Origin of the sequence: Burkholderia sp. NLJ2 (assembly GCF_049487195.1) — a bacterium.
In the GTDB taxonomy this organism is placed as follows: domain Bacteria; phylum Pseudomonadota; class Gammaproteobacteria; order Burkholderiales; family Burkholderiaceae; genus Burkholderia; species Burkholderia pyrrocinia.
The window spans coordinates 1081348-1138383 of sequence record NZ_CP137808.1 but is presented as its reverse complement, the minus strand read 5'-3'; the positions used below and the strand labels follow the sequence as shown (position 1 = coordinate 1138383).

The window sequence follows — 57036 nt, the reverse complement described above, 5'->3', positions numbered from 1 at the left end:
CCGATGTTGCGAGCGGCCTCGAGCACGTATTGCAGGTCGGCCGAGCCGTCCTCGTCGGGCGGCGTGCCGACCGCAATGAACTGGATCTCGCCGTGCGCGACGCTCGCCTCGATGTCGGTCGAGAAGCGCAGGCGCCCTGCCGCGCGGTTGCGCGCGATGATGTCCAGCAGCCCCGGTTCGTGAATCGGCATGCCGCCGTTATTCAGGATGTCGATCTTGCGCAGATCGACGTCGAGACAGAAGACGTCGTGACCGATCTCCGCGAGGCATGCGCCCGTGACGAGGCCGACATAGCCGGTGCCGATGATGGTGATTTTCATAGATGTTCCGGTACTTCCCGGTAATTGACTAACTTGGCCGCCGGGACAAGCCCGGCGACAACCGCAGCGCGTTGGCTCCGCGTGCCGGGATCAACTCGACATCGCAGGTTCGACGCGGCGCGGCGCATAGGTTTCCCAGCCGCTGCATCCGGGGCACTGCCAGTAGAAGAGCCGTGCCCGGAAACCGCAATTCTGGCACGTATACCGTGGCAGATTTTTCGTGCGCTGCTTGATCAGCGCACGCATCATTTCAAGTTCCTTACGATGCGGTTCGTCGGCCGCCGCGATCTGCGCATCGAGCAGATGCAGCATCCCCGACAGGTTCGGCGATTTCTCCATCTGCGCGCGCGCGAGCGTGTGCGCCGCGTCCTGGCCGCGCAACCCCGCGATGTGCTGATACGCGATGTCGAGCAGGTCGTTCGACGGATAGCGGTCGACATACCCCATCAGCAGTTCCGCGCCGTCGACATTCCTGCCGAGCGCGACATAGGCCTTCATCAGCTTGTCGGCGACGAGCGGCAGATACGCCGGGTTCTGCGCCTCGACGCGCTTCCAGTGCTCGATCGCGGCCGCGTGGTTGCCCTCCGCCTCCGCGGCATCGCCGGACAGGATCGTCGCGCGAACGTTCTGCGGGTTCACGGTCAGCGCGAGCCGCAGTTGTTCTGCGGCCGCGGCGGCGTTCTTGCGCTGCAGCGCGTCCTGCGCGAGTTCGCAGTGAAACTGCGCGATTTCGGTGCCGAGCGGTTTGTCGCTCATCGACTCGATGCGCTTCGCGGTATCGATCGACTTGTTCCAGTCCTTCTCGATCTCGTAGATCGTCAGCAGCGCCCGCTGCGCGCCGAGCGCGTAGTCGCCGTCGGCGAGCTTGTGGAACGCCTCCTCGGCGCGATCGAGCAGGCCGGCTTTCAGGAAATCCTGGCCGAGCTCGTACAGTGCGTGGTCGCGCTCGTTGACCGGCAGGTCCGTGCGGCTCAGCAGGTTCTGGTGCACGCGGATTGCGCGGTCGGTTTCGCCGCGACGGCGGAACAGGTTGCCGAGCGCGAAATGCAGTTCGACCGTCTCGGGGTCGAGCTTGGCGACCTCGATGAACGCGTCGATCGCCTTGTCGGGTTGTTCGTTCAACAGAAAATTCAGGCCGCGAAAATACGATCGCGGCAGGTTGGCACTCTCCGACAGGAGATTCTTCAGGTCATAGCGTGACGCCGCCCAACCGAGCGCGAAAGCGACCGGAATCGCGAGCAACCACCAGAAATCCAGATCCATGCGAAATATCGAAGCAGAGACGAAAACCGCGCGATTATCGCGCGGCGTCCGTGTTAAATGACGGGCGGCATCGGCGGCTGGTCGATGACGGCAGGCGTTTCGCGCGCCGCGCGCAGATCGCGCTTCAGGCGCCCGTTCTCGAGACGCAGACGGAAGATCGAAGGCAGCGCGGACAGCAGGCCAGCCAGCAGGCCCACGCCGAAGAACGCCAGACCGATCAGGATCAGCGGCGCTTGCCATGCGTAGCCGGCAACAAAATTCAGCGTCGCGGTTTGCGTATTGGCCAGCGCGAGCACCAGCAGCAGTACGAACACCAATACCCGGATCAGCCAGACGATAAACTTCATGAAGCCCTCTCTTTGTTGAGGTTTGCCGCGGCGCGCGACTCCCCTTCGTCGCACCGAATCGACCCGTATTGTAAAGGAAGCGTTTCCGCGACTGCGCACATCCTGCGTGCCCCATTGCGCCGCGGCCTCCGGAAATAAAAAAAGCGCCCGCTAGGGGCGCTTTTCTCTTCAGCCTTCGCCGGACAGGTTCCGGGCAAACCGAACGACACTCAACGCTCGTCGTCCGGATCATCAGCCTTCAGCGGCTCACCGGCGCGGCCGTCGACACGTTCACGCAATTCCTTGCCAGGCTTGAAGTGCGGCACGAACTTCTCGGGCACCTGCACTTTCTCCCCCGACTTCGGGTTGCGTCCGACGCGTGCCGGGCGACGGTTGAGGCCGAAGCTGCCGAAACCCCGAATTTCGATGCGATGCCCTTTCGCCAGGGCATCGGACATCGCATCGAGCATCGTTTTCACCGCGAAATCCGCATCCTTGAGGACAAGTTGCGGAAATCGCGATGCCAGCTGCGCGACCAACTCGGATTTGGTCATACTTCAGCAGACCTCGTGAGGCTTACTGGTTCTGGCCGTCGAGCTTCGCCTTCAGCAGCGCGCCGAGGTTGGTCGTACCGGTCGCAGCAGCGCTGGAGTCCGATTGCAGGCCGCGGATCGCTTCCTGTTGCTCGGCCGAATCCTTCGCCTTGATCGACAGGTTGATGCCGCGCGACTTGCGATCGATGTTGATCACCATCGCGTTGACCTTGTCGCCTTCCTTCAGCACGTTGCGTGCGTCTTCGACGCGATCCTGCGAGATTTCCGACGCGCGCAGGTAGCCTTCGATGTCGCCCGTCAGCGTGACGACCGCACCCTTCGCATCGACCGTCTTCACGACGCCGTCGACGATCGAACCCTTGTCGTTCATTGCAACGTAGTTGCTGAACGGGTCGCCTTCGAGCTGCTTGATGCCGAGCGAAATACGCTCCTTCTCGACGTCGATACCGAGCACGATTGCTTCGACTTCGTCGCCCTTCTTGTACTTGCGAACGGCTTCTTCGCCGGCTTCGCTCCACGACAGGTCCGACAGGTGGACCAGGCCGTCGATGCCGCCCGGCAGACCGATGAACACGCCGAAGTCGGTGATCGACTTGATTGCGCCCGTGATCTTGTCGCCCTTCTTGAAGTTGCGGCTGAAGTCATCCCACGGATTCGGCTTGCACTGCTTCATGCCGAGGCTGATACGACGACGGTCTTCGTCGATCTCGAGGACCATGACTTCGACTTCGTCGCCGAGCTGGACAACCTTCGACGGAGCAACGTTCTTGTTGGTCCAGTCCATTTCCGACACGTGGACGAGGCCTTCGATGCCCGATTCCACTTCGACGAATGCGCCGTAGTCGGTGATGTTCGTGACCTTGCCGAACAGGCGCGTGCCCGACGGGTAACGGCGCGAGATGCCTTCCCACGGATCGTCGCCCAGTTGCTTGATGCCCAGCGAGACGCGGTTCTTCTCTTGGTCGAACTTGAGGATCTTCGCGGTGACTTCCTGGCCAACCGACAGGACTTCGCTCGGGTGACGCACGCGACGCCATGCGATGTCGGTGATGTGCAGCAGGCCGTCGATGCCGCCGAGGTCGACGAACGCGCCGTAGTCGGTGATGTTCTTGACCACGCCGTTGACGATCGCGCCTTCCTTCAGCGTCTCGAGCAGCTTCGCGCGCTCTTCGCCTTGCGTCGCTTCGATCACTGCACGACGCGACAGCACGACGTTGTTACGCTTGCGATCGAGCTTGATCACGCGGAACTCGAGCGTCTTGCCTTCGTACGGGGTCGTGTCCTTGACCGGACGCGTGTCGACCAGCGAACCCGGCAGGAACGCGCGGATGCCGTTGACCATCACGGTCATGCCGCCCTTCACCTTGCCGGTGATCGTGCCGGTGACGAGTTCGTTGTTGTCGAGGGCCTTTTCCAGCGACAGCCACGATGCAAGGCGCTTCGCCTTGTCGCGCGACAGGATCGTGTCGCCGTAGCCGTTTTCGAGTGCGTCGATCGCGACGGACACGAAATCGCCCGACTGCACCTCAACCTCGCCCTGATCGTTCAGGAATTCCTCGATCGGAATGTAAGCCTCGGACTTCAGGCCTGCATTGACGACCACGAAGTTGTGGTCGACGCGCACGACTTCGGCGGAAATCACTTCGCCGGCGCGCATGTCTTGGCGGGTCAGCGACTCTTCGAACAGAGCCGCAAAGGATTCGGTATTCGGGGTGGAGGTTTGCAGGTCGGACATAAAAATCTGATTGTGCATGGGTCGCTGTGCCACGCCGGCCGGAATGGCAGGCTGAAAGGGCCAGATCGAGTTCCACACGGGGTTAAGGGTTCGAAACACGCTCCGCGCTTGCGACGCGGAGCTCCTACCGCTGCCCGCCTTCTCAGGCGGGCTGGCCGAGCGCCCGGTACCACTGCAGCACCTGGTCGACTGCTTCATCAACCGAAAGTGCCGACGTATCGAGCAGCATGGCATCTGCCGCGGGCTTCAGCGGCGCGGCCGCGCGATTGCTGTCGCGCGCGTCACGTTCACGAAGATCCCGGAGCAAGTCATCTATATTAGCAGAAAAACCTTTTTGCATCAATTGCTTATGCCGTCTGGCCGCGCGCGCCTCGGCGCTGGCCGTCAGGAACACCTTCAGCACGGCGTCCGGGAAGATCACCGTACCCATGTCGCGGCCGTCGGCAACGAGGCCCGGCGTCTTGCGGAACGCGCGCTGGCGCGCGACGAGCGCGGTGCGCACGGGCCCGTGCACGGCGATGGCCGACGCGCGGTTGCCGACCGCTTCGGCGCGGATGTCGTTCGACACGTCGACGCCGTCGAGCTGCGCGCAACCTTCGCGGAACGTGATGTGAAGGTCGTCGATCAGTTTCACCAGCGCGTCGATGTCCTCCTCCGCGATGCCGTAGCGCACGCTTGCGAGCGCCGCGAGACGGTACAGCGCGCCGCTGTCGAGCAGGTGGAAGCCAAGGTGCGCGGCAACGAGCGCCGCGACGGTGCCCTTGCCGGAAGCGGTCGGGCCGTCGATCGTGATGACGGGAGTCGGGTGAAAGGGTCGGGTCGATTTCATCGGAACAGTCGGGTCAGGCTTTGGCGAGCGCGGCGAAGCGGTCGAAATAGTCGGGGAACGTCTTGCCGACGCACTTCGGATCGTTGATCCGCACGGGCACGCCGCCCAGGCTGACGAGCGAGAAGCACATCGCCATCCGGTGATCGTCGTACGTGTCGATCGCCGCGTTCGGCGTGAGCTTTTCCGGCGGCGTGACGACGAGATAGTCGGGACCTTCCTCGACGATCGCGCCAACCTTGCGCAATTCGGTCGCCATCGCGGCGATGCGATCGGTTTCCTTCACGCGCCAGCTCGCGATGTTGCGCAGCGTGCTCGTGCCTTTCGCGAACAGCGCCGCGACCGCGATGGTCATCGCCGCATCGGGGATCAGGTTGAAGTCCATGTCGATCGGCTCGAGCTTGCCGTGGTCGTGGCCGATGCCGCGTACGTCGATCCAGTCGTCGCCCATCGTCACATTCGCGCCCATCTGCATCAACGCATTCGCGAAACCGACGTCGCCCTGGATACTCGCGCGCCCCACGCCCTCGACACGCAGCGGGCCGCCGCCAAGCGCGCCGGCCGCGAGGAAGTACGACGCGGACGACGCGTCGCCCTCGACCATGATCCGCCCCGGCGAGCGGTAGCGGACGCCGGCCGGCACGACGAAGCGCTGCCAGCCGTCACGCTCGACGACCACGCCGAAACGCTCCATCAGCCGGATCGTGATGTCGATGTACGGCTTCGAGATCAGTTCGCCGTCGACCTCGACGACGGTCCTGCCGTCCTTCGCCTTCACGAGCGGCAGCGTCATCAGCAGCGCCGTGAGGAACTGGCTCGACACGTCGCCGCGCACTCGGATCGGCGCATCGACCGAGATCGTGGCGGGCTTGATCCGCAGCGGCGGGTAGCCTTCGTTCAGTTCGTAGTCGATCTGCGCGCCGATCTGCCGCAGGCCGTCGACGAGATCGCCGATCGGCCGCTCGTGCATGCGCGGCACGCCGTGCACGCGATAGTCGCCGCCGTTCACCGCGAGCGCGGCAGTCAGCGGCCGCACAGCCGTGCCCGCGTTGCCGAGGAACAGGTCGGCCGTCTTCGCGGTGAACGCGCCGCGCGTGCCCGTAACGACGCAGGTGTCGCCATCGCGCGCAAGCTTCACGCCGAGCTTGCCGAGTGCATCGAGCATCACGCGCGTGTCGTCGGAGTCGAGCAGATTGGTGATCGTCGTTTCGCCTTCGGCGAGCGCCGCGAGCAGCAGCACGCGGTTCGAGATGCTCTTCGAGCCGGGCAGGCGCACGGTGCCCGATGCACTGGAGTAAGGGCCGAGATCGAGATAGTCCATGGGAATCGTCCTGTTATTTCTTGACCGGTTCGGCAGCAGGCGTGCCGCCGCGCTCCTGCCATGCCTTGCGTGCGGCGCGCGAACGCGTGAACACGGCTTCGAGCGCGGCGCCGTCGCCGGCGTCGATCGCCTCGCGCAGCCGCGTGAGCACGCGCGTGTAGCCGTCGAGTTCGTCGAGCAGCGCCGCGCGGTTCGCGACGCACACGTCGCGCCACATCTCCGGGCTAGACGCCGCGATGCGCGTGAAATCGCGGAAGCCGCCCGCCGCGTACGAGAATTTCAGTTCCGCGTCCGCCTCGCCGAGGATCTGCTCGACCAGCGCAAACGACAGCAGGTGCGGCAGATGGCTGATCGACGCAAACACGCGATCGTGCTGCTCGGTGCTCATCGTGCGCACGTCGGCGCCGGTCGCACGCCACATCGCGTCGATCCGCGCGACCGATTCGGGCGCGTTCTCCGGCAGCGGGCACAGCACGACGTTGCGGCCGACGTACAGGTCCGGCAACGCGGCCTCGACGCCGCTCGACTCGCGGCCGGCGATCGGATGCCCCGGCACGAACTGCGCGATCCGCGCACCGAGCGCTTCGCGCGCGGCCGCGACAACATCGGACTTGGTGCTGCCCGCATCGGTGACGATCGTCGCATCGGCGAGCCACGGCGCGATGCGCGCGAGCAACGGGCCCGTCTGCGCGACGGGGGCAGCCAGCAGCACGAGATCGGCGCCCGCAAGCGCGTCGCGCAACTGCACGTCGTCGTCGAGCGCCGCCGCGCGGTCGATCACGCCGAGCGACAGCGCACGCTCGACCGATGCGCGCGAACGGCCCACGCCGACAATCTCGCCCGCGCCGCCCGGCGCGCGCTCGCGCAGCGCGCGGGCCAGCGATCCGCCGATCAGGCCGACACCGAAGATGACCAGTTTGTTGAATGCAAAGCCTGACACGACAAGAGCCAAGTTACGCGTGCGGAACGACGCCCCGCACACGGATTTCCAGATTCCGGGCAACGGGCCCGCACCCGGCGCAACCTGCTCCGGATGCCGCCCGAACCCGCCTTCGGCAGCGCCGACCAGCCTGCCCTGCCCGCCTGGCCGCCACGCCTGTGCGAGCAGGCGACGGGCCGCCGCGCGTCAGCGTGCGCTCGGATACGAACCGAGTATCTTCAGGAACGCGGCCTTCTGGCCGAGTTCCGCGAGCGCGGCCGCGACTGCCGCATCGTCGCGGTGCCCTTCGATGTCGATGTAGAAGTAGTACTCCCACGTGCCGACGCGCGCCGGACGCGACTCGAAGCGCGTCATCGACACGCCGTGCCGCGCGAGCGGTTCGAGCAGCTTGAATACGGCGCCCGGCTCGTTCTTCACCGACACGATCAGCGACGTCTGGTCGTGACCGCTTTGCCCGGCCGGCTGCTTGCCGACGATCACGAAGCGCGTGCGGTTGTGCGGATCGTCCTGGATCAGCGAGAACGCGATCTGCAAGCCGTAATGCGCGGCCGCGCGGTCGCCCGCGATCGCCGCGACGGTCGGATCGGCCGCCGCGAGACGCGCGGCCTCTGCGTTGCTCGCAACCGCCTGCCGCTCGAGCTGCGGCGCATTCGCCGCAAGCCACTGCTGGCATTGCGCGAGCGCCTGCGCATGCGCGCAGACGCGCTTCACGCCATCGAGCGTGCCGCTCTGCGTGAGCAGGTTGTGGTGGATGGGCAGCGCGAGCTCGCCGCTGATCACCAGCTGCGTCTGCAGCAGCAGGTCGAGCGTGCGCGACACGGCGCCTTCGGTCGAATTCTCGACCGGCGCGACACCGAACGCGGACGCACCGGCCTCGACCGAGCGGAACACCTCGTCGATCGACGGGCACGGCAGCCCTTCGATCGACTGGCCGAAATACTCGAGCATCGCTTGTTCGCTGTACGTGCCGACCGGCCCGAGGAACGCGACGTGGATCGTCTGCTCGAGCGCGCGGCTCGCCGCCATGATCTCGCGCCAGATTGCGCTGATGTGCTCGCTCGCGAGCGGCCCCGCGCTCATGTCCTGCAGCCGCGCGATCACCTGCAGCTCGCGCTCCGGCCGGAACACCGGCGCGTTGAAATGCTTCTTGACCTCGCCCACTTCCAGCGCCACCGCGGCGCGCTGGTTCAGGAGCGCGATCAGCTGCGCGTCGATCGCGTCGATGCGATCGCGCAGCGGTTTCAGGCGGGAATTCAGTTCGTCGTCCATGCGTTTTGCCGTGCTGTTTGAACAGCGCCGCCGTCAGGCGCCGCGCTGCTCGAAGTCCTTCATGTACTCGACGAGCGCCTTCACGCCCTCGAGCGGCACCGCGTTGTAGATCGACGCCCGCATGCCGCCGACGGACTTGTGGCCCTTCAGCTGCAGCAGCCCGCGCGCCTTTGCGCCGGCAAGGAAGTCTTCGTTGCGCGTTTCGTCGGCCAGGAAAAACGGCACGTTCATCCGCGAACGCGCTGCCGGCTCGACCTTGTTCAGATAGAAGCTGCTCGTATCGATCGTGTCATAGAGCAGCTTCGATTTTTCGATATTGCGGGCCTCGATCGCTTCGAGGCCACCCTGCCGCTTCAGCCACTGGAACACGAGGCCCGCGATGTAGATCGCGTAGGTGGGCGGCGTGTTGTACAGCGAGTTGTTCTCGGCGACAGTCTTCCATTCGAACGCGGACGGGCAGATCGACAGCGCGCGATCGAGCAGATCCTCGCGAACGATCACGACCGTCACGCCGGCCATTCCGATATTCTTCTGCGCGCCGCCGAACAGCACGCCGTATTTCGCGACGTCCATCGGGCGCGACAGGATATGCGACGAGACATCCGCGACCAGCGGCACGTCGCCGAGATCGGGGATCTCGAACGTCTCGACGCCGTCGATCGTCTCGTTGGTGCACAGATGCACGTAGGCCGGATCGTCCGACAGTTGCCATTCGGCGCGCGCCGGCGCACGCGTGAAGCCGTCTTCCGTCTTGCCGATCGCGGCGAGATGCGGCGTGCAGAATTTCTTCGCCTCGCCGAACGATTTCTGCGACCACGAGCCCGTCACGACGAAATCGGCGGTTTTGCGCGACCCGAGCAGGTTCATCGGCACGATCGCGTTTTCCGCGATGCCGCCGCCCTGCAGGAACAGGATCCGGTGGCTTGCCGGCACGCCGAGCAGGTCGCGCAGGTCGGTCAGCGCGGCCTCGTGAATCGACATGAATTCCTTGCCGCGATGGCTCATCTCCATCACGCTCATGCCGCTGCCGTGCCAGTCGAGCATTTCGTCGGCGGCCTGCCGCAGCACTTCCTCGGGCATCGCCGCAGGGCCGGCGGAGAAATTAAAGACGCGCATCGTGAAAACCTCGGGAGGGACGCGACCGGCGGCTCGCCGCCGCATGTCAGTTGCAAATGAGCGGCGCCAGAAAAGGAATGGCCGCTTGCGCTCGCGCGCAAACGGCCATTATCGCACTGTCGTCAGGCTCTCGCCAAACCCGGCCGAACGGCCGGGGGGCGTGCCCGACCGGCTTACTTGCCCGGCTTGACTGCTGCGACTTCCTTGTCAGCCTGCGTGCGCGTCGCCTGGATCGCTTGCGGCATGTACTTCTGCATCAGGCCGTTGACCACGTCGCGACCGACTTGATCCTGAACCTGGATGAACTTGCGGCCCGTCGGGCTCTTGTAGAACGTCGTCAGATCCTTGATCTCCGACGTGCTGTAGTACTTCGCGTATGCGTCGTACTGAGCCGACATCGCGTCGTTCTGGAACTGCTGCGTGCCGAACACCTTGCCCGCGCCGTCGACCAGCTTCGGCACCGCGTTCTTCTGCAGCGTCGGAACGGCAGCCTGCTTCTGCTTGTCGTTCAGCGTCTTGTTTTCCGACAGTGCGTCCGACAGGATCGCCGGTACGAGTTGCTTGGCCTGCATTTCGGCGCTGTTGCCGATTGCCGACACGAGCTTCGGCGCGTCGATCGCGTCGAGCAGATCCTTGATCGCTGCCTTCTTGTCGGCGTCGATCGGCGCAGCTGCCGCGGCGGGCGCCGGTGCGGAATTCGACAGCGCTTGCGCCATCGCGAACGTCGGCACCAGTGCAGCCAGCAGGACCAGTTGCTTGAATTGCTTTTGCATCATCACTCCCTTTTGGAAATATGAATGGTTGCTCGCCGGCCGCGGCGCTTCACGCCCGCGGCGGCCAGAGTCTCATCCGTTCTTCAGGCTTCGCCGTCCGACGCCTCGTCGGCCTCGCCATCGCCCTCCTCGGCCTCCGCAATCTGCTGCAGGCCAGAGAGCTTGGTACCCTCATCGAGACTGATGAGTGTAACACCTTGCGTGGCACGCCCCATCTCGCGAATCTCGGATACGCGGGTGCGAATCAACACGCCGGCCGTCGTGATCAGCATGATCTGATCCTCGGCGTCGACGAGCGTCGCGGCCACGACCTTGCCGTTGCGCTCGGACGTCTGGATCGCGATCATACCCTTCGTACCGCGGCCGTGGCGCGTGTACTCGGTGATCGGCGTGCGCTTGCCGTAGCCGTTCTCGGTCGCGGTGAGCACGGTCTGCTCCTCGCTGCCCGCGACCAGCATCGCGATGACCTGCTGCCCGTCCTCGAGCTGCATGCCGCGCACGCCGCGCGCCTCGCGCCCCATCGGGCGCACGTCGTTCTCGTCGAAGCGCACGGCCTTGCCGGCGTCGGAGAACAGCATCACGTCGTGCGCGCCGTCGGTGATCGACGCACCGATCAGGAAGTCGCCGTCATCGAGGCCGACCGCGATGATGCCCTTCTTCATCGGACGGCTGAACGCTTCGAGCGGCGTCTTCTTCACGGTGCCGAGCGACGTCGCCATGAAGATGAACTTGTCGGCCGAGAATTCCTTGACCGGCAGCACGACGTTGATCTTCTCGCCATCCTGCAGCGGGAACATGTTGACGATCGGGCGGCCGCGCGAGTTGCGCGAGCCCTGCGGCACTTCATAGACCTTGACCCAGTACACGCGGCCGCGGTTCGAGAAGCACAGGATGTAATCGTGCGTGTTCGCGATGAACAGCGTCTCGATCCAGTCGTCTTCCTTCATCTGCGTCGCCTGCTTGCCGCGACCGCCGCGCTTCTGCGCGCGGTACTCGGACAGCGGCTGCGACTTCACGTAGCCCGCATGCGACATCGTGACGACCATGTCCTGCGGCGTGATCAGATCCTCGGTGTTCAGCTCGGTCGCGTTCAGCTCGATCTTCGAGCGGCGCGCGTCGCCGAATTCGGCCTTCACCGACGTGAGTTCCTCGCCGATCATCGTCGTGATCCGCTCGGGGCGCGCGAGGATGTCCAGCAGGTCGGCGATCTGCGCCATCACTTCGCGATACTCGCCGATGATCTTGTCCTGCTCGAGGCCGGTCAGGCGCTGCAGACGCATCTGCAGGATTTCCTGGGCCTGCGTGTCGGACAGGCGGTACAGCCCGTCGACCTGCATGCCGAACGCCGGGTTCAGGCCTTCCGGGCGGTACGCGGAGCGGCCGCCGGCCGCCGCGTTCTCGCTCTCGGCACGCGTCAGCATCTCGCGAACGAGCGACGAATCCCACGGCTTCGCCATCAATTCCTGCTTCGCGATCGGCGGCGTCGGCGCGGCCTTGATGATCGCGATGAATTCGTCGATGTTCGCGAGCGCGACCGCGAGACCTTCGAGCACGTGGCCGCGTTCGCGGGCCTTGCGCAGTTCGTAGATCGTGCGGCGCGTCAGCACTTCGCGTCGATGCGACAGGAAGCACTGCAGGATTTCCTTCAGGTTCAGCAGCTTCGGCTGGCCGTCGACGAGCGCGACCATGTTCATGCCGAACGTGTCCTGGAGCTGCGTCGCCTTGTACAGGTTGTTCAGCACGACTTCCGGCACTTCACCGCGCTTGAGCTCGATCACGACACGCATGCCGCTCTTGTCGGACTCGTCGCGGATGTCGGAGATGCCTTCGAGCTTCTTCTCGTTGACGAGTTCGGCAATCCGCTCGAGCAGCGAGCGCTTGTTCACCTGGTACGGCAGCTCGTCGACGATGATCGCCATCCGCTGGCCGCGGTCGATTTCCTCGAAGTGCGTGGCCGCACGCATCACGACGCGGCCGCGCCCGGTGCGGTAGCCGTCGCGCACGCCGGCGACGCCGTAGATGATGCCGGCCGTCGGGAAGTCCGGCGCGGGGATGATCTCGATCAGTTCGTCGATCGTCGCTTCCGGGTTGTTCAGCAGGTGCTGGCACGCGTCGACGACTTCGTTCAGGTTGTGCGGCGGGATGTTGGTCGCCATGCCGACCGCGATGCCCGACGAGCCGTTGATCAGCAGGTTCGGAATGCGCGACGGCAGGACCGACGGCTGCGTTTCGTTGCCGTCGTAGTTCGGCTCGAAATCGACCGTTTCCTTGTCGATGTCGGCGAGCAGCTCGTGACCGATCTTCGCCATGCGAATTTCGGTGTAACGCATCGCCGCGGCATTATCGCCGTCGATCGAGCCGAAGTTGCCCTGCCCGTCGATCAGCATGTAGCGCAGCGAGAAGTCCTGCGCCATCCGCACGATCGTGTCGTAGACCGCGGTGTCGCCGTGAGGGTGGTACTTACCGATCACGTCACCGACGATACGCGCCGACTTCTTGTACGCGCGGTTCCAGTCGTTGTTCAGTTCGTGCATCGCGAACAACACGCGCCGGTGCACGGGCTTCAGGCCATCGCGGACATCCGGGAGGGCACGTCCGACGATCACGCTCATCGCGTAATCGAGATACGAACGGCGCATTTCCTCCTCTAGGGAGGTGGGCAGGGTCTCTTTGGCGAATTGATCCATGTATCCGTATCGTTTCGGAGCGAAGACGGCGAACGCCTTTCGCGTGGGCGCTGCATGCGCAACGCAACGCGAGATTCTAACATGCGCCCATCAGCCGCAAATTCGCCTCCCCCTCTATATATAACTAGCGAAAATCGCGGCGCGGCGAACCGGCCGGAACCGCACACGACTCGACGTCACCGGCGATCGCGCCCGGTTTGTTTCACGCGCACGCGTAAACAGTTGCACGCATCCGCGCAATTTCGCCGACACACTCTTGACAATCTCTGAAAGTTGCGGCAGGTCGGTGTTGCGCATGCACCACAAACGTTGAGGCGATCTTAGGGTGGGGAGGATTTTTTTTCGTAGGAAGGGAACGATATGGCAAAATGCCAACGCACTGAAGGTCAGACGCTGCTCGAAGTCTAAAGTCTACACAGAGCGGTGCCGCGTTTTTGTGCCGCACCAATGTTATACTTCGAGCAATGTATGACTTGTCACCGTCAACAGGCTCGCAGTAAACCTGCGGTAATCTCAATTTCGAGAGGAGAAATATGAATAAACTTTCAAAGCTCGCGTTCATTGCAGCTACCGCAGTTATGGCTGCATCCGCTTCGGCACAGTCGGTGCCGGCGTCGCGTCAAGCCGTCAACGACAACTGGGTGAACGGCACGGGCGAATGGGTGTGGATGAACGGCACGAACGAGCTGTGCTGGCGCGATGCATTCTGGACGCCGGCCACCGCCAACGCGAAGTGCGATGGCGCACTGGTCGCCCAGGCACCGACGCCGCCGGTCGCTCCGACCCCCGCTCCGGCCATCACGAGCCAGAAGATCACGTATCAAGCTGACGCGCTGTTCGACTTCGACAAGGCAACGCTCAAGCCGCTGGGCAAGCAGAAGCTGGACGAACTGTCCTCGAAGATCCAGGGCATGAACACGGAAGTGGTCGTCGCAACGGGCTACACGGACCGCATCGGTTCGGACAAGTACAACGACCGTCTGTCGCTGCGCCGTGCGCAAGCCGTGAAGTCGTACCTGGTCAGCAAGGGTGTGCCGGCCAACAAGATCTACACGGAAGGCAAGGGCAAGCGCAACCCGGTTACGACTGGCTGCAACCAGAAGAACCGCAAGCAACTCATCGCCTGCCTCGCACCGGACCGTCGCGTGGAAGTCGAAGTGGTTGGTACGCAAGAAGTCCAGAAGACGACCGTTCCGGCACAGTAAGCCGCGGTTTTCGACTGCTTCAAAGCCCCGCTCCGGCGGGGCTTTTTCATTGATGCCCGTCCGGGCGCTCACTGGCCTCGTCGTCCGCCCGCTTATATACTCGGGGCTGACGAACCGCAGCACCGCCCTCCTTCCGTAGCCCGTTTGCCGACATGACCAACGCCGATCCGCACGAACTCCAGAAATTCAGCGACCTCGCCCATCGGTGGTGGGATCCGAATGCCGAATTCAAGCCGCTGCACGACCTGAACCCGGTCCGGCTCGGCTGGATCGACGCGCATGCGCACCTGGCCGGCAAGCGCGCACTCGACATCGGCTGCGGCGGCGGCATCCTGTCCGAGTCGATGGCCGGACTCGGCGCCCAGGTGAAAGGTATCGACCTGTCGACCGAAGCACTCGGCGTTGCCGACCTGCACAGCCTCGAAAGCGGCATCGCGGTCGACTACGAGGCGATCGCCGCCGAAGCGATCGCCGCGCGCGAACCGGGCACTTACGATGTCGTCACGTGCATGGAGATGCTCGAGCACGTGCCGTCGCCCGGCGATGTCGTCGCCGCGTGCGCGACGCTCGTGAAGCCGGGCGGCTGGGTGTTCTTCTCGACGTTGAACCGGAACCTGAAGTCCTACCTGTTCGCGGTGATCGGCGCGGAGTACATCGCGCAAATGCTGCCGAAGGGCACGCACGACTATGCGCGCTTCATCCGCCCGTCGGAACTGGCCGGCTTCGTGCGTGCGACCGATCTGCACATCGTGGAGATCAAGGGCATCACGTATCACCCGATCGGCAAGCGCTTCGCGCTGTCGCACGACACCGACATCAACTACCTCGTCGCGTGCCGCCGCGGCGCGTGACCCTCCGACCGGCATGACGACTCCCCTTTCGCCCGCGCGGGCCGCACTCGACGAACCGCGCCTGCTGCACTGCGACGCGGTGCTGTTCGACCTGGACGGCACGCTTGCCGACACGGCGCCCGATCTCGCCGCTGCCGTCAACAAGATGCAGCGCGTACGCGGCCTGCCCGAAACGCCGCTCGACGCGCTGCGGCCGCTGGCCTCGGCCGGCGCGCGCGGCCTGCTCGGCGGTGCATTCGGCATCGATCCGCACACGCCCGGCTACGAAGCGATGCGCGACGAGTTCCTCAGCAACTACGCGACGGATATCTGCGTGCATACGACGCTGTTCCCCGGCATCGGCGACGTGCTCGACGAACTCGATGCGCGCGGCGTGCGCTGGGGCATCGTCACGAACAAGGCGATGCGGCTTACGACGCCGCTCGTCGATCTGCTCGGTCTTGCGCCGCGCGCCGCCTGCGTCGTCGGGGGCGACACAACGCCGCACCCGAAGCCGCACCCGGCCCCGCTGCTGCACGCGGCCGACCAGTTGACGCTCGCGCCGGCGCGCATCGTCTACGTCGGCGACGATCTGCGCGACATTCAGGCCGGCAGCGCTGCCGGCATGGCGACGGTCGCGGCCGCGTACGGTTACTGCGGCGACGGCGCCGCGCCGGCCGACTGGCAGGCCCAGCATCTCGTCGATACGACGCAGGAACTGCGCGAACTGCTGCGCGATGTTGGGCTATAATGACCGTCTTATCCGCGGGGGCGACCTGGTTTCGACAGGGGTTGTGAAGCGGCTAGGGCATGTCGAGGACCCGTCACCTCGTTAATCAATGGGAAAATCGTAACTGCAAACGACGATACGTTCGCACTGGCAGCCTAACGGCCGCCGTCCTCTGCCTAGTTCACTGACGGGCTAGTGTCGCAAGACCGGTAGCAATACCGCCAGAGGTCATTTACGTCAGTTAAGCCCTGTCGGCGTCGCGACGCCAGGGTCGAAAACCTAGCGAATCGCCGTAGCGCAGCGTGTTCGTCCGCGTCGCTGCGGTTAAATCAAATGACTGAACTAAACATGTAGAACTAGTCGTGGAGCGCTTCTGGACGCGGGTTCGATTCCCGCCGCCTCCACCAAATTCCGCGTTCGCCGCACGAACCCCGCATGACGCAAGTCTGCGGGGTTTTTTGTTGCCGGCGAAACCCCTCTCCTTCCGAAAAGGCGCCCAGCCACGGACGGGCCGGGCGGAATGCCGCCGGTGCTCCGGCGGCCGGAGGTGACGGATGTTCTGCCGCGCCCGTGCAATCATCGGTCGTGCCGGGCGACGACCTGCCCGGTTGCCACCGCACCGGGCGCGACGTGTCGTCGCACCCAGCGCTCAAGCACACCGGGCAATGCGCGACTTAGCTGCCGCGATACAGCGACTTCATTTCTTCAGCGCTGGCCGGACGCACGCCCATTGCACCCGAACCCGATGCCGATGCGCCCTGTGCCTGCGCACCGTACCCGCTGGCGTCGGCACCTTGCGCTTGCGCCAGCGCACTGCGCTGTTGCTCCGCAACACGCGCCGTTGCAGCCTGGATCGCTTCCGGATAGTGCGGATCTTCGCCGCTGGCGGAGTTGTAACCGGCTTGCTGGAGCTGGACCAGCTCGGCACGGACCTGCGCGCGGGTGATCGTCGAACCCGGCTGGGCAAACGACACGACCGGAGCAACGAGAGCGGCAGCAACGACAACGGCTTGAACGAGCGACTTCATGATGACCTACCTCCAGATTTGTCTGTTTTCGCGGTGAACACCTTGTTCAGCGCTGATAAACCGAAGTTTATGTAGGCGGATGCTTAAGAATAAGGCAGGTTTCTGGAAGGCATCCTTCCTGATTTACGGGTTAACCCTAGATCACTTGCCGGGCCCGCAATGCGCGAGCGCCGCTTCGTCCGGCATCGCGTAGCACGACGGCTCGCCGAAAAACACGAGCCCCGCGAAGCGACAACGCTTCGCGGGGCTCGAATGGCATTGCACGGGATTCGCGCGTTCGCCGGTCAGGTGGTGGCCAAGCCGATAGCCGATGTCCGTGTGCGCATCACCCGCCTGTCGAATCGACACCGCACGACCAACGCGCAAACGCGCCTGTCCACGCGTTACTGGCTATCCATCGGGCACTTCAGGTTGCAACCGTTCGGGTCGCCGAGGTCACCCTTGCGACGCAACGCCGATTTCTTGCTGCCCTGGTATTTCTGCGACGGCGCAGATGCCGCGAACGGCATCTGCGGATGCTCGTTCAGGCGAAACTGTTCGCTCAGGATGCCGCCGGGCACGCCCGGGGAATTCTGCGCGAACGCAAACGGCGACGCAGCGACCAGAAGCCCCGCGGTCAACGCTGCCGCGGCGAGGGAAACGGAAAATTTCATGGCGGGATGACGCCTGAACGGCGTGCTTGTTGGAACGTTGATCAAGCGCCAAGCGTAGCGCAAATCACCCGTTGCTGCAGCGCAGTTCGATCGCGTCCCCGTTACCGTGAATTGCCGTCCGGTGCACTCGTGCCGTCGCCGCCGACCAGCCCCGTCGCGATGCTCGTCAGCGTTCCGCATGCGGCCGGATCGTAGCCATCGAGATGCGCGACGCGCTCGACGAAGCGCGCATCGCGCAGCAGTGCCAGCACACCGGCGAGCGGCCGCGCGTCGAGCCGCGCGCGTTCGCACGCGAAGTAATAGTCCTCGTCGACAACCGGGATGAAATCGAGCCCGAAATGATGGGCTGCCGGCTCGACACCGAAGCCGAGATCGGCCATCCCGCTCGCGACGAACGCCGCAATCGCCGAATGCGTGAGCTCGGCCGACGCATAACCGTCGATGCGCTCGGGATCGATGCCGATCGCGCGCAGCGCGAGATCCAGCAGCATCCGCGTGCCCGACCCAGGCTGCCGGTTGACGAAGCGGATGTCGTTGCGCGCGAGATCCGCGAGCCCGCGGACCTGCTTCGGGTTACCGCGCGGCACGAACAGCCCCTGCTGGCGGCGCGTCAGGTGAATCAGCACGTGGCGGGTATCGTCGAGCCACGGCTGGTAGATCTGCGCGCACTGTGCGCGAAACGCGCCGCGCGGCAGATGGAAGCCGGCCAGGTCGCATTCGCCGCGTGCGAGCGCCTGCACGGCTTCGACGCTTTCGCGATACTTGATGTCGACGGCCGCCTGCGCATCGACGAGCGCCGCCACGAGCGTCGCGACCGCGTAGCCATGCGACGCGTGGATCCGCACGGCGCCGTCGCGCTGCGCGAGCCGCCGGTTCAGGTCGCTGGCCACTTCGGCCGCGAGCGTACGCAGGTTCCCGTCGAGGCGGCTACGCGCGAGGCGCTGCGCGTCGACGACTGCCTGCCCGAGCGCCGACAGCGTCGATCCCTTGCCGCGCGCGGTTTCGATCAACTCCCCGCCGATGCACGCCTCAAGCGCGCGCAACATACCCCACGCGTGCCGGTACGACAGCCCTTTCGCCTGGGCCGCCTGCGCAATGCTGCCCGTGTCGGCCACGAGCTCCAGCAGTGGCGCGACGTCGGACAGGCTGGCCGTACGGCCTTCCGTGTCGCGTACGGTCAAATACGCGTCGCATTCGATTCGAATCAATTATGCACTCCGATTTCCTATTGCGACTGCGAAATCTTCCGCTTATCGTTGGTCGAAATCAATCAGAACGAAGTCGCGATGCGCACTATATGAATTTCGAGCGCATATGAGACTTTGGAGGAGCATAACCGATGTCCCCGAATTCCCATGCGCCCGACGCGCTCGTCGAGCGCCATGCGCGCGCCGGCCGGTCGCTGGTCGCGATCCTGCATGCGATCCAGGACGACGCGGGCTACGTGCCGCCGGGTTGCGTCGCGCCGCTCGCCCGGGCGCTGAACCTGTCGCGCGCCGAAGTGCACGGCGTACTGACCTACTACCACCACTTCCGCACCGCGCCGCCCGCGCGCGTCACGATCCAGGTGTGCCGTGCCGAAGCGTGCCGCAGCATGGGCTGCGAAACGCTCGCCGCGCACGCTGAAGCCCGCACGGGCTGCCGGTTCGACGCAGCGCACGACGATGCTGCAGATGCGCACACGCCGGACGCCGTCGCGCTCGAATCGGTCTACTGCCTCGGACTGTGTGCGCAGTCGCCGTCGATGACGGTCAACGGCGTGCTTCATGCGAAGGTCACGCCGGAAAAGTTCGACGCACTGCTGGCCGATGCGGTCGCCCACACGCCGGAGGCCGCATGACGACCCGCATCTACGTTCCGCGCGATTCGTCTGCGCTGGCCCTCGGCGCCGACGCGCTCGCCACCGCGATCGTCACGGAAGCCGAACGGCGCGGCGTCGCGATCGAACTGGTCCGCAACGGCTCGCGCGGGCTGCTTTGGCTCGAGCCGCTCGTCGAGGTCGGCACGGCCGCCGGCCGCATCGGCTATGCGAACCTGTCGGCCGCCGACGTGCCGGCCCTGTTCGACGCAAACTGGCTCGAAGGCGGCGCGCATCCGAGCAGCGTCGGCGTGGTCGACGCGCTCCCCTATCTCGCGCGCCAGCAGCGCCTCACGTTTGCGCGCATCGGCCTGACCGATCCGCTGTCGATCGACGACTACCTGCAGCATGAAGGCCTTGCCGGCCTGAAGAACGCACTCGCGCTCGACGGCGATGCGGCGTGCGAAACGCTGATCGAATCGGGGCTGCGCGGCCGCGGCGGCGCGGCGTTCCCGGCCGGCATCAAGTGGCGCACGGTCCGGCACGCGAGCGCCGCGCAGAAGTACATCGTCTGCAATGCGGACGAAGGCGATTCGGGCACGTTCTCCGACCGTCTGATGATGGAATGCGATCCGTACTGCCTGATCGAAGGGATGATCATCGCAGGCATCGCGACGGGCGCAACGGTCGGCTACATCTACGTGCGCAGCGAATACCCGCACGCGATCGCCACGCTCGAAGCCGCGATCGGCCGCGCGCGCGAAGCCGGCTGGCTCGGCGAACGCGTGCTCGGCTCCGCGCACGCGTTCGAGCTGCACGTCGCGAAAGGCGCGGGCTCGTACGTGTGCGGCGAGGAAACGGCGCTGCTCGAATCGCTCGAGGGCAAGCGCGGCGTCGTGCGCGCGAAGCCGCCGCTGCCCGCGCTCGCCGGCCTGTTCGGTCAGCCGACCGTGATCAACAACGTCATCACGCTCGCGACGGCGCCGGTGATTTTCGCGCGTGGCGCCGCGTTCTATCGCGACTACGGGATGGGCCGCTCGCGCGGCACGCTGCCGTTCCAGCTGGCCGGCAACATCCGTCACGGCGGCCTCGTCGAACTCGCGTTCGGCGTCACGCTGCGCGAACTGCTGTTCGACTTCGGCGGCGGCACTGCAAGCGGCCGGCCCGCACGCGCCGCGCAAGTCGGCGGCCCGCTCGGCACCTACCTGCCCGGCCATCAATGGGACGTGCCGCTCGACTACGAGGCGTACACGGCGATCGGCGCAGTGGTCGGCCACGGCGGCATCGTGCTGCACGACGACACGTCGAACCTCGCCGAGCTCGCCGAATATGCGATGAAGTTCTGCGCGATCGAATCGTGCGGCAAGTGCACGCCGTGCCGGATCGGTTCGACGCGCGGCGTCGAGACGATCGCGCGCATCCGCCACGGCGATACGTCGGAGCGGCAGGTGACGCTGCTGCGCGACCTGTGCGACACGATGCTGGCCGGTTCGCTGTGCGCGATGGGCGGGATGACGCCCTACCCGGTGCTGTCCGCGCTCGACCATTTCCCCGAAGATTTCGGGCTCGCCACCGGCAAGGATGCCGCGTCGGGCCCGGTCAAGGCTGCGGCCTGACCCAGAAGGAGCCCTGCATGTCCCTCGACACGAACAACGTCCGCCAAGGCGGCTGCGGCTCGGGCCAATGCGCGTGCAAGAGCGCCGCACAGGCGCGCGCCCGCGACCCGCTCGACGATACCGACTACGGCACGCCGCAACGGCATGCCGACATCGACGTCACGCTCGAAATCGACGGCCAGCCGGTGACGGTGCCGGCCGGCACGTCGGTGATGCGCGCGGCGATCGAAGCCGGCGTCAACGTCCCGAAGCTTTGCGCGACCGATTCGCTCGAGCCATTCGGCTCGTGCCGGCTGTGCCTCGTCGAGATCGAAGGCCGGCGCGGTTACCCGGCGTCGTGCACGACGCCGGCCGAAGCGGGCATGAAGGTGCGCACGCAGTCGGACCGGCTGCAGTCGCTGCGCCGCAACGTGATGGAGCTGTACATCTCCGACCATCCGCTCGACTGCCTCACCTGCCCCGCCAACGGCGACTGCGAGTTGCAGGACATGGCGGGCGTCGTCGGGTTGCGCGAAGTGCGCTACGGCTTCGATGGCGCGAATCACCTGCACGACCGCAAGGACGAATCGAACCCGTACTTCACTTACGACCCGTCGAAGTGCATCGTCTGCAACCGCTGCGTACGCGCCTGCGAGGAAACGCAGGGTACGTTCGCGCTGACGATCGCCGCGCGCGGCTTCGAATCGCGCGTCGCCGCCGGTGAAAGCGAATCGTTCATGGCGTCGGAATGCGTGTCGTGCGGCGCCTGCGTCGCCGCATGCCCGACGGCCACGCTGCAGGAAAAATCCGTCGTGCAGCTCGGGCAGGCCGAACACTCGGTCATCACGACCTGCGCGTACTGCGGCGTCGGCTGCTCGTTCAAGGCCGAGATGAAGGGCACGCAGGTCGTGCGCATGACGCCGAACAAGAACGGCCTCGCGAACGAAGGCCACGCATGCGTGAAGGGACGCTTCGCATGGGGCTACGCGACGCACAAGGACCGCATCACGAAGCCGATGATCCGCGAGAAGATCACCGACCCGTGGCGCGAAGTGAGTTGGGACGAAGCGCTCACCTACGCAGCGACGCAATTCCGCAAGCTGCAGCAGAAGTACGGCCGCGATTCGATCGGCGGCATTACGTCTTCGCGTTGCACGAACGAGGAAACCTACCTCGTGCAGAAGCTCGTGCGCGCCGCGTTCGGCAACAACAACGTCGATACCTGCGCGCGCGTGTGCCATTCGCCGACCGGCTATGGCCTCAAGACGACGCTCGGCGAATCGGCCGGCACGCAGACGTTCGCATCGGTCGACCAGGCCGACGTGATCGTCGTGATCGGTGCGAACCCGACCGACGGCCACCCGGTGTTCGGCTCACGGCTGAAGCGGCGCGTTCGCGAAGGCGCGAAGCTGATCGTGATCGACCCGCGCCGCATCGATGTCGTCGACGGTCCGCATGTGAAAGCCACGCATCACCTGCAATTGCGCCCCGGCACCAACGTCGCGATCGTCAACGCGCTCGCGCACGTGATCGTCACCGAAGGGCTTGTTGCCGACGCGTTCGTCGCCGAGCGCTGCGAGACGCGCGCATTCGAGCAATGGCGCGACTTCGTGTCGCGCGCCGACAATTCGCCCGAGGCAACCGCCGACGTGACGGGCGTGCCGGCCGAACTGGTACGCGCCGCCGCGCGCCTCTACGCAACCGGCGGCAACGCCGCGATCTATTACGGGCTGGGCGTCACCGAACACGCGCAGGGCTCGACGACGGTGATGGGCATCGCGAACCTCGCGATGGCAACCGGCAACATCGGCCGCGAAGGCGTCGGCGTCAATCCGCTGCGCGGCCAGAACAACGTGCAGGGTTCGTGCGACATGGGCTCGTTCCCGCACGAGCTGCCCGGCTACCGGCACATCAGCGACGAGATCGTGCGCGCGCAGTTCGAACAGGCGTGGTCGGCCAAGCTGCAGCCGGAACCGGGGCTGCGCATCCCGAACATGTTCGACGCGGCGCTCGACGGCAGTTTCAAGGGGCTCTATTGCCAGGGCGAGGACATCGTCCAGTCGGACCCGAACACGCAGCACGTGTCGGCCGCGCTGTCGGCGATGGAGTGCATCGTCGTACAGGACATCTTCCTGAATGAAACCGCGAAATATGCGCACGTGCTGCTGCCGGGCTCGACGTTCCTCGAGAAGGACGGCACGTTCACGAACGCGGAGCGCCGCATCTCGCGCGTGCGCAAGGTGATGCCGCCGCTCGCGGGCTACGCGGACTGGGAAGTGACGCTGCTGCTGTCGCAGGCGCTCGGTTACGACATGCACTACACGCACCCGTCGGAAATCATGGACGAGATCGCGCAGCTCACGCCGACCTTCTCGGGCGTGTCGTACGCGAAGCTCGACGCGCTCGGCAGCATCCAGTGGCCGTGCAACGAGCACGCGCCGGAAGGTACGCCGACGATGCACATAGACGCGTTCGTGCGCGGCAAGGGCCGGTTCGTGATCACCAAGTTCATTCCGACGCCGGAAAAGGTCACGCAGCGCTATCCGCTGATCCTGACGACGGGCCGCATCCTGTCGCAATACAACGTCGGCGCGCAGACGCGCCGGACCGAAAACGTCCGGTGGCATGAAGAGGATCGCCTCGAGATCCATCCGCACGACGCGCAGGATCGCGGCATCCGGACCGGCGACTGGGTCGGCATCGAATCGCGTGCCGGGCATACGGTACTGCGCGCGCTCGTGACGGAACGCATGCAGCCGGGCGTCGTGTACACGACGTTCCACTTCCCCGAATCGGGCGCGAACGTGATCACGACGGAAAGCTCCGACTGGGCGACGAACTGCCCTGAATACAAGGTGACGGCCGTGCAGGTGCTGCCGGTTGCGCAGCCGTCCGACTGGCAGCAAGCGTACGCGCGCTTCAACGCGGAGCAGATCGACCTGCTCGAGCGCCGCGCGAGCACGCCTGACACCGTGACGACAGGCAAGTGAGGCGGAGATGGACAACGACCACCTGATCGACATGGCCAACCAGATCGGCGCATTCTTCGAATCGATGCCCGATCGCGACGAAGCACTGACCGGCATCGCCGAGCATATCCGGCGTTTCTGGGAGCCGCGGATGCGCCGCGCGTTGCTCGCCGCGCTCGACGATCCGTCGAGCGAAGGCGCACAGCGGGCGGCGCCGATCGTGCGCGACGCGATCGCCACTCACCGCGCATCGCTCGTCCCTGCCGCAGCAACCGCCTGACCGCGCTGCTACGCGGACACCGACATGCCCGCGAACCAGCTTTCGCAGTGGCGCAGCAACGCACTCGCGTCGGTCGCCGTGCGCCCGCGCGCGGCGACATACCCGTCGGGCCGCAACAGGTAGAACGACGGCCGCGAGCGGCCGTACTCCTGTGCCAGCCCGGCGGCACCGTCGCCTTCGGCATCGGTGATCCGCCACACGCGCACAGCGCCCGGCATGATCCGTTCGAGCTCCTGCACGAGCGCCTGCGCATCGGCCGCCATCGGCGGCGCAGCGCCGGCGTCGGGATTCGCCGGCTCGTCGAGCAGCAGCAGCGTGAAGCTCGCCGGATCGTGCAGATCGTATAGCCGCGCCGTTCCCGGGGCCTGGCCGAGCGGGCCGTCGAGCACGTGCACGAGCGCGTCGGGGGCCCGCTCGCCTGCACGCGGGCCGCCGTCGAGCACGCGCTCCAGCGTGAGCGGACTCTTCCGGTACTGCACGCCGAGCTCGCTGACCGTGCGCCGCACCGCGTCGCGCATCGGCCCGAACGACACCAGCAGCGGCACGACATGATCGCGCAGCAGCTTCATCGCGCCGCGATCCGCCTCGACGACCTGCGTGATGAAACTGGTCTGCCGCAACACGTCGCGCTCGATCGGATGGCGCTCGGCGTGATAGGTGTCGAGCAGCCGTTCGGGCGTGCCCGCGCCGAGCACGCGCGCGAGCTTCCAGCCGAGATTGAACGCTTCCTGGATGCCGGTGTTCATGCCCTGCGCGCCGGCCGGGCTGTGGACGTGCGCGGCATCGCCCGCGAAGAACACGCGGCCGTGACGCAGCCGGGCGACCATCCGGCTGTGCAGGTGGAAATAGGACGACCACGCGAGATCGGTCGGCGCAATCGACGCGCCGACGCGCGCACGCACGATCGCGTCGCATTCCGCGAGCGACGGGGTCGGCGCATCGCTGCCGGGCGGCCGGTCGGCAACGAGCCGGTAACGGCCGCCGCCCATCGGAAACAGGCCCGCCATGCCTTCGGGCGTCGTGAACAGGTGGATCTCTTCGTCCGGCCAGTCGGGTATCGCCGCGAAATCGGCAAGCAGGAAAGTCTGTTCGAACACCTGCCCGGTGAAGCTCACGCCGAGCAGATGCCTGACAGTGCTGTGCGCACCATCGGCGGCGATCAGGTACGACGGCGCGAATGATTCGTCGCGGCCGTCGGCGCAGCGGATCGTCACGTCGAGCGACTTGCCGCCTGCATCGCACGCGGTCAGCGTCGCGCCGCGCTCGACCGTCACGCCGAACCCGGCCAGATGCTCGGCGAGCAGCCGCTCGGTAATGCTCTGGTCGAGAAACAGCAGATACGGGTAGCGCGTTTGCAGCGGATCGAAATCGAGCCGCGCGATCACGCGGCCGTCGGCATGCAGCGCGGCCGCATGCGCGCGATGGCCGAGCGCGAGAAACGGCTCGACCGCGCGATGCTGCTCCAGCAGTTCGAGCGTGCGTGCCTGGATACCGATCGCGCGCGAATACGGCGCGGGCGCGGCGAGGCGGTCGATGATGCGCACCGGCACGCGGGCCCGCGCGAGGCTCATCGCGGCGGCAAGGCCGGTCGGCCCCGCGCCGACGATCAGCACGGGCGGGATATCGGGCAGTGTGTCAGCCATGAGAACCTCGATGACACGCGACCCTGCAAGTCTACGCCGCTACGCGTCACGGGGCCATATGCCGACCGGCCGACGCGCGGCACCCATGCGCGGTGTGGGAAAATACGCGCTTTCCGCCAGATTTCGCGTCATGGATTCCGCATTCGACCGAGCGTATGCAGCACACCGCGCGGGCCGCCTCGCCGAGGCCGAGCACGGCTATCGCGCCGCGCTCGCCACCAACCCCGCCGACGCCGACGCGCTGCATCTGTTCGGCGTGCTGCGGCACCAGCAGGGCCAGCACGCCGAGGCAGCCGATCTCGTCGGTCGTGCCGTCACGCTGCGTCCGGACGATGCCGCGCTGCAGCTCAATCTCGGCAACGCGCTGAAAGCGCTCGGCCGGCTCGACGAAGCGATCGACCGCTTTCGCAACGCGCTGACGCTCGCGCCCGAATTTCCGCTCGCGCACTACAACCTCGGCAACGCGTATGCGGCGCTGCAGCGCCACGAGGATGCGATCGACGCGTTCGGCCGCGCGCTCCGGCTCACGCCCGACGACGCGTCGATCCACAACAATCTCGGCAACGCGCTGAACGCACTCGGCCGCCACGACGACGCGCTCGCCGCGTTCCGGCGCGCGCTCGAACTGCGGCCCGGGCATGCGGGTGCGCACAACAACCTCGCGATGGCGCTGAACGCGATGGGCCACGCCGACGATGCGATCGCGCACTTCCAGGCCGCGATCGCCGCGCAGCCGCGCTTCGTCGCCGCGCATTTCAATCTCGGCAACACGTTCGATGCGGTCGGCCGGCATGCCGAAGCGGCCGCCGCGTTCGAAGCCGCGCTCGCGCTGCACCCGCCGTTTCCGCTCGCACTGTTCGGGCTCGCGAACGCACTGTGCGCGCAGGCGCGCCACCGCGACGCGCTGCCCTACTACGAGCGCGCGGTCGGTCTCGATCCGTCGTTCAGCCTGGCATGGCTGAACCTCGGCAACGCGCATCACGCGCTTTGCGCGCACGAGATGGCGTTGCGTGCATTCGACCAGGCGTTGCGCGTCGAACCCGATCTCACGCTCGCGCGGCTGCACCGCGCGGTCACGCTGCTGACGCTCGGCGACTTCACGCGCGGCCTGCCCGCGTACGAAGCGCGCCACGAGACGCCGGGCGCGATCCCGCTCGGCGCGCTGCCGCGCTGGCAGGGCGAGCCGATTGCGTCGCGCACGCTGCTGATTCGCGCGGAACAGGGGTTCGGCGATACGCTGCAGTTCGTCCGCTTCGTGCCGCTTGCCCGCGCACGCTGCGCGCGCGTCGTGCTCGAAGTCCAGCCGGAACTCGTGCCGCTGCTGGCGCCCGCCGCATCGCGCTGGCGCGTGACGCTCGTCGCGCAGGGCGCAGCAAAGCCGCCGGCGGCGGACGTCGCCTGCACGCTGATGAGCCTGCCGTTCCTGCTCGGCCTTCAGCCGGCGGACATCGTCGGCGGCACGCGCTACCTCGACGCGCCCGACGGCGCCCGCCGGCACTTTCGCGGCTCGCTCGGCGGGCAGTCGAAGCGCAAGTTCGGCCTCGCGTGGTCGGGGCGCCGGCAGGCGCAGGAAAACCGCTCGATGCCGTTCGACGCGCTCGCACCGCTGCTCGCGCTGCCGGACATCGACTGGATCGTGCTGCAACCCGCCCTCGACGACGACGAACGTGCGTGCGTCGACGCGCATCCGCGCGTGCATCGCCTCGACGGCCGGCTGAACGACTTTGCCGATACGGCCGCGCTGATCGAGCGGCTCGACGGCGTCGTCACGATCGATACGGCGGTCGCGCACCTTGCGGGCGCGCTCGGCAAGCCACTGTGGGTCATGCTGCCGTTCGCGCCCGACTGGCGCTGGTTCACCGGCGACGACTGCCCGTGGTATCCGCAGGCAAGGATCGCCCGCCAGCCCGCACCGGGAGCATGGCTCGAGGTGGCAGCCGCGGTCGCCGGCAAGCTGCACGAAGCCTGAACGCAGACGAAAAAAGGGAGCGCGCTGCGCTCCCTTTTTCAATGCGATGCATGCGGCCGGCGCCGCGCAATGTGCGAGCGCCTGTCAGGCCGCCTTGTACTGGTTGCGCGCCTCGGGCGTGCGATACAGCACGAGCGTCGCGATCAGCCCGCAAATCGCGGCCACGCTCAGCCACAGCCCCGGCGCTGCCTTGTTCCCGGTCTGGTGGATCAGCAGCGTCGAGATTGCCGGTGTGAAGCCGCCGATCGTCGTCGCCAGGCTGTACGCGAGCGAGAAGCCGGCCGTACGCACGTCGGCCGGCATCACTTCGGTCAGCGCGACGACCATCGCCCCGTTGTACGACGCGTACAGGAACGACAGCCACAGCTCGACCGCGAGCAGCCGCAGGAACGACGGATCGCCGACGAGCCACAGCACGGCCGGGTAGGCCGACAGCAGCGTCAGCACCGTGAACGCGATCAGCACCGGGCGGCGGCCGATGCGATCGGACAGCGCGCCGGACAGCGGCAGCCACACGAGGTTGGAGATGCCGACGCAAACGGTCACGACAAGTGCGTCGAGCGACGACAGGTGCAGCACTTCCTTGCCGAACGTCGGCGTGTACGCAGTGATCATGTAGAACGATACCGTCGTCATGATCACCATCCCCATGCCGGCAACCACCACGCCCCAGTTGTCGAGCATCGAGCGCATGATCTCGCCCATCGACGGGCGGTGGCGCTTCGCGAGGAACTCGTCCGTTTCCTTCAACGAACGACGGATCAGGAACAGGAACGGCACGATCAGGCAGCCGATCAGGAACGGAATGCGCCAGCCCCACGCGGTCATCTCGTCGGCCGGCAGCGCGCGGTTCAGCAACACGCCGACGAGCGCGGCGAACACGACGGCCACCTGCTGGCTGCCCGACTGCCACGACGTATAGAACCCCTTGTGGCCCTTCGTCGCGATCTCCGACAGGTAGACCGACACGCCGCCGAGTTCGACGCCCGCCGAGAAACCCTGCAGCAGCCGGCCGAGCAGCACGAGTACCGGCGCGAGCACGCCGATCGTCGCGTAGCCGGGTATCGAGGCCACCGTGAGCGTGCCGAGCGCCATCAGCCCGAGCGTCAGGATCAGCCCCTTGCGGCGGCCGTGATGGTCGATGTACGCGCCGAGCACGATCGCGCCGACCGGCCGCATCAGGAAGCCCGCGCCGAACACCGACAGCGACAGCATCAGCGACGCGAATGCGTTGCCGCTCGGGAAGTAGGTTTTCGCGATGGCCGACGCGTAATACCCGTAGACCATGAAGTCGTACATTTCCAGGAAGTTGCCGCTGACGACCCGGAATACGGTGCGGAATTTCGATTCCTGCGCAATGGCGTGTGACGCTGTGGACATGTTTTTCTCGCTCAGCTCGGATGGCGCGAATCCGCGCCGCATGGATCCGACGACGCGCGCGGCGCCGGGCCGGCGCGCACGGGCATCGCTACCCGCCGGCGGCGCGCCGCACGACGATGCGCGCACCGGCATGGTCCGCGAATGATGCCACGCCAAGCCGACATTTGCCTTGTGTCGCTCCTTCCATCGCCGTCGCGGCATTCGACTCGTACGAATCGTCCCGAAACGGACACAAAAATCAGATTGATCTGATCGACCGGCTCTCGCCGTCCGACCACAATGTCACGATTTGCGACGACATTTCCGCGCCGCGGCCGGCACGGTTGCCTGTGTCGCACGGCGTACCGCCCTCATGACCCCATCGCCCCTCGTCCCCGTCGAAGGCGCGCTTGCCCGCCCTCGCGTCGCCCCGCTCGATCACGTACCGCCGTTCGGCCGCGAATGGACCTTTCGCGGCGCGCCCGGTGCACCGCCCGGCAAACACTGTCTCGCGACACTGACGACGTCCTGCATCGACGTCGACCGGCCGCACCGCGCGTGCCACTGGCAGCCATGGCCCGTGGCGGCGTCAACGCCGAATCCGGCAGGGGCGCCGGTCGCACCGGCTGCCGTTGCCGGCAGGCTCTCCCGACGTACCGCCCGAGGCTCTCGCGACCGGCGTGCGATGTATGCGATCTGCTGGAGTGTCGGCGCGTTCGGCATCATCGGCTGGCTGATCGCAGCGCACGAACCACCCACGGGCTTCGAGCCTGCGCACACGATCCAGATGGCCGGCGGTGCGCCTGAATCCGCCACGTCATCAACCGGCACCGTACGGGTCGCCGCGGTTCAGCCGGGTACGTCGACGAACACGTCACCGCAGCGCACAGCGGCGACACCTGTCGCGAGAACCGAAGAATCACGATCGGCCACGCATCACGTCGCACCTCGTCAAGCGTCGCTTCGCCCGAAAGCAACGCACGACGTGCGGCGCACCGCCACTGCATCGCCGATATCGCCGCATCGAACCAATGGCCAGCGCACGGCAGCGATCGCGGCCCGCATACCGACCGTGCCGCGACCGGCTGCACGTCCGCCAATCCAGAGCGATACGGCCAACGCCCGCACACGCGATCGGCTCGTCGCGCCGCCGGACGCACGCGATACACGCGACGCGCACGACACACTCGACAATCCGCTCACGCTGATCTCAATGGCAAACGCGCTGCGCGGCGCGCAGCCTGCCCGTGCGGCGCCTGCGCCCGCCGCCGGTTTCGACTGGACATCTCAACTGTCCCACCGCCGCGTGACCGACGCACCGGACGCGTTCGCGCGCTGACGGTCGCCCAACAAAAAACCCGGCGAAGATCGCTTCGCCGGGTTTCGCTCGTCTCTCTCCGTCCGTCTGACGAATCGTTACTTGTGCGAAGGCAGCCCCGTCTCGGTCTGCTTCTCGAGTTGCCGCACCTGCTCCTGCAGATCGCGCAACTGCATCTGTGCAGCCCGCTTCTCGACCTGCAGCGCCTGCGTCTGTTCCTGGGCCGACTTCTGCCGCTGCACGACTTCGGCCTGCTGGCTGCGCGCGACGCTCAGATCGGCCTGCAACTGCTGCGCACGATTCGCCTGCAGCGCGATCACGCGTTCGAGAAACGCCTTCTGCGCCTGCAGCTCGGTACGGCGGATCTCGATATCCGCGAGCTGCACAGTCTGCTGAATGAAGTTCGCATACACCATCTCCGCGCGGTTCTTCTCCTGCGACCGGATCACGCGCCACAGATGCTTGTCCTGGAACAACGCGACGTAGTACGTCATCTCGCGCGGATCGAACATCAGGCTCGCACCGTAGCTGCCGTTGTACGTCGTGCGCATCTCGACGATCCGGCCATCGTGCAGCATCTGCGTCAGTTCGGCGACGGTGCCTTGCGCGCTTGCGTCCGACGCGGATGCCGCCGACGCAGCATCGCCGCTCAGGCTCGTGACCGCCGGACGCGTACCGGCGACCGGCGCGGTCGCGTCGGCGGACCAGGCCGCACCCGCTTGCGCGCAGGCGGCCAGTGCAACGATCCACGTTGCGCATCGTGCAGGGGAAAAGTTTCGGAAAGCCAACGTCAGACTCCGGCGAACGAATCGGAACTCGCGATTATCGTTCAAAACAAAACGGCCCCATCTCGAATTTATCGGGATGCGGCCGGCCCTCGTGCGATACGAAGAATGTGGCTTGCTACAGGCGGGTTTCGCGCGCCGCGCGCAGGAACGCATCGAGCAGCGGCGTGCAGTCGAGCAGCTCCGAGCCGCCCGCACGATGGAACTCGGGGTGCCATTGCACGCCGACGACGAACGGCGAACGCCGGTGGCGGATGCCCTCGATGATCCCGTCGCCGGCCGACACGGCCTCGATGTTCAGATCGCGGCCGAGATCGCGGATCGCCTGGTGGTGGATCGAGTTGACGATCGCTTCGCTGCGCCCGGGGAACATGCTCGCGAGCGTCGACGAATCGGGGAAGCGGATGGCGTGACGATGCTGGTCGTAATGCTCGCTCACGTGCGCATTCGCGGTCGGCACATCGGTGGCGATGTCCTGGTACAGCGAGCCGCCGAACGCGACGTTGATCAACTGGCAGCCGCGACAGACGCCGAGCACGGGCTTGCCGGATTCGACGAACTCGTGCAGCAGCTCGAGTTCGTACATGTCGCGCACGCGATCGCCCGGCCATTCGGGGCGGGCGTCCGACGCCGCATAGGTTTGCGGCGACACGTCGGCGCCACCTTGCAGCAGCAGGCCGTCGAGATGCTTCGCGTAGTCGCGCAGGCGGATATTGCTCGGGTGAATCATGCCCTGGTGGCCGACGGTCGGAATCATGAACACGAGCACGTCGCGCGACATCACCCAGTGCGCGATCGATTCCTCGAGATACTGCAGCGTCTTGCCCCGCAGCCCCTTCGCGCCCGGTTCCGGATGGAAGATCCGCGCCGACACGCCGATGCGCAACGTGCGCTGCGTGATGCGCTGGCCCGCGCGGTCGAACATCCGGCGCGCACGCGCCGCAATGATCCGGCCGAACACCGACCACGGCGTATCGCTCTGCTTCAGGTAGGCCGGCGGCGCATTCTGCGCGCTCGCGGGCGGCGGCCGCGGCGTATCGAAATCGGGCGGCGCGCCGAACCCGGGCGGCGGCGAGCCGGGCTTCGGCGGCGCGGCGGCGCCCGGCGCACCCGGCTCGGATGCGGCCGTGACCGGCGACGCGCCGTCCACGGCGACGTTTTGCGCGGCGGCCTGCGGTGCCGGCACGTCGGGCGTTTTCGCCGGATCGGGACGGGGAGAATCGGAAGAAGCGGAAGAGGTGCCGGGCAGACCGGCCGGGGAAGGCGTGTTTTCGCTCATGACGATGGTCTGGTACGTCGCTCACGCGTATGGATAAACGAGGAATCATTATGCTTCAGTGCACGATCGAGCGGCAAACCTGCAACATCCTGTCGATATTGTTGCAAGTCGATGGCAAACCGCGCCGGGGAGCGTCCCCGATCACGTGACGGCAACGCCGCCACCTCACCGTGTGTACTGGACATCAGTGATATATCACAATAATATCCACGCATCGTCCACGCTTCCCGATCGCCCGCACCCTCATGATCGCGCCCCGTCCGTCCGCCGCGCCGCAACCGGCATGAATGCACTCACCGATGTCACCCTCGACCGGCCCGCCGCGTCGGCGGTCAGTCTCGCCGACCGCGCCTACGCGCTGATCCAGCGCGACATCATCACGATGCGCCTGAAACCGGGCGCCGCGCTCAACGAGGCCGACCTCGTCGCGCGCACGAGGATCGGCCGCACGCCGGTGCATCAGGCCGTGCATCGGCTCGTGCTCGAAGGGCTGCTGTCCGTGATGCCGCGCAAGGGGTTGATGGTGCAGCCGCTATCGCTCGACGACATCGTCGCGGTGATCGACGTGCGGCGCATCAACGAAGCGCACTGCGCCGAACTCGCCGCGCGCCATGCGGCGCCCGACGATCTCGCACGCATGGCCGCGCTGCTCGACGACGGACAGGCCTGCGTCGATACGCACGACGTCGAAGGCATGATGGAACTCGACCGTGCGTTTCATCAGGCGATCGCCGCGGCCGCGCGCAATGCGGTCCTCGCCGAGATCCTGCGCGCCCTGCACGAGCGCTCGCTGCGCTTCTGGTTCGTCACGCTGTCCGAGCCCCACCATCTCGCCGACGTCCAGCACGAGCATCGCGAACTGTTCGAACGACTGTCCGCGCGCGACGCCGCCGGCGCGCGCGCGGCCGTCGAACGCCATATCGATTCGTTTCGCTCCACGCTTCTTCAACATCTTCGCCCCTGAGCCGCCCATGACCACGTTCACGCCCTTCCCCCCGCTCGCCCAGCTCGCCGCCGACCTCGCCGCCGGCCGGACCACGAGCCGTGCGCTCGTCGACGCCGCGCTCGACCGTATCGCCGATCCGTCGGGCCAGGGCGCCGTCGTCTTCACCGAAGTCGATGCCGACAACGCGCGCGCGGCCGCCGACGCGCACGACCGGCTGCGCGCCGCGGGCACCGTGCTGTCGCCGCTCGCGGGCATTCCCGTGTCGGTGAAGGACCTGTTCGACGTCGCGGGCCAGGTGACGCGCGCCGGTTCGCGCGTGCTCGACGGCGCGCCGCCCGCACGCACCGATGCGGTCGCCGTCGCGCGGCTCAAGCGCGCGGGCGCCGTGCTGGTCGGCCGCACGAACATGAGCGAATTCGCGTTCTCCGGGCTCGGGCTGAATCCGCACTTCGGCAACCCGCGCTCGCCGTACCACCGCGACGTGCCGGGCGATGCCCGGATTTCCGGCGGCTCGTCGTCGGGCGCGGCCGCGTCCGTCGCCGACGGGATGGCCGCCGTCGCGCTCGGCACCGATACGGGCGGCTCGATCCGCATTCCAGCCGCCCTGTGCGGGCTGACGGGCTTCAAGCCGACCGCGAGCCGGATTCCGACGCAAGGCGGCGTGCCGCTGTCGACGACGCTCGACTCGTTCGGTCCGATCGGCCTGACGGTCGCCTGCTGCGCGCTCGTCGACCGGATGCTCGCGGGCCTCGAACCGCACGTGCCGGCCGCACGGCCGCTCGAAGGCGTGCGGCTCGGCGTGCTGACGAACTATGTGACGGACGGCGTCGATGCCGACGTCGCGGCCGCGCTCGACACCGCGCTCAAGCATCTCGAAGCCGCCGGTGCGATCGTCACCGAAGTGCGCTTTTCGGCACTCGACCGGCTGCCGGACATCAACCGCTTCGGCTTCTCGCCGATCGAGGCGTACGCGTGGCATCGCCCGCTGCTCGCGCAGCACCGCGACCGGTACGACCCGCGCGTGCTCACGCGGATCCTGAAGGGCGAGCCCGCGAGCGCGGCCGACTATCTCGACCTGCTCGCCGCGCGCGCCGCGATGCTCGACGAAGCCGCGCACACCGTCTGGTCGCGCTTCGATGCGCTCGTCGCGCCGACGGTGCCGGTCGTGCCGCCGCGCATCGCGGATCTCGAAGCGGACGACGCCGCGTTCACGCGCACCAATGCGCTGATCCTGCGCAACCCGAGCGCGTTCAACTTCCTCGACGCGTGCGCGCTGTCGCTGCCGTGCCATCCGCGCGACGCGGCGCCGGTCGGCCTGATGCTCGCGGCGGCACCGCATCGCGACGACGCGTTGCTCGCGATCGGCCAGGCGGTCGAGGCCGTGCTGAACCCGATCCGCTGACCGCGCCAATCGATCGACGGCGGGCGATGCGCGCGGTGCGGCAGGGCGCCGCACGTGCGCTGTCAGTTTCGTGCCAGACCGTTCGCGCTAAAATCGCGCGATTGTTTTCCGGACCGACCCACGAGGAACCCCGCCGACATGAACGACTACACGCTTGCGCTACGCCGCGAACGCCGCCTGCTGATGCTGCTCGGATGGGTGTGCATCGCCCTGCTGGCCGGTGCGCTGTACCTGCAGTACGTGAAGAACGAAGATCCGTGCCCGCTGTGCATCATCCAGCGCTACTTCTTTGCCGCGATCGGGATCTTCGCGTTCCTGGCCGCCGGGATACGCAACTGGCGCGGCATCTGGGTGCTCGAACTGCTGATCGCGATCGCCGCGGCCGGCGGCGTCGGCACGGCCGCGCGGCACCTGTCGATCCAGATGAATCCGGGCTTCAGCTGCGGCTTCGACACGCTGCAGCCGATCGTCGACAGCCTGCCGCCCGCGCAATGGTTCCCGGGCATGTTCAAGGTCGCCGGGCTGTGCGAGACCGTCTACCCGCCGATCTTCGGCATCCTGCTGCCCGGCTGGGCGCTGATCGGCTTCGCCGCGATCCTGATTGCGGTCGTCGCGAGCCTCTGGCGCCATCGCCGCAAGCTCGCAGGCTGACCGGCCGGCCGCATCGACGGCCCCCGGCGCGCGCGACCCGATCGACCGGGCCGCGCGCCGCCGGTTCGCCATCACCCGGCTCCAACCGACACTTCTGCCGGCCGCACCTGGCCGGCCACACGTAAACCCCTACCCCGCCGCCGCCCCGATTTCCGGGCGAACGCGCGTCGCGCGACTGCCGCGCCCACACCCCGTCACGCCTGCGTTTCGGCCCGATGTGCACGCATCCGCGCCCCGATACCGCGCGGCGGGCCTATGATCGACATGATCGCCTCCTGATAGCCCGGATCACCGTCCGGCGATGTTCCCGTCGCATTGCGGTGCTATCTTCGTGACTGGATGGCGATCTACGTGCGCGAGGCCAGGCGGTCTCCCCCCTGCGTAACGCGCGCCCGATCCGCAATGTCGACTGGATTCATCATGACAACGCAAACCATCCGCATCCGTCACCCTCATGGCGTCCGCGAGTCCGGCGGCGCCGTTCGCGCGCGTCGTCCGCGCGCCGCCGCACTGCATCGGCCGTGCGGCCGGCCTGCCCCGCTCCCGTCCGTCCTCGTTGCCGCCGCGCCCGCCAGCCCGCGCCGCGTGTCGTGCCGCGTCGTCCCGAACGGAGCGTGCTGATGGAAGCCTGGCTCGGCGATCTGCAGCAACTGCTCGCGCACGGCGAAGCAGCCGTGCTCGTGACGGTCGCGCACACCGACGGCTCCGCGCCGCGCGAAGCCGGCACCAAGATGCTCGTCACGCGCGACACGGCCCGCCATACGATCGGCGGCGGTCATCTGGAATGGAAGGCGATCGAGATCGCACGGCATCTGCTGAAGGATGGCGCGCACGTGCCCCACGCGCGCAGGCTCGAGCGGCTCGCGCTCGGCCCGAGCCTCGGCCAGTGCTGCGGCGGCGCGGTCGTGCTCGCGTTCGAGCGGCTCGACGTCGGCGATCTCGGCTGGATCATGTCGCTATCGAAGCGCGTCGCGGCCGGCGCCGCGACCGTGCGTAGCGTATCATTCGGCCCCTCGCCGGGCGCGCCGCTGTTGAGCGAGCCCGAATCGGAAGCCGCGCGGGCCGACTGCCTGCTGTGGGAAACCGGCGGCGTGTCGCTGATGACCGAAACGATCGCGCCGTATGCGTTCCCCGTCATGCTGTTCGGCGCCGGGCACATCGGCACCGCGCTCGTGAAGGTGCTGGCGACGCTGCCGTGCCAGGTGCGCTGGATCGACGGGCCCGATGCGGTGTTCCCGCCGGCCGACGTGCTCGCCGGCATCGGCAATCTCGCGATCGAGGCAGCCGCCGCCCCGGCGGACGCCGTCGACGCGGCGCCGCCGCAGTCCTACTTCGTCGTGATGACGCACGACCACGCACTCGATTTCGTGCTGGCCGAGCGCATCCTGCGACGCGGCGACTATGCGTACTTCGGGATGACCGGCTCGCACGCCAAACGCGTGCAGTTCGATCATCGCCTCGCGGCCATCGGCATCGACCCGGCCCAGGTCGCGCGGATGCGCTGCCCGATCGGTGTCGAAGGCATCATCGACAAGGCGCCCGAAGTGATCGCGATCTCGGTGGCCGCGCAGTTGCTGCAGGCCGTCGAGGCGAACGCGCAGGCTTCCCCTACCTACTGACCGACCAAGAACGACGCCATGACCCCGACATTCAAGGACAAGATTGCCCGCGCGCCGAAAGCGGAGCTGCACATCCATATCGAAGGCTCGCTCGAGCCCGAACTGATTTTCGCGCTCGCGCAGCGCAACGGCGTGAAGCTCGCGTACGACTCGATCGACGCGCTGCGCGCCGCGTACGCGTTCACCGACCTGCAGTCGTTCCTCGACATCTATTACGCAGGCGCGAGCGTGCTGCTGACCGAGCAGGATTTCTACGACATGACGGCCGCGTATTGCGAGCGCGCGCTCGCCGACAACGTCGTTCACACCGAACTGTTCTTCGACCCGCAGACGCACACCGAACGCGGCGTGCCGATCGAGACGGTCGTCGCGGGCATCGAGCGCGCACTCGCCGATGCCGAGCAGCGCGGGCTGTCGAGCAAGCTGATTCTGTGCTTCCTGCGCCACCTGTCCGAAGAGGACGCGCTCACGACGTTCGAATCCGCGTTGCCGCTGTTCGAACGCTATCGCCATCGCCTGATCGGCGTGGGCCTCGACTCGTCCGAGCTCGGCCACCCGCCGACGAAGTTCGCGCGCGTGTTCGAAAAGGCGCGCGCGCTCGGGCTGAAGCTCGTCGCGCACGCGGGCGAGGAAGGCCCGCCGGCCTACATCTACGAAGCGCTCGACGTGCTGAAGGTCGACCGGATCGACCACGGCGTGCGCAGCATCGAGGACGCGGCGCTCGTCGAACGCCTCGCGCGCACGCGCACGGCGCTCACCGTCTGCCCGCTGTCGAACCTGAAACTGTGCGTGTTCGACGACATGGCGAAGCACACGCTGAAGGCGCTGCTCGACCGCGGCGTCGCGGTAACGATCAACTCCGACGATCCCGCCTATTTCGGCGGCTACGTCAATGAAAACTACTTCGCGACGGTCGCGGGGCTGCAGCTCACGGATGCCGAAGTCAAGGCGGTGATCCGCAACGGCTTCGAGGCGTCGTTCGTCGAACCGGCGCAGCGCGACGCACTGTTCGCGCGCCTCGACGCGTACTGGCAGGCCGCATGACGGCCGGCATCGAGGTGCGCTAGACAGATGAAACACGGCAACGGCATCCGCTTCGCGACTCCCGGCCCGGCCTTGAGCCGAGTCGAACGCATGCATGCGCCCGGCGCGAACGCGTTCAACGCGTTCGTCGCCCGCGTGGTGGCGGCGCTGTCCGTTGCCGCCCGCCGGCGCGTGCGGTCGCGGCTTGCCGTCCCGTGCGCCGCCGCAGCGGCCGCGATCGCCAACGCCACCGGCAATCACGCGATGGCGGCCCCGGCCGCCACGCTCGCCCGCGCAATCGCATCCGGCCGCGCCGCACGCAGTGTGTCGCGACTACTCGCGAAGCGCCGTCCCGCCCCCGCGCGGGCGGTGCCATCCATGCCGTCGCCCGCGCGGCGTCGATCGCTTTCTTCTGTTCGCCTTACCTTGATGCAGGACCATTCGTCATGACGCAAACCGCTTTTCGTTCCCAACTGCTGACCTTCAACGGCGACCCGGCGCAATCGAGCCAGGCCGCGAACTACGAGACCGACGGCCTCCTGATCGTCGACGACGGCAAGGTCGTCGCGGCCGGCCCGTATGCGCAGCTCGCCGCGACGCTCGCGCGCGATGCGATCGTCCACGACCTGCGCGACAAGCTGATCGTGCCCGGCTTCATCGACACGCACATCCACTATCCGCAGACAGACATGATCGCGTCGCCGGCGCCGGGCCTGCTGCCGTGGCTCGACAAGTACACGTTCCCGACCGAGCGCCAGTTCGGCGATCCCGAGCATGCGCGCGAAGTCGCCGATTTCTTCGTCGACGAACTGCTCGCCTGCGGCACGACGAGCGCGCTCGTCTACTGCACGGTGCACAAGCAGTCGGCCGACGCGCTGTTCGCGGCGAGCGACGCGCGCGACCTGCGGATGATCGCGGGCAAGGTGCTGATGGACCGCAACTGCCCCGAATTCCTGCGCGACACCGCGCAATCCGGTTATGACGACAGCGCCGAGCTGATCGACCGCTGGCACGGCAAGGGCCGCCAGATGTACGCGCTGACGCCGCGCTTCGCGCCGACGTCGACCGAGGCGCAGCTCGAAGCGTGCGGCGAACTCGCGCGCCGCCATCCGGACGTGTTCGTGCAGAGCCACGTCGCGGAAAACGTCGACGAGGTGAAATGGGTGGCCGAGCTGTTCCCCGGCCATCGCAGCTATCTCGACATCTACGACCGCTACGGGCTGCTGCGTCCGCGCGCGGTGTACGGCCACTGCATCCACCTCGACGACGAGGACCGCCGCAGGATGGCCGAGACGCGCACCGTGGTCGCGCACTGCCCGACGTCGAACTTCTTCCTCGGCAGCGGGCTGTTCGATTTCGACAAGGCCGGCGAATACGACGTGCCCGTCACGCTCGCCACCGACGTCGGCGGCGGCACGTCGTTCTCGATGCTGCAGACGATGAACGAGGCGCACAAGGTCGCGCGGCTGTCGGGCCACCACCTGACCGCTACACGGATGTTCTGGCTCGCGACGGCCGGCGCCGCGCAGGCGCTCGACCTCGCCGACACGGTCGGCACGCTCGCGCCGCGCACCGAGGCCGACTTCGTCGTGCTCGATCCGCAGGCGACGCCGCTGCTCGCGCGCCGCACGAAGCGCGCGGATTCGCTCGAGGAATTGCTGTTCGCGTTCGCGCTGCTCGGCGACGACCGCGCCGTGTACCGCACCTATGCGGCCGGCAAGCTCGCCCACGAACGCGGCGCGGCCCGCCGTCCGGCCGCCGCGTAACGGCCCGCCGGGCACCCTGCCCCGCATGTGCGGCGCATCCGCCGCCGCGCATGCCGGGTAGCTGAAGGCGCCACGCGCCGATCGCGCCCCGACGCCCTCGTTGCCCTGCCCGGCCGCTTTCCCGCGCGCGACCCGTCGTGCTAGAATTCGCCGCTCATTGGGGAGTAGCCGCTCCGCTCGATGTCCCGCGCCCCCGGCGCGCATCGTGACGGAGGCGTCCGTCAACAGACTTGGCCGTACGGCCATGGCGGACGCAGCCACCTAGGCCTGGCGAGACCGATGGTTCACAGTGCGCCGCATCAGGGCCCGGCGCGCCGTGGATCGTCGCTCGCACGCACAACATCGGCCCGTGGAACCCCATACGTGTCCCAAGCCTTCCTGATTTCCACCGGCGCCGTCGCCCTCGCTGAAATCGGCGACAAGACCCAACTGCTTTCCCTCGTGCTGGCCGCGCGCTATCGCAAGCCGGTGCCGATCATCCTCGGCGTGCTCGTCGCGACGCTCGTGAACCACGGTTTCGCAGGCGCGCTCGGCGAATGGCTCGGCGCGCTCGTCACGCCGTCGATCATGCGCTGGGCGCTCGCGTTCTCGTTCATCGCAATGGGGTTGTGGATCCTCGTGCCGGACAAGCTCGATGCCGACGAAGCCAATGCCAACCGTTCGCGGCTCGGCGTGTTCGGTGCGACCCTCGTCGCATTCTTCCTCGCGGAAATGGGCGACAAGACGCAGATCGCGACCGTCGCGCTTGCCGCGCGCTTCCAGGACTACATCGGTGTCGTGGCCGGCACGACGTTCGGGATGATGCTCGCGAACGTGCCCGCGATCCTGCTCGGCGACCGCTTCGCGCACCGCCTGCCGACGAAGCTCGTGCACGGCATCGCGGCCGTGCTGTTCGTCGTGCTCGGCGCGCTGGCGCTGCTGGGCATCGGGGTCTGACGGACGGAGGTGGCCGGCGCGGCCGGGCGGCCGCGCCGTTGCTGGCGCCGCGTTACTTCGCGACCGCCGCGCCCGAAGCCGGCGCAGCCGGCACCGCGCGCTCGTTGGCGGCCGGCGCCGCCGGCCCGCCGCGCTTGTCGACCGGCAGCCGGACCGAGCGGACCGCGCCGTTCGACAGCGGGAAATCGGCGAGCGCGCTGCGCGCGAGGAACGACATCGCGTACAACAGCGTGCCGTTGTCGCCGGTCGTGCGCGCGGACACGTTGTAGACCTCCTTGCCCGTCGCGCGCTCGGTGATGCGGATGCCGAGCGTGTAGTCGAACACCTGGTACGTCTGCGCGACATAGCCGGCCGGCATCGGCCCCCAGGGCCCCCACGGGCCCCACGGCCCGCGCCGCCAGTACGGCCCCGGCCCGACGAACCAGGGATCGTAATAGACGGGTTGCGGCACCGTCACGAGATCGCTGCCGACCGCATAGGTCAGTCCGACCAGATACCGCGCCTGCGCCTGCGGCACCTGCCGGAACGCATACGCGGACAGCTCGTTCGCGACGATCGGCTCGTAGGTCGACTGCTCGATGCTGTTCTTCTGTGCATCGGTGCGCGTGAACGCATAAGTGCGTGTCGCGTCACTGCCGCTCCAGTCGGAGAAGGCCGTGACCTGGGTCGTCACATAGCTGGTGCAGCCCGTCAGCAACGCCACGCACAGCGCCGCCGCCCAGCCCGCACCGCGAAAAATCCAATCGCGTTTCATGTTGATCCTCGTCGATCCGTCACCCGTTCGTCGCACCGCGCGAACCGGACGGGATGCCGATAATACGCGGACTGCCGAAAGCGGTAAAAAGTTCGCCCGGCACGCAGCCGCAAGCCTTTGTACAATGGCCCGGTTCGCCCGGCCCGTGCGGCGGGCCCGTCCCCCACTCCACCGATCTCGACGACCATGTCCGACAACGCCTCCTCCACCGTGATCCGCCGCGCCGACTACACGCCGCCGGCCTTCCTCATCGATTCCGTCGCGCTCGAATTCGATCTCGCGCCGGCCCGCACGATCGTCAGGAATACGATGCGCGTGCGCCGCAATCCGGACGCCGCGCCCGCGCCGCACCTGGAGCTGATGGGCGAAGCGCTCGAATTCCTCGGCGCATGGCTGGATGGCGCGCCGCACGGCGCCGTGCGCGCGCACGAACACGGGCTGACGGTCGAGAACGTCCCCGACGCATTCGAGCTGACGCTCGAAAGCGCGTGCGCGCCCGACCAGAATACGACGCTGTCGGGCCTGTACGTGTCGAGCGGCAACTTCTTCACGCAGTGCGAAGCCGAGGGCTTTCGCCGCATCACCTACTTCCTCGACCGCCCCGACGTGATGGCGTCGTTCACGGTCACGCTGCGCGCCGACAAGGCCGCGTACCCGGTGCTGCTGTCGAACGGCAACCTCGTCGATTCGGGCGACCTGCCCGACGGCCGCCACTTCGCGAAATGGGAAGACCCGTTCCGCAAGCCGAGCTACCTGTTCGCGCTCGTCGCGGGCAAGCTCGTCGCGATCGAGGAAAAGATCACGACCGGCTCGGGCAAGGAAAAACTGCTGCAGGTATGGGTCGAGCCGGCCGATCTCGACAAGACGCGTCACGCGATGGATTCGCTGATCCACTCGATCCGCTGGGACGAAAAGCGCTTCGGCCTCGAACTCGATCTCGACCGCTTCATGATCGTCGCGGTGGGCGACTTCAACATGGGTGCGATGGAAAACAAGGGGCTCAACATCTTCAACACGAAGTACGTGCTGGCGAACCCCGAGACCGCGACCGACACCGACTTCGCGAACATCGAATCGGTGGTCGGCCACGAATACTTCCACAACTGGACCGGCAACCGCGTGACCTGCCGCGACTGGTTCCAGTTGAGCCTGAAGGAAGGCCTGACGGTGTTCCGCGACCAGGAATTCTCGGCCGACATGGCCGCGGGCGACGACGTCGAATCGGCAGCCCGCGCGGTCAAGCGCATCGAGGACGTGCGTGTGCTGCGCCAGCTGCAGTTCGCCGAGGACGCGGGCCCGATGGCACACCCGGTGCGCCCGGAAAGCTACGTCGAGATCAACAACTTCTACACGATGACCGTCTACGAGAAAGGCTCGGAAGTCGTGCGGATGTACCAGACGCTGTTCGGCCGCGACGGCTTCCGCAAGGGGATGGACCTGTACTTCAAGCGTCACGACGGCCATGCGGTGACCTGCGACGACTTCCGTCACGCGATGGCCGACGCGAACGGCCGCGACCTCGCGCAGTTCGAGCGCTGGTACAGCCAGGCCGGCACGCCGCGCGTGACGGTGAAGACCGCGTACGACGCGGCCGCGCGCCGCTATACGGTCACGCTCTCGCAGGGCTACGGCGACGCATCGCCGGCCGCGCGCGAAACGCAGCAGGGGCCGCTGCTGATTCCGTTCGCGATCGGCCTGATCGGCCGCGACGGCCGCGACCTGCCGCTGCGCCTCGACGGCGAAGCCGCCGCAGCGGGCACGACGCGCGTGCTCGATTTTACCGATACCGAGCAGACCTTCACGTTCGCCGATGTGCCCGAAGCACCGCTGCCGTCGCTGCTGCGCAACTTCTCGTCGCCGGTGATTGTCGAGTACGACTACAGCGACGACGATCTCGCGTTCCTGCTCGCGCACGACAGCGATCCGTTCAACCGCTGGGAGGCCGGCCAGCGCCTCGCGACGCGCGCGCTACTGACGCTCGCCGCACGTGCCGCCGCGAACGAACCGCTCACGCTCGGCGAGAACTTCGTCGCCGCGTTCCGCCGCGTGCTGTCCGACGCGAACCTGTCGCCGGCGTTCCGCGAACTCGCGCTGACGCTGCCGTCGGAAACCTATCTCGCCGACCAGATGGCCGAAGCCGATCCGGCCGCCGTGCATCGCGCGCGCCTGTTCGTGCGCCGCCGGCTCGCGACCGCGCTGCGTGCCGACTGGCTCGCAGCGTACGAGCAGCACCAGACGCCCGGCGCATACGAGCCGACGCCGGAGGCCTCCGGCCGCCGCGCGCTGAAGAACCTCGCGCTCGCGTATCTGGCCGAACTCGACGACCCGTCCGAAGCGGTGCGCCTTGCAACCGCGCAGTACGACGCGGCGAACAACATGACCGATCGCGCGGCTGCGCTCGGCGCGCTGCTGTCCGCCGCGGCCGCGGGCGCGAACGAGCCGGCCGAGCATGCGCTCGACGACTTCTACCGTCGCTTCGAGAAGGAAGCGCTCGTGATCGACAAGTGGTTCGCGATGCAGGCGGCGCAACGCGGCACGCCCGCGCAGCCGACGCTCGCGAAGGTTCGCAAGCTGCTCGCGCACCCCGCGTTCAACCTGAAGAATCCGAACCGCGCGCGCTCGCTGATCTTCAGCTTCTGCGCGGCCAACCCCGCGCAATTCCATGCGGCGGACGGCTCGGGCTACGCGTTCTGGGCCGAACAGGTGCTCGCGCTCGACGCGATCAACCCGCAGGTCGCGGCACGCCTCGCGCGCTCGCTCGAACTGTGGCGCCGCTTCACGCCCGCACTGCGCGACCGGATGCGCGACGCGCTCGAACAGGTCGCCGCCGGCGCGAAATCGCGCGATGTGCGCGAGATCGTCGAGAAAGCGCTCGCCTGACGCAAGCGAGCGCATCGCGCCCGCACGATAAGGCCGGTGCCGCCTGACGCGGCGCCGGCTTTTTTATTGCGCGAGTGCGGTTGGAACCTGGCGGAATCGCGGGGTCTGACCGCGCAGTTTGCCGCCGCTGCGATGCGCACCGCGCCCGTCGCCGGCGCCGGAAACCGGGCCGGTCAGGCCGCCCGGCCTTGTAACCGGACGAAAAAAGCCGGCGGCACGCGAGGCGCGGCGGGTAAAATTGCGGCCATTCAAGGATTCTTTGGCCTTTCGGAGTCTGTCATGTCCATTGCCCGCCGCACCACGCTGTCGAAGTTCCTGATCGAACAGCAACGTGAGACCAACAACCTCCCCGCCGACCTGCGCCTGCTGATCGAAGTCGTCGCCCGCGCGTGCAAGGCGATCAGCTACAACGTGTCGAAGGGCGCGCTCGGCGAAGCGCTCGGTACCGCCGGCAGCGAGAACGTCCAGGGCGAAGTGCAGAAGAAGCTCGACATCCTGTCGAACGAGATCCTGCTCGACGCGAACGAATGGGGCGGCAACCTCGCCGCGATGGCGTCGGAAGAAATGGAAACGTTCTTCCCGATCCCCGCGAACTACCCGCGCGGCGAATACCTGCTCGTGTTCGACCCGCTCGACGGCTCGTCGAACATCGACGTGAACGTGTCGATCGGCACGATCTTCTCGGTGCTGCGCTGCCCGGACGGCAAGCAGGCGACCGAGGAATCGTTCCTGCAGCCCGGCACCGAGCAGGTCGCGGCCGGCTACGCCGTCTACGGCCCGCAGACGGTGTTCGTGCTGACGACCGGCAACGGCGTGAACTGCTTCACGCTCGACCGCGAAGTCGGCTCGTGGGTGCTCACGCAGAGCAACATGCAGATCCCGGCCGACACGCGCGAATACGCGATCAACGCATCGAACGCGCGCCACTGGTACGACCCGGTCAAGCGCTATGTCGACGAGCTGAACGCCGGCAAGGACGGCCCGCGCGGCGACAACTTCAACATGCGCTGGATCGCATCGATGGTCGCCGACGTGCACCGGATCCTGAACCGCGGCGGCATCTTCATGTACCCGGCCGACAAGCGCACGCCCGATCGTCCGGGCAAGCTGCGCCTGATGTACGAAGCGAACCCGATGTCGTTCATCGTCGAGCAGGCGGGCGGCGCCGCGACGACCGGCACACAGCGCATCATGGAAGTGCAGCCGACGGGCCTGCACCAGCGCGTGCCCGTGTTCCTCGGTTCGAAGAACGAAGTCGAGCGCGTCACCGGCTATCACGACGAAGCCGAATAATTTGCACTGCAGCACTGGACGGAGGTGCGCGACGCAAGTACAATCGCGCCTCGCGATTGTGGCCCTGACCGGCTGCATCGCAGTGAAGTGAAAGCGGGAAGTCCGCCGGATCGATGGTTTCGCGAAGCAGCAGCGGTAGCAAGCTGAAAAAAATTCGCAAAACCTATTGCCAAGATCTCGGATTTGACCATATAATTTCATTTCTCTGCTGCCGGTGTAGCTCAGTTGGTAGAGCAGCGCATTCGTAATGCGAAGGTCGTAGGTTCGACTCCTATCTCCGGCACCAAGACATAAAGGTCTGACAAGCATCGCTTGTCAGACCTTTTCTCTTTTCCGGCGCCGAAATCGTGCGCCCACCCTTCCGCGCACCACCCCCGCTTGCGGGCATCTCCCGACTCACGTGTCGCGCACTGCCGATTACAATCGCCGGACCACTCCGCCCTCTCCCCGCATCATGCGCACCTGGCGTCTCGAGCGACCGAACCTCACCGGGCAACTGGACGTGTCCCGCGCGACGCGCCTCGTCGCCGCGATCGGCGGCAACGAGCCGAACACATTCGCTGCCGAAGTCCTGAAGCTGTTCGACGACGCGCTGTCCATCACGCAGTGCACGATCTTCGCGTACGAATTCGGCAACCGCCCGCGCACGATGTCGGTCGCCGATCATCGCGGCGGCCGCTACCTGCGTGACCTCGCCGACACCTACGCACGACATTTCTACGCACTCGACGGCAACCAGCAGATCGTATCGACCGCCCATCGCGGCGCACGCCGCCACGACCTGCTGCTGCACCTGCAGGCCGGCGACGAGATCGGTCACGAAGCGTATCGCGCGGCCTGCTACCGCGGCCCCGATGTGTCCGACCGGCTGGCGCTGCTGATGCAGCCGAACGATGCGAGCTGGCTGTCGATCAACCTGTACCGCGCACATCGCAGCGGCGCGTTCCAGCCGCGCGAGATCGCGGCGATCGAAGCACTCGCGCCGCTGATCGCGCAGGCCGCGAAGCATCACTACGCGCTCGCCGGCGCGATGCAGGTCGGCATCCCGCAGATGATGCTCGCACGGCTGCGCAGTGCGTGCCCGGCGTTGTCCAAGCGCGAACTCGACGTGCTGCGCGGCGTGCTCGAAGGCCAGACCGCGCACGCGATCGGCGAGACGATCGGCGTGAAGGCATCGAGTGTCGTCACGTACCAAAAGCGCGCGTACCGGCGCCTCGGCATTTCGGGCCAGCGCGAACTGTTTGCGATGTGCCTGCGACCTTGAGCCGTCCCGACTCGCGCTGAGCCTGTCGCGATCCCGCCTGCATCCAGTCGCTGTACCCGGAATGGGGACAACGGCGGCCCGGCCCGCTTCCATACTGCCGCGACTTGTTGCCCGCATCGCATCGTCGATGTGCAAGAGTCGAACCAGACCACCCTGGAAGCCAACGATGGACATCGAATTCAAGCCCTACCCGTTCGTCGCCGAGCGCCATCCCGCGCGTCTGCCGGACTGCGTCGACGGCGTCGATACGCGCCGGCGTCGCGTCGCGATCGTCGGCGGCGGCCCCGTCGGCCTCGCCGTCGCGCTCGGCCTCGCGAACCACGGCATCCGCAGCGTGCTGATCGAGGCCGACGACTCGGTCTGCCACGGCAGCCGCGCAATCTGTATCTCGCGGCGCAGCCTCGAGATCGTCGAACGGCTCGGCGCGCTCGACGACTTCCTGCGCACGGGGCTGCCGTGGACCGGCGGACGCAGCGTCTACCGTCGCGACGAAGTGCTGCATTTCACGATGCCGCAGGACGAGAACCAGAAGCTGCCGCCGATGGTGAATCTCGCGCAGTACCACATCGAACAGTTCCTGCTCGACGCCGCGCTGCGCCGCCCCGAGCTCATCGAAATCCGCTGGCAGACGAAGGTCATCAGTGTGACGCGGCAGCCGGACGGCGTGCGCCTGGACGTCGACACCCCGCTCGGCGGCTACGCGCTCGACGCCGACTGGGTCGTCGCTTGCGACGGCGGACGCAGCACGATGCGCGATGCGCTCGGCCTGTCGCTCCAGGGCACGAGCTACGAGGGCCGCTACGTGATCGTCGACATCATGCTCGACAGCGACCGGCCGACCGAACGGCTCGCGTATTTCGATCCGTCGTCGAACCCGGGTTCGACGGTCCTCGTCCACAAGCAGCCCGACAACGTGTGGCGGATCGACTACCAGTTGCGCGACGACGAGGACGCCGAAGCGGCCGTGAAGCCCGGGAACGTGATCCCGCGCGTGCAGAACCTGCTCGACATGATGGGCGAACACGGCCCGTGGTCGCCGATCTGGATCACGATCTACAAGGCGAACGCGCTGACGCTCGAACGCTACCGGCACGGCCGCGTGCTGTTCTGCGGCGACGCCGCGCATCTCGTGCCGATCTTCGGCGTGCGCGGCGCGAATTCGGGCATCGACGATGCCGACAATATCGCGTGGAAACTCGCGTACGTGATCCGCGGCCTTGCGTCGGACACGCTGCTCGACAGCTATTCGGACGAGCGCGTGTTCGCGACGCACGAGAACCTGCGCTACGGCACGAAGAGCACCGAGTTCATGGCGCCGCCGTCGTTTGCATTCGAGCTGATGCGCAAGGCCGTGTTGACGCTCGCGGTCCGGCATCCGGCGCTGCGTTCGCTGATCAACCCGCGCCAGACATCGGCAATCGCGTATGCGGCGTCGCCGCTCAACGCGGCCGAACACGACACGTTTGCGGCCGGCCCGGCGCCCGGCATGGCGCTCTCGGAATGCCCGCTGATGCTGCACGCGACGCACGGCGGCGACACTCGGCGCGGCCACCTGACCGATCTCGTCGCGCCGCGCTTCACCGCGTTCTGCTTCACGATCGATGGCGTGCCCGATCCGTCGCTGGCCGATCTCGAACGACGCCTGCAGGATGCGCGGATACCGTTCGCACTCGTCACGCTCGCACGGCATGCGGCGCCGCGGCAACCGGCCTGCGGCGGCCATGACGACGACGGCCGGCTGTTCGACATGTACGGCGCGCGTGACGGCACCGTCTATCTCGTGCGTCCGGACGGGCACGTACTCGGCCGCTGGCACGACGCTCGCGCCGACGATGTGGCCGCCGCGCTCGAACGCGCGCTCCATCCGCGCGCATCAACCGATCCTCAGGAGACCGCATGATGACCGACGCCGAACGCGACATGCTCTACACCGACCTGTGCCGCGCGATGACCCGTATCGGCGAAACCGACGCGTCGCTCTTTCTCGCCCGTTTCGCACTGCTGTCGATCGAGGCGATCGGCGATACCGCGACCGTCGCACGGCTGATCGCCGACGCAGGCGACGGACTACCCGATGCGAGCAAGTCGGCATCGACGCACGAACGGTAACGTTCGTCACCGACGGAATTCATCGGCGATCCTTTCTTACAGATTCATTTCGCCATGCATCGTCCGCGCACGGGTCGCGCCGTAGGCAGACAAATTCCCTGGAAAATCCGCTTGAGGGTGCATAACATTACTTAACGATTCTGACCCGCCTATCGCGTTACATTGCGTGGGCGGCGCGGCGGGTCGCAATGCCGCCTGCACCCAGCTTGCGGCACGACAGCCGATGTCCGGTCATTTCGACTCAACACAAGGAGAGGACCACCATGACTCATGGCTTGATTATGTGGCTCATCATCGGCGCGATCGCCGGCTGGCTTGCCGGCCTGCTCGTCAAGGGCGGCGGCTTCGGGCTGATCGTCGACATCATCGTCGGGATCGTCGGTGCGGTGATCGGCGGCTGGCTCGCCGGGCTGCTCGGCATCAGCATCGGCAGCGGCTTCATCGGCTCGGTGATCGTCGCGGTCGTCGGCGCAGTGATCCTGCTGTTCGTGATCCGGCTATTCAAGCGAGCGGCCTGACGCATCTCTCCACGCGCCTTCGGGCGCGTTTTCGCATCAGGCCGGCGCGCGGCCCGTTCGCCGCGCGCCACCGGCCCGATCAACGCTTCGCGCGCTGCAACCAGCCGTCGAGCACGTCAGCCGTCAGCAATCCGCTGCGCGCCTCGCGTACACCATCGCACCCGATCCACACGGTGCGCGGCATTCCCCCCTCCATCCCGCATCGAGCACCGCGCGCAGACGCTCGGGCGTCGGTTCCGCGTTCGCATATTGCGCGACCGGCGGCGGCAGGTTCATCTGCGCGGGCGCGGCCGGCATGCTCATGTGCGCGGCGTGCGGATCGGCGGCCTTCGGCACGTCGCGCGCATCGTGTGCACCGGCAGGCGACAGCGCCGCCAACCGCAGCGCGCAGCCGGCCGCGAACGATTTCACAGCGACCATTTGAGTTCTCCATAGAAGGTGCGGCCCGGATACGGGTGGAACACGTAGTAGCGACGATCCATCAGGTTGTCGATGCCGACCGATGCGGTCCAGTGACGGTCGAGGCGGTAGCGCGCCTTCAGGTCGACGACCGTGAACGAACTCGTGCCGCCGTAGACGTCCGGATTCACGTCGCTGTTGTCGAGCGTGTTGAACTGGCGGCCCGAATAGCGCACGCCGACGCTCGCGAGCCAGTGCTCGTCGAAGCGATACGACGCGAGCAGGTTCGCGCGCATGCGCGGAATGCGCGGGAAGCGCGAGCCGACGTAGGCAGGATTCGCGGCATCGGCGAGGATCTGCGCGTTGCTTGCCGACACGTTCGCATCGATCGCGAGCCCCTTCAGCCCGACGTTTTCGCCACGGAACGCGAGTTCGACGCCGCGCACGCGCACGCGGTCGACGTTCGAGACGTTGGTGACGGTCGACGCGCCCGACACCGTCGTCTGGCTGTAGATCGAATCGCGCAGGTCGCTCTGGAACACGCTGGCGCGCACGACGCCGACGCCCACGTCGCGCTCGGCGGTGAAGTCCCAGTCGATCGCCTTTTCAGGCCGCAGGTTCGGGTTGTTGTTGACGATCGCGTTGTTCGAGATCGTGCCCTGGAACAGCTCGCCGACCGTCGGGAAACGCGTGCCGGTCGCGAACGACAGACGGAAGCGCCAGACGTCCGTCGCGTCCCATTGCAGCGCGACTTTCGGCGACAGCGCATTCGCGCTGCGGTCCGCATAGCCGAACGTACCGCTTGGGTTGCCGAGCGCGCCGCCGTACGCGTCCCAGCGCTCGTAGCGCAGCCCCAGCGTCGCGAGCCAGCCCGGCGCGAAGCGCCACGCGTCCTGCCCGAACAGCGCCTGCGTGCGCGTGTCGCCGCGATAGACGCTCGACAGCGACGTGGTCGGCCCGGCCAGCCAGTCGGCCGTGTTGTACGTGACGTTGCGCAGGAAGTAATTGTCGTAGTGGTAGCCGAACGTGAACGTATGGCCCTTCACTTCGGGCGCCTCGGCCTTCAGGTCGAGCGTGCGCCAGCCCGTGCCATCGCCCTGGAACAGCGTGCCCGCACCGCCCTGCACGGTCGACGCCGCGCGCAGCACGTCGCGCGACACGTCGTACGCGGACACGACGCCCGACAGCCGCCAGCCGGAATCGAGCCGGCCATTCAGGCCGAGCGCATACAGCCAGTTCTCCTGGTCGCCGCGCTGCGGCGCAAACGCATTCGGCGCGACGGTCATGTTCCGGCCGCCGATCGACACGTTGCCGCCGTAGACCAGATTGCCAGCCGCATTACGCAGGAAGGTTTCGCCGTGCTGCCGGTAGTGGTTCTCCCAATGCCCGAGCGTGAGGGTCGCGTCGACATGGTCGGTGAACGCGTAACCCATCCGGACCGTCTCGTTGAGTTGTTCGGTTCGCTCGATCGTCTGCGCGCCGACGATCGTCCGCGGCTTGCCGTTGGGCCCGATGTCGGTCGCGGCGCCCGTCACCGGCACGGCGGCGCCCAGCTTCGGGTTGTAGGCCGTATTGGGGCTTGCATACTGCATCGGCTGTCCGTTGTTCTCCAGCCGGTCGAGCGACAGCGCGAACCAGAACCGGCCAACGCGGTTCGCGATCCGCGCGGTCTGGTGATTGCCGCCGAAGCTGTCCGCGAACCCGTAGCCGTCGTGGTAGCGCTGCGTAAAGACCTGCGTCGACAACGACGCCTCGAGTTTTTCCGGGCGGCGCGTCGTGAGCAGCACGGTCGAGCCGATCGAATTGCCCGGATACAGCGCGGAAAAGGGGCCATAGAGCACGTCGACGCGCGCGATGTCGTCGGGTGGAATCAGCGACCAGCGCGGCGGGTACGCATAGCTCGAACCGAGCAGGTTCGACAGCAGCACGCCGTCGGCGTAGACGAGCCCGCGCGCGCTCTGCAGCTCGTTGAAGTCGCGGCCCGCGAACACGCTGTTGCGGTCGCCGATATAGCGCTTGCGGACCACCAGGTTCGGTGCGTACTTCAGCGCGTCCTCGGTGGTGACGTTGGTGTGCGAGTCGATTCGCTCGCGCGTGATCGACTCGACGACGGCCGGTGTATCCGGATCGACGGGTTGCCGCTGCGCGGTCACGCTGACGGCGGTCAGCGTATCGCCGGCCGGGGTGGCCGACGTGACGGCGACAGCGGAGGCCGGCGCGGCGGCACCGGCGGAACGATCGACACCACTGTGGGCCGGATCGATGCGTGCATCATCCGGCGAGGCCGCATGGGCGGCTGGCCACGCGAAAGCGGCCGCGCACGCGAGCGCGAGCCGGCCGCGCGACGACCGCGCGGCGAAGGTAGACGACATGAGTGAATTCCTGAAAACGTGATCGGACGCCGCCGGACACGAGCAGACGCGCCGCGCAAGAACGGCGCGGCGCGCGGACTCGAACGCGGGCGGCACGCGCGCCACCAGGGCGCGCGGACGACATCAATCAGATCGGGGCGTTTTCAGGCGGGGCGCGCGGCTGCGCAAGCCGGATGCCCTTGCGGGGGAAATCGGGAACGACCGGCGCAACCGCGCGGTAGGCAAACGTCCGCACGAAGCCCGGCATCGCGGGCAGGCTCGTGCCGAGCGCGACGTTCGCCGCGAAACCCGGGCAGTACACGCAGTGCGGCACGCCGGCATGGTCGAACGATGACGTGTCGCGCTCGTCGCCCGACTGCGCGAGCACGACCTGGCGGGCGCCCGCTGCACTGCACAACTCGAGCGTGAGCGCGCCGGAGCCGCTCGACGCAAGACGCGCATAGCCGACGACAGGCGACAGTACGTTCAGTACCAGCGCCAGCCATACGAGGCCGATCCATCGCGTCGTTCGTTTCATCGCGGTCCAGAAAAAAGTGCGCGCAAGTATAACAAGCGGCCCGATTGTTGCCGATTGCGCGGAGTGCAATAGTCGGCATCACACTGCATCGCACTTCGCATCGCAGCGCATGTGCCGTTAATACAACAGAGACAAAATCTAACGATTCGCCTCTGGCATAAATCCAAGCACGAGGTTGATAATTATCGAACCTGCTGGAGAAACGACCATGGACGAAAGACCAACTCGCATGCCACCGCCCGAGCAAGTGATGAGCCCGGATCCGGAACCCGTCGGCGTGGAATTCCTCGCCGAATTGCCCGAGCACGTTCGGGCATTCTTCGACGAGCAGCACAAGCTGTACTCGCCGAAGTGAACGCCTGTTCGGTTCTGTAACCGCCACGTGTCGATCATCGCTATCGTGCGGTACATCACTGCGCATCGCGCGCAATTCGCCTCGCACCCGGGCCGCAACAGCCTGACGGTGCTGGATCAGCTCGCCTGCTGATTCTCCTGTCGCGTCGCTACGCCGCGCGACTGTCTTCGTCTATTCTTCTGGTTTTCCACGTCCGGCCTGCCCGGCTCTCCCGATCATTCCAATGAAGCAAGCCATTCGTGCCAGCGTCGCTGTCGCCGCGCTCGGCGTCGCCCTCATTTCGTCGCCGCGCATCGCCAGCGCAGACGGCGACGATACCGCCCTCACCAACGTCGTCGCGCTCGCGTCACAGCGCCTCGCGCTTGCCGAACCGGTCGCGCGATGGAAATGGGCGAATCACAAGGCGATCGAAGACCAGCCGCGCGAAGCGGCGCTGCTTGCCTCGGTCGAAAAGCGCGCGGCACAGGCCGGCGTCGATCCTGCGTTCGCGCGGACGTTCTTCGAGGATCAGATCGCCGCGAGCAAGGACGTGCAGAACGCGCTGTTCTCGACCTGGCGCGCGACGCGGCCGCCCGAGGGCACGCCGCCCGATCTCGCGACCAGCACGCGCCCGGCGCTCGACCGGCTGACGCAGAAAATGCTCGCGGGCCTCGCGCAGGTTGCGCCGCTGCGCGATGCGCCCGATTGCCAGGCGCGGCTTGCGCGCAGCATCGCGAACTGGAAGACGCTCACGCGCTATGACTCGACGCAGTCGCAAGCGCTCGACACTGCGCTGTCGCACGTTTGCTCGGCCGGCGGCGCAAGCGCGATCGGCTGACGCGACAGGTGCGGCGGGCGCGAATCGCGCCGCTGCACTCAACCCGCCGGCGTGAGCGCAGCGAGCGGAATCAGTTGGAGCCCGCGCGCGAGATGCGTCTGCAGCAGGCGATGGGTGAAGGGTTCGAACGTGCTGTCCGCCGCGTCGGCCACGAGCCGCGCGGCCGCGTCGAGCGATTCCGCCGAACCGAGGTAGCGCCAGCCGTCGATCACATGAAACAGGCGGCGCTCGCCGTTCGCCTCGAACGCAACGGCGCCCTCGAACGGCCAGGGCGCACCGCCCGCACGGGCCGTATCGGCCGCGGGACGCCGGTTGTACGACGGACGCAGCCGGGCGATCCATTGCGCTTCGGCCAGCATCGCGCCCAGTTCATTACCGGTCTCGCGCCACTCGACGCGCCGCACCTGCTGCGCGAGCCGCATTTCCTTCGACGAGCGCCGCTCACCGGTCAGCAGCGCGCGCAGCCGCTGCCGCACGCGCACGCTGCGGCCGACATACAGCGCTTCGCCACCCTCCCCGAACAGCGCGTACGCGCCGCACCCGGCCGGCGCGGTGTCGAGCCAGGCTTCGGTCAGATCGCCGGCCAGACGGAAGTGGCGCGTCGTGCGCGCGATCTGGTCGCGCAGCCGCTCGAGCGGCACGATGTCGTGCAACTGGCGCCAGAACTGCCAGAGCAGGTCGGCATCCGCGAGCGCCCGGTGGCGCGCAGCCGGAACGAGGCCATGCCGTTCGATCAACGCGTCGAGCCCGTGCCGCGACTCGCGCGGGAACAGCGCGCGTGACAGCCGTACCGTACACAGCACATCGGGATTGAATGCGAAGCCGGCGCGCTCGAATTCGGCGCGCAGGAATCCGCGGTCGAAACTCGCGTTGTGCGCGACGAACAGCTTGCCGTCGAGCCGCTCGAACAGCGCCGGCGCGAGCGACGCGAATGACGGCGCATCGCGCACCATCTCGTCCGAGATGCCCGTCAGTTGCTGGATGAACGGCGGAATCGACTGGCCCGGATTGACGAGCGTCGTCCACGTCGACACGCCGAGCGGGCCGATTTCGACCACGCCGATTTCGGTGATGCGATGCTCGGCGGACGAACCACCGGTGGTTTCAAGGTCGACGAAGACGAGCGGTTGTTCGCTGGCGGGATCGGGCAGGCGGGAATCGGACATGAAAAGACACGGAAACGATGCTTCCGTGAGTATGCACCGGCATGCGTGTTCGCGGCCAGCGCGGACGGCAACGATCCGCCCCCGGAAAACGAAAAGCCCCCGCGATGCGGGGGCCGGACGTGATCGGCAATGCGAGGCGCGTCAGACCGCCTGGATATTCGCTGCCTGCTTGCCTTTCGGCCCGACTTTCACGTCGAACGAAACACGCTGGTTTTCCTTCAGCGTCTTGAAACCGTCCATCTTGATTTCGGAAAAGTGAGCAAACAAATCTTCACCACCATTGTCCGACGTAATAAAGCCAAAACCTTTAGCATCGTTAAACCATTTCACGATACCGGTATCCATGTCTTCGTTCCCCACTCGATTAGATCAAAAAAGCTATTTTTATAGCCGTTTTCCGAAATCCCGAAACATTGCGCCAGCACCCGCACCAGCACGCCGCCCGAGGACGGAGTGCTGACTTTATAAATTGGACAATCCGGGTGCGTCAAGAAAATTTTTAGCGACCTCTTTATCAAAAAAGCGCTAATACCACTGGAATCGGTACACCGCCGCCTTTAATTAATTGATTCTCATCAAAAACCTGTCAATATTACCGGGATCGGATCATCAATAATCTTGGCCATGAAAATCCTACCGGGGACAAACCGGCTCGGTAAAATCCTCGGGTTTTTTCCGGGTTGCGGAAATCCGGGGACATTGCGATGCTGGTGTAACGCCGAAAGGAAGGAGAGGGTCATGTGGCTGGACGGAATCAAGCGCTTCGCGAGCCGGCTCGGACGCGTACGCCGCAAGTCCCGCGCCCTGGCCGAGTCCGGTCGTGAAGCGCCGTGCGACACCGAGTTCGATACGACCTGGCACGGCGATCACTGGCAGAACCTGCTCGCATCGCCGCTGGATGCCCGTCACTACGTGATGGAAGACTGGACCTACACGCCACCGCAAACCGAAACCGAGGAAGCTGCACCGCCACGCAAGCGCAAGCGGCGCACGTACGCGCAATAGCGCACGGTAAGCGGGGCAAAAAAAAAAGCGCGACTGGGAAGTCGCGCCGACAAAGGTTTGGAGATCTTTTCCGTCAACGAAAAAGTCTGCTTCGGAAAGCAGAGATCGCAGTATAGCGAGAGAACAACCTTTCATTAGCCATGCTCCACACAAACCTCTATTGCCGATGCGTCAATAATCGCGCCACGGCTGCCACCGCCTGCTGCTGATCGTCTGTCGCGTCCACGCAACGCCCGCTACGTACTCCTGACCGCTAATTTCTTTCGCCGCACCGCCGCAAACCCTTGACGGACAATCGTTTGCGCGCATTTTCCGATCTTTGCGGATTCCAAAATACATTATTGCTTAAAGCACGCATCTCGCCTGCTCCGCCCGCTCCGTACACTGCAAATAGCTTTCTGAGAAACGCACCGCCGCCCTGCCGGGCCGGCCACAGCGTCAAGCACAACACACCCGTCCGGCAGCAGGTTCGATCGACATCATCCTGTTTGGAGACAGATCCATGAAAAAAACCCTGATCGTCACCGCATTGTCGGGTGTATTCGTTACGGCAGCACACGCACAAAGCAGCGTGACGCTATACGGCCTGATCGACGCAGGCATCACCTATACGAACAATCAGCACGGTCACAGCGCCTGGCAGGAAACGAGCGGTTCGGTCAACGGCAGCCGT

52 protein-coding genes, 1 tRNA gene, 1 other RNA gene, 2 pseudogenes and 1 riboswitch (2 of these 57 cut by a window edge) are annotated in these 57036 nt (G+C 66.7%); of the genes and pseudogenes, 29 read left to right on the top strand and 27 right to left on the bottom strand.

The window, feature by feature from the left end:
• The 12 genes from R9B84_RS05255 to gyrA form a co-directional block, all read right to left on the bottom strand.
• Window positions 1–320, bottom strand: the start of a protein-coding gene (locus tag R9B84_RS05255) for a UDP-glucose dehydrogenase family protein (protein WP_423759466.1). 1081 nt of this gene lie to the left of the window's left edge; 320 of the gene's 1401 nt are visible here — the first part of the coding sequence; its start codon is at window positions 318–320; the stop codon falls past the left edge of the window.
• Between the two features lie 90 nt (window positions 321–410).
• Window positions 411–1583, bottom strand: a complete 1173-nt coding sequence (gene lapB / locus R9B84_RS05250; RefSeq protein ID WP_423759465.1) for a lipopolysaccharide assembly protein LapB — start codon at window positions 1581–1583, stop codon at window positions 411–413.
• A gap of 53 nt (window positions 1584–1636) precedes the next feature.
• Window positions 1637–1930 carry a lipopolysaccharide assembly protein LapA domain-containing protein gene (locus tag R9B84_RS05245; RefSeq protein WP_047900121.1) on the bottom strand — a complete coding sequence of 98 codons (294 nt, stop codon included), beginning with the start codon at window positions 1928–1930 and terminating at the stop codon, window positions 1637–1639.
• A 209-nt stretch (window positions 1931–2139) separates the two neighbouring features.
• Complete coding sequence (locus R9B84_RS05240; RefSeq protein WP_006486894.1) at window positions 2140–2463, bottom strand: integration host factor subunit beta; 324 nt, start codon at window positions 2461–2463, stop codon at window positions 2140–2142.
• 22 nt (window positions 2464–2485) lie between these two features.
• A complete protein-coding gene (gene rpsA, locus R9B84_RS05235; RefSeq protein ID WP_011544885.1) occupies window positions 2486–4198 on the bottom strand; it encodes a 30S ribosomal protein S1 in 1713 nt (570 codons plus the stop codon).
• A 142-nt stretch (window positions 4199–4340) separates the two neighbouring features.
• Window positions 4341–5027 carry a (d)CMP kinase gene (cmk, locus tag R9B84_RS05230; RefSeq protein WP_423759464.1) on the bottom strand — a complete coding sequence of 229 codons (687 nt, stop codon included), beginning with the start codon at window positions 5025–5027 and terminating at the stop codon, window positions 4341–4343.
• A 13-nt stretch (window positions 5028–5040) separates the two neighbouring features.
• Window positions 5041–6345: a 3-phosphoshikimate 1-carboxyvinyltransferase gene (aroA, locus tag R9B84_RS05225; protein WP_423759463.1), complete on the bottom strand. Its 1305-nt coding sequence runs from the start codon at window positions 6343–6345 to the stop codon at window positions 5041–5043.
• 13 nt (window positions 6346–6358) lie between these two features.
• Entirely contained in the window at window positions 6359–7285 is a 927-nt protein-coding gene (locus R9B84_RS05220; RefSeq protein ID WP_423759462.1) for a prephenate dehydrogenase, read from the bottom strand.
• 186 nt (window positions 7286–7471) lie between these two features.
• Complete coding sequence (gene pheA, locus R9B84_RS05215) at window positions 7472–8554, bottom strand: prephenate dehydratase (RefSeq protein ID WP_423759461.1); 1083 nt, start codon at window positions 8552–8554, stop codon at window positions 7472–7474.
• 33 nt (window positions 8555–8587) lie between these two features.
• A complete protein-coding gene (gene serC, locus R9B84_RS05210; RefSeq protein ID WP_423759460.1) occupies window positions 8588–9670 on the bottom strand; it encodes a 3-phosphoserine/phosphohydroxythreonine transaminase in 1083 nt (360 codons plus the stop codon).
• 173 nt (window positions 9671–9843) lie between these two features.
• Window positions 9844–10443, bottom strand: a complete 600-nt coding sequence (locus R9B84_RS05205) for a DUF2059 domain-containing protein (protein WP_021157463.1) — start codon at window positions 10441–10443, stop codon at window positions 9844–9846.
• 83 nt (window positions 10444–10526) lie between these two features.
• Window positions 10527–13130 (bottom strand): DNA gyrase subunit A, encoded by a 2604-nt coding sequence (gene gyrA, locus R9B84_RS05200; RefSeq protein ID WP_047900115.1) that lies wholly within the window; start codon window positions 13128–13130, stop codon window positions 10527–10529.
• A 533-nt stretch (window positions 13131–13663) separates the two neighbouring features.
• On the opposite strand from gyrA, the gene ompA reads away from it, so the two are divergent.
• From ompA to ssrA, 4 genes are all read left to right on the top strand, one after another.
• Window positions 13664–14335: an outer membrane protein OmpA gene (gene ompA, locus R9B84_RS05195; protein ID WP_047900114.1), complete on the top strand. Its 672-nt coding sequence runs from the start codon at window positions 13664–13666 to the stop codon at window positions 14333–14335.
• A 152-nt stretch (window positions 14336–14487) separates the two neighbouring features.
• Window positions 14488–15186: a bifunctional 2-polyprenyl-6-hydroxyphenol methylase/3-demethylubiquinol 3-O-methyltransferase UbiG gene (gene ubiG, locus R9B84_RS05190; protein WP_423759459.1), complete on the top strand. Its 699-nt coding sequence runs from the start codon at window positions 14488–14490 to the stop codon at window positions 15184–15186.
• 13 nt (window positions 15187–15199) lie between these two features.
• Complete coding sequence (gene gph, locus R9B84_RS05185) at window positions 15200–15916, top strand: phosphoglycolate phosphatase (protein ID WP_423759458.1); 717 nt, start codon at window positions 15200–15202, stop codon at window positions 15914–15916.
• Window positions 15917–15932: 16 nt separating this feature from the next.
• Window positions 15933–16302, top strand: a transfer-messenger RNA (tmRNA) gene (ssrA, locus tag R9B84_RS05180).
• Between the two features lie 267 nt (window positions 16303–16569).
• On the opposite strand, the gene R9B84_RS05175 is transcribed toward ssrA, so the two are convergent.
• From R9B84_RS05175 to R9B84_RS05160, 4 genes are all read right to left on the bottom strand, one after another.
• On the bottom strand, window positions 16570–16923 hold the full coding sequence (locus tag R9B84_RS05175) for a DUF4148 domain-containing protein (RefSeq protein ID WP_423759457.1): 354 nt from the start codon (window positions 16921–16923) through the stop codon (window positions 16570–16572).
• 141 nt (window positions 16924–17064) lie between these two features.
• Window positions 17065–17271: a hypothetical protein gene (locus R9B84_RS05170; protein ID WP_423759456.1), complete on the bottom strand. Its 207-nt coding sequence runs from the start codon at window positions 17269–17271 to the stop codon at window positions 17065–17067.
• Window positions 17272–17306: 35 nt separating this feature from the next.
• A complete protein-coding gene (locus R9B84_RS05165; protein WP_174381239.1) occupies window positions 17307–17576 on the bottom strand; it encodes a hypothetical protein in 270 nt (89 codons plus the stop codon).
• Window positions 17577–17677: 101 nt separating this feature from the next.
• A complete protein-coding gene (locus R9B84_RS05160; protein WP_423759455.1) occupies window positions 17678–18784 on the bottom strand; it encodes a substrate-binding domain-containing protein in 1107 nt (368 codons plus the stop codon).
• Between the two features lie 131 nt (window positions 18785–18915).
• Between R9B84_RS05160 and R9B84_RS05155 the strand changes: the two genes are divergently transcribed.
• From R9B84_RS05155 to R9B84_RS05140, 4 genes are read left to right on the top strand one after another with little or no spacing between them, the layout of a single operon-like run.
• Complete coding sequence (locus R9B84_RS05155; RefSeq protein ID WP_423759454.1) at window positions 18916–19416, top strand: NAD(P)H-dependent oxidoreductase subunit E; 501 nt, start codon at window positions 18916–18918, stop codon at window positions 19414–19416.
• A complete protein-coding gene (locus tag R9B84_RS05150) occupies window positions 19413–20990 on the top strand; it encodes a formate dehydrogenase beta subunit (RefSeq protein WP_423759453.1) in 1578 nt (525 codons plus the stop codon). The genes R9B84_RS05155 and R9B84_RS05150 overlap by 4 nt, the downstream gene beginning before the upstream one ends.
• Window positions 20991–21007: 17 nt before the next feature.
• Entirely contained in the window at window positions 21008–23959 is a 2952-nt protein-coding gene (gene fdhF, locus R9B84_RS05145; protein WP_423759452.1) for a formate dehydrogenase subunit alpha, read from the top strand.
• A gap of 7 nt (window positions 23960–23966) precedes the next feature.
• Complete coding sequence (locus tag R9B84_RS05140; RefSeq protein WP_096472734.1) at window positions 23967–24218, top strand: formate dehydrogenase subunit delta; 252 nt, start codon at window positions 23967–23969, stop codon at window positions 24216–24218.
• Window positions 24219–24226: 8 nt separating this feature from the next.
• On the opposite strand, the gene R9B84_RS05135 is transcribed toward R9B84_RS05140, so the two are convergent.
• The gene (locus tag R9B84_RS05135; protein ID WP_423759451.1) at window positions 24227–25861 is read right to left on the bottom strand and encodes an FAD-dependent monooxygenase; all 1635 of its coding nucleotides are present in this window, start codon (window positions 25859–25861) and stop codon (window positions 24227–24229) included.
• Window positions 25862–25991: 130 nt separating this feature from the next.
• Here R9B84_RS05135 and R9B84_RS05130 point away from each other — a divergent pair, with 130 nt between their 5' ends.
• Window positions 25992–27830 carry a tetratricopeptide repeat protein gene (locus tag R9B84_RS05130; RefSeq protein ID WP_423759450.1) on the top strand — a complete coding sequence of 613 codons (1839 nt, stop codon included), beginning with the start codon at window positions 25992–25994 and terminating at the stop codon, window positions 27828–27830.
• Window positions 27831–27914: 84 nt separating this feature from the next.
• On the opposite strand, the gene R9B84_RS05125 is transcribed toward R9B84_RS05130, so the two are convergent.
• On the bottom strand, window positions 27915–29210 hold the full coding sequence (locus R9B84_RS05125; RefSeq protein ID WP_423759449.1) for an MFS transporter: 1296 nt from the start codon (window positions 29208–29210) through the stop codon (window positions 27915–27917).
• A 1051-nt stretch (window positions 29211–30261) separates the two neighbouring features.
• Between R9B84_RS05125 and R9B84_RS05120 the strand changes: the two genes are divergently transcribed.
• Window positions 30262–30528, top strand: a complete 267-nt coding sequence (locus R9B84_RS05120; RefSeq protein ID WP_423759448.1) for a hypothetical protein — start codon at window positions 30262–30264, stop codon at window positions 30526–30528.
• A gap of 77 nt (window positions 30529–30605) precedes the next feature.
• On the opposite strand, the gene R9B84_RS05115 is transcribed toward R9B84_RS05120, so the two are convergent.
• Together R9B84_RS05115 and R9B84_RS05110 are read right to left on the bottom strand one after the other, a co-directional pair.
• Window positions 30606–31295 carry a DUF2968 domain-containing protein gene (locus R9B84_RS05115; RefSeq protein ID WP_423759447.1) on the bottom strand — a complete coding sequence of 230 codons (690 nt, stop codon included), beginning with the start codon at window positions 31293–31295 and terminating at the stop codon, window positions 30606–30608.
• Window positions 31296–31410: 115 nt separating this feature from the next.
• Complete coding sequence (locus tag R9B84_RS05110) at window positions 31411–32571, bottom strand: gamma-glutamyl-gamma-aminobutyrate hydrolase family protein (protein WP_423759446.1); 1161 nt, start codon at window positions 32569–32571, stop codon at window positions 31411–31413.
• A gap of 283 nt (window positions 32572–32854) precedes the next feature.
• On the opposite strand from R9B84_RS05110, the gene R9B84_RS05105 reads away from it, so the two are divergent.
• The 8 genes from R9B84_RS05105 to R9B84_RS05070 all read left to right on the top strand — a co-directional run bounded on the left by R9B84_RS05105 (window position 32855) and on the right by R9B84_RS05070 (window position 40914).
• The gene (locus R9B84_RS05105) at window positions 32855–33535 is read left to right on the top strand and encodes a GntR family transcriptional regulator (protein ID WP_423759445.1); all 681 of its coding nucleotides are present in this window, start codon (window positions 32855–32857) and stop codon (window positions 33533–33535) included.
• 7 nt (window positions 33536–33542) lie between these two features.
• On the top strand, window positions 33543–34919 hold the full coding sequence (locus tag R9B84_RS05100; protein ID WP_423759444.1) for an amidase: 1377 nt from the start codon (window positions 33543–33545) through the stop codon (window positions 34917–34919).
• A gap of 138 nt (window positions 34920–35057) precedes the next feature.
• Window positions 35058–35570: a disulfide bond formation protein B gene (locus tag R9B84_RS05095; RefSeq protein WP_423759443.1), complete on the top strand. Its 513-nt coding sequence runs from the start codon at window positions 35058–35060 to the stop codon at window positions 35568–35570.
• Window positions 35571–36190: 620 nt separating this feature from the next.
• The gene (gene xdhC, locus R9B84_RS05090) at window positions 36191–37189 is read left to right on the top strand and encodes a xanthine dehydrogenase accessory protein XdhC (protein WP_423759442.1); all 999 of its coding nucleotides are present in this window, start codon (window positions 36191–36193) and stop codon (window positions 37187–37189) included.
• A gap of 18 nt (window positions 37190–37207) precedes the next feature.
• Window positions 37208–38233 carry an adenosine deaminase gene (locus tag R9B84_RS05085; protein WP_423759441.1) on the top strand — a complete coding sequence of 342 codons (1026 nt, stop codon included), beginning with the start codon at window positions 37208–37210 and terminating at the stop codon, window positions 38231–38233.
• 27 nt (window positions 38234–38260) lie between these two features.
• Entirely contained in the window at window positions 38261–38662 is a 402-nt protein-coding gene (locus tag R9B84_RS05080) for a hypothetical protein (RefSeq protein ID WP_423759440.1), read from the top strand.
• Window positions 38659–39978, top strand: coding sequence for a guanine deaminase (guaD, locus tag R9B84_RS05075; RefSeq protein WP_423759439.1), 1320 nt, complete (start codon window positions 38659–38661; stop codon window positions 39976–39978). Before R9B84_RS05080 ends, guaD begins: the two co-directional genes overlap by 4 nt.
• Window positions 39979–40125: 147 nt before the next feature.
• Window positions 40126–40263: riboswitch (yybP-ykoY riboswitch) on the top strand.
• Between the two features lie 78 nt (window positions 40264–40341).
• Complete coding sequence (locus tag R9B84_RS05070; protein ID WP_047900090.1) at window positions 40342–40914, top strand: TMEM165/GDT1 family protein; 573 nt, start codon at window positions 40342–40344, stop codon at window positions 40912–40914.
• 52 nt (window positions 40915–40966) lie between these two features.
• Here the strand turns inward: R9B84_RS05070 and R9B84_RS05065 are convergent, their stop codons facing one another.
• On the bottom strand, window positions 40967–41668 hold the full coding sequence (locus R9B84_RS05065) for a DUF4136 domain-containing protein (protein WP_423759438.1): 702 nt from the start codon (window positions 41666–41668) through the stop codon (window positions 40967–40969).
• Window positions 41669–41854: 186 nt separating this feature from the next.
• On the opposite strand from R9B84_RS05065, the gene pepN reads away from it, so the two are divergent.
• The 7 genes from pepN to R9B84_RS05030 all read left to right on the top strand — a co-directional run bounded on the left by pepN (window position 41855) and on the right by R9B84_RS05030 (window position 49732).
• Window positions 41855–44548 carry an aminopeptidase N gene (gene pepN / locus R9B84_RS05060; protein WP_423759437.1) on the top strand — a complete coding sequence of 898 codons (2694 nt, stop codon included), beginning with the start codon at window positions 41855–41857 and terminating at the stop codon, window positions 44546–44548.
• Window positions 44549–44827: 279 nt separating this feature from the next.
• A complete protein-coding gene (locus R9B84_RS05055) occupies window positions 44828–45841 on the top strand; it encodes a class 1 fructose-bisphosphatase (protein ID WP_034182997.1) in 1014 nt (337 codons plus the stop codon).
• A gap of 210 nt (window positions 45842–46051) precedes the next feature.
• A tRNA-Thr gene (locus R9B84_RS05050) sits at window positions 46052–46127 on the top strand.
• A gap of 168 nt (window positions 46128–46295) precedes the next feature.
• The gene (locus R9B84_RS05045; RefSeq protein ID WP_423759436.1) at window positions 46296–47105 is read left to right on the top strand and encodes a helix-turn-helix transcriptional regulator; all 810 of its coding nucleotides are present in this window, start codon (window positions 46296–46298) and stop codon (window positions 47103–47105) included.
• 166 nt (window positions 47106–47271) lie between these two features.
• A complete protein-coding gene (locus R9B84_RS05040; RefSeq protein WP_423759435.1) occupies window positions 47272–49005 on the top strand; it encodes an FAD-dependent oxidoreductase in 1734 nt (577 codons plus the stop codon).
• Window positions 49002–49214: a hypothetical protein gene (locus tag R9B84_RS05035; RefSeq protein ID WP_423759434.1), complete on the top strand. Its 213-nt coding sequence runs from the start codon at window positions 49002–49004 to the stop codon at window positions 49212–49214. Before R9B84_RS05040 ends, R9B84_RS05035 begins: the two co-directional genes overlap by 4 nt.
• A gap of 263 nt (window positions 49215–49477) precedes the next feature.
• Window positions 49478–49732, top strand: coding sequence for a GlsB/YeaQ/YmgE family stress response membrane protein (locus R9B84_RS05030; RefSeq protein ID WP_027788093.1), 255 nt, complete (start codon window positions 49478–49480; stop codon window positions 49730–49732).
• A 79-nt stretch (window positions 49733–49811) separates the two neighbouring features.
• On the opposite strand, the pseudogene R9B84_RS05025 reads toward R9B84_RS05030, so the two are convergent.
• From R9B84_RS05025 to R9B84_RS05010, 4 genes and pseudogenes are all read right to left on the bottom strand, one after another.
• Window positions 49812–50020: pseudogene (locus R9B84_RS05025) on the bottom strand (TlpA family protein disulfide reductase); the annotation flags it as partial.
• A pseudogene (locus R9B84_RS05020) lies at window positions 49997–50152 on the bottom strand (exo-alpha-sialidase); the annotation flags it as partial. The pseudogenes R9B84_RS05025 and R9B84_RS05020, both read right to left, overlap by 24 nt.
• Window positions 50140–52503 (bottom strand): TonB-dependent receptor, encoded by a 2364-nt coding sequence (locus R9B84_RS05015; protein ID WP_423759433.1) that lies wholly within the window; start codon window positions 52501–52503, stop codon window positions 50140–50142. The gene R9B84_RS05015 and the pseudogene R9B84_RS05020, both read right to left, overlap by 13 nt.
• Before the next feature lie 127 nt (window positions 52504–52630).
• Entirely contained in the window at window positions 52631–53020 is a 390-nt protein-coding gene (locus tag R9B84_RS05010; protein ID WP_047900082.1) for a DUF2946 domain-containing protein, read from the bottom strand.
• A 208-nt stretch (window positions 53021–53228) separates the two neighbouring features.
• Here R9B84_RS05010 and R9B84_RS05005 point away from each other — a divergent pair, with 208 nt between their 5' ends.
• Window positions 53229–53375, top strand: a complete 147-nt coding sequence (locus R9B84_RS05005) for a hypothetical protein (protein ID WP_009690993.1) — start codon at window positions 53229–53231, stop codon at window positions 53373–53375.
• Window positions 53376–53598: 223 nt separating this feature from the next.
• Complete coding sequence (locus R9B84_RS05000; protein WP_423759432.1) at window positions 53599–54192, top strand: chorismate mutase; 594 nt, start codon at window positions 53599–53601, stop codon at window positions 54190–54192.
• A 38-nt stretch (window positions 54193–54230) separates the two neighbouring features.
• Here the strand turns inward: R9B84_RS05000 and R9B84_RS04995 are convergent, their stop codons facing one another.
• A complete protein-coding gene (locus tag R9B84_RS04995; protein ID WP_423759431.1) occupies window positions 54231–55358 on the bottom strand; it encodes an exonuclease domain-containing protein in 1128 nt (375 codons plus the stop codon).
• Window positions 55359–55499: 141 nt separating this feature from the next.
• Entirely contained in the window at window positions 55500–55703 is a 204-nt protein-coding gene (locus R9B84_RS04990) for a cold-shock protein (RefSeq protein WP_011351289.1), read from the bottom strand.
• A 393-nt stretch (window positions 55704–56096) separates the two neighbouring features.
• Here R9B84_RS04990 and R9B84_RS04985 point away from each other — a divergent pair, with 393 nt between their 5' ends.
• Both R9B84_RS04985 and R9B84_RS04980 read left to right on the top strand, forming a co-directional pair.
• Window positions 56097–56363: a hypothetical protein gene (locus tag R9B84_RS04985; RefSeq protein WP_423759430.1), complete on the top strand. Its 267-nt coding sequence runs from the start codon at window positions 56097–56099 to the stop codon at window positions 56361–56363.
• 502 nt (window positions 56364–56865) lie between these two features.
• A protein-coding gene (locus tag R9B84_RS04980; RefSeq protein ID WP_047900078.1) for a porin crosses the window boundary here: on the top strand, window positions 56866–57036 show its 5' portion. 975 nt of this gene lie beyond the right edge of the window; 171 of the gene's 1146 nt are visible here — the first part of the coding sequence; its start codon is at window positions 56866–56868; its stop codon lies off the right edge, out of view.

Excerpts from the sequence above, each read along its gene's own strand:
- R9B84_RS05005 (WP_009690993.1), top strand. The coding sequence starts at position 53,229 with ATGGACGAAAGACCAACTCGCATGCCACCGCCCGAGCAAGTGATGAGC.
- R9B84_RS05150 (WP_423759453.1), top strand. The coding sequence starts at position 19,413 with ATGACGACCCGCATCTACGTTCCGCGCGATTCGTCTGCGCTGGCCCTC.
- ubiG (WP_423759459.1), top strand. The coding sequence starts at position 14,488 with ATGACCAACGCCGATCCGCACGAACTCCAGAAATTCAGCGACCTCGCC.
- rpsA (WP_011544885.1), bottom strand. The coding sequence starts at position 4,198 with ATGTCCGACCTGCAAACCTCCACCCCGAATACCGAATCCTTTGCGGCT.
- guaD (WP_423759439.1), top strand. The coding sequence starts at position 38,659 with ATGACGCAAACCGCTTTTCGTTCCCAACTGCTGACCTTCAACGGCGAC.
- R9B84_RS05055 (WP_034182997.1), top strand. The coding sequence starts at position 44,828 with ATGTCCATTGCCCGCCGCACCACGCTGTCGAAGTTCCTGATCGAACAG.
- R9B84_RS05105 (WP_423759445.1), top strand. The coding sequence starts at position 32,855 with ATGAATGCACTCACCGATGTCACCCTCGACCGGCCCGCCGCGTCGGCG.
- R9B84_RS05095 (WP_423759443.1), top strand. The coding sequence starts at position 35,058 with ATGAACGACTACACGCTTGCGCTACGCCGCGAACGCCGCCTGCTGATG.
- R9B84_RS05140 (WP_096472734.1), top strand. The coding sequence starts at position 23,967 with ATGGACAACGACCACCTGATCGACATGGCCAACCAGATCGGCGCATTC.
- R9B84_RS05100 (WP_423759444.1), top strand. The coding sequence starts at position 33,543 with ATGACCACGTTCACGCCCTTCCCCCCGCTCGCCCAGCTCGCCGCCGAC.
- R9B84_RS05135 (WP_423759451.1), bottom strand. The coding sequence starts at position 25,861 with ATGGCTGACACACTGCCCGATATCCCGCCCGTGCTGATCGTCGGCGCG.
- aroA (WP_423759463.1), bottom strand. The coding sequence starts at position 6,345 with ATGGACTATCTCGATCTCGGCCCTTACTCCAGTGCATCGGGCACCGTG.
- R9B84_RS04995 (WP_423759431.1), bottom strand. The coding sequence starts at position 55,358 with ATGTCCGATTCCCGCCTGCCCGATCCCGCCAGCGAACAACCGCTCGTC.
- R9B84_RS05165 (WP_174381239.1), bottom strand. The coding sequence starts at position 17,576 with ATGAAATTTTCCGTTTCCCTCGCCGCGGCAGCGTTGACCGCGGGGCTT.
- xdhC (WP_423759442.1), top strand. The coding sequence starts at position 36,191 with ATGGAAGCCTGGCTCGGCGATCTGCAGCAACTGCTCGCGCACGGCGAA.
- R9B84_RS04985 (WP_423759430.1), top strand. The coding sequence starts at position 56,097 with ATGTGGCTGGACGGAATCAAGCGCTTCGCGAGCCGGCTCGGACGCGTA.
- R9B84_RS05205 (WP_021157463.1), bottom strand. The coding sequence starts at position 10,443 with ATGCAAAAGCAATTCAAGCAACTGGTCCTGCTGGCTGCACTGGTGCCG.
- R9B84_RS05015 (WP_423759433.1), bottom strand. The coding sequence starts at position 52,503 with ATGTCGTCTACCTTCGCCGCGCGGTCGTCGCGCGGCCGGCTCGCGCTC.
- R9B84_RS05155 (WP_423759454.1), top strand. The coding sequence starts at position 18,916 with ATGTCCCCGAATTCCCATGCGCCCGACGCGCTCGTCGAGCGCCATGCG.
- lapB (WP_423759465.1), bottom strand. The coding sequence starts at position 1,583 with ATGGATCTGGATTTCTGGTGGTTGCTCGCGATTCCGGTCGCTTTCGCG.
- R9B84_RS05245 (WP_047900121.1), bottom strand. The coding sequence starts at position 1,930 with ATGAAGTTTATCGTCTGGCTGATCCGGGTATTGGTGTTCGTACTGCTG.
- pepN (WP_423759437.1), top strand. The coding sequence starts at position 41,855 with ATGTCCGACAACGCCTCCTCCACCGTGATCCGCCGCGCCGACTACACG.
- R9B84_RS05085 (WP_423759441.1), top strand. The coding sequence starts at position 37,208 with ATGACCCCGACATTCAAGGACAAGATTGCCCGCGCGCCGAAAGCGGAG.
- R9B84_RS05240 (WP_006486894.1), bottom strand. The coding sequence starts at position 2,463 with ATGACCAAATCCGAGTTGGTCGCGCAGCTGGCATCGCGATTTCCGCAA.
- ompA (WP_047900114.1), top strand. The coding sequence starts at position 13,664 with ATGAATAAACTTTCAAAGCTCGCGTTCATTGCAGCTACCGCAGTTATG.
- R9B84_RS05110 (WP_423759446.1), bottom strand. The coding sequence starts at position 32,571 with ATGAGCGAAAACACGCCTTCCCCGGCCGGTCTGCCCGGCACCTCTTCC.
- gyrA (WP_047900115.1), bottom strand. The coding sequence starts at position 13,130 with ATGGATCAATTCGCCAAAGAGACCCTGCCCACCTCCCTAGAGGAGGAA.
- R9B84_RS05010 (WP_047900082.1), bottom strand. The coding sequence starts at position 53,020 with ATGAAACGAACGACGCGATGGATCGGCCTCGTATGGCTGGCGCTGGTA.
- cmk (WP_423759464.1), bottom strand. The coding sequence starts at position 5,027 with ATGAAATCGACCCGACCCTTTCACCCGACTCCCGTCATCACGATCGAC.
- serC (WP_423759460.1), bottom strand. The coding sequence starts at position 9,670 with ATGCGCGTCTTTAATTTCTCCGCCGGCCCTGCGGCGATGCCCGAGGAA.
- R9B84_RS05040 (WP_423759435.1), top strand. The coding sequence starts at position 47,272 with ATGGACATCGAATTCAAGCCCTACCCGTTCGTCGCCGAGCGCCATCCC.
- gph (WP_423759458.1), top strand. The coding sequence starts at position 15,200 with ATGACGACTCCCCTTTCGCCCGCGCGGGCCGCACTCGACGAACCGCGC.
- R9B84_RS05080 (WP_423759440.1), top strand. The coding sequence starts at position 38,261 with ATGAAACACGGCAACGGCATCCGCTTCGCGACTCCCGGCCCGGCCTTG.
- R9B84_RS05045 (WP_423759436.1), top strand. The coding sequence starts at position 46,296 with ATGCGCACCTGGCGTCTCGAGCGACCGAACCTCACCGGGCAACTGGAC.
- R9B84_RS05000 (WP_423759432.1), top strand. The coding sequence starts at position 53,599 with ATGAAGCAAGCCATTCGTGCCAGCGTCGCTGTCGCCGCGCTCGGCGTC.
- R9B84_RS05125 (WP_423759449.1), bottom strand. The coding sequence starts at position 29,210 with ATGTCCACAGCGTCACACGCCATTGCGCAGGAATCGAAATTCCGCACC.
- fdhF (WP_423759452.1), top strand. The coding sequence starts at position 21,008 with ATGTCCCTCGACACGAACAACGTCCGCCAAGGCGGCTGCGGCTCGGGC.
- R9B84_RS05030 (WP_027788093.1), top strand. The coding sequence starts at position 49,478 with ATGACTCATGGCTTGATTATGTGGCTCATCATCGGCGCGATCGCCGGC.
- R9B84_RS05035 (WP_423759434.1), top strand. The coding sequence starts at position 49,002 with ATGATGACCGACGCCGAACGCGACATGCTCTACACCGACCTGTGCCGC.
- R9B84_RS05130 (WP_423759450.1), top strand. The coding sequence starts at position 25,992 with ATGGATTCCGCATTCGACCGAGCGTATGCAGCACACCGCGCGGGCCGC.
- R9B84_RS04990 (WP_011351289.1), bottom strand. The coding sequence starts at position 55,703 with ATGGATACCGGTATCGTGAAATGGTTTAACGATGCTAAAGGTTTTGGC.
- R9B84_RS05065 (WP_423759438.1), bottom strand. The coding sequence starts at position 41,668 with ATGAAACGCGATTGGATTTTTCGCGGTGCGGGCTGGGCGGCGGCGCTG.
- pheA (WP_423759461.1), bottom strand. The coding sequence starts at position 8,554 with ATGGACGACGAACTGAATTCCCGCCTGAAACCGCTGCGCGATCGCATC.
- R9B84_RS05175 (WP_423759457.1), bottom strand. The coding sequence starts at position 16,923 with ATGAAGTCGCTCGTTCAAGCCGTTGTCGTTGCTGCCGCTCTCGTTGCT.